The sequence below is a fragment of the Vibrio sp. R15-SG3-ISO1B genome (assembly GCF_059833835.1).
Window position 1 is genome coordinate 56,679 of the sequence record NZ_JCBDGG010000043.1, and the last position, 57,671, is coordinate 114,349.

At 50.3% G+C, this 57,671-nt stretch carries 48 protein-coding genes (1 of these 48 only partly in view); 30 read left to right on the plus strand and 18 right to left on the minus strand.

What is annotated here, in order from left to right:
* From AC6R0S_RS12820 to AC6R0S_RS12830, 3 genes are all read right to left on the minus strand, one after another.
* Nucleotides 1–1,114, minus strand: partial view of a tripartite tricarboxylate transporter permease gene (locus AC6R0S_RS12820; RefSeq protein WP_500630636.1) — the 5' portion only. It extends 842 nt beyond the left edge of the window; only the first 1,114 of its 1,956 coding nucleotides appear in the window; it begins with the start codon at nt 1,112–1,114; its stop codon lies beyond the left edge, outside the window.
* Nucleotides 1,115–1,123: 9 nt separating this feature from the next.
* On the minus strand, nt 1,124–2,101 hold the full coding sequence (locus AC6R0S_RS12825) for a Bug family tripartite tricarboxylate transporter substrate binding protein (protein ID WP_500628913.1): 978 nt from the start codon (nt 2,099–2,101) through the stop codon (nt 1,124–1,126).
* A gap of 118 nt (nt 2,102–2,219) precedes the next feature.
* Complete coding sequence (locus AC6R0S_RS12830) at nt 2,220–3,287, minus strand: tartrate dehydrogenase (protein ID WP_500638081.1); 1,068 nt, start codon at nt 3,285–3,287, stop codon at nt 2,220–2,222.
* Between the two features lie 102 nt (nt 3,288–3,389).
* Between AC6R0S_RS12830 and AC6R0S_RS12835 the strand changes: the two genes are divergently transcribed.
* The 3 genes from AC6R0S_RS12835 to AC6R0S_RS12845 all read left to right on the plus strand — a co-directional run bounded on the left by AC6R0S_RS12835 (nt 3,390) and on the right by AC6R0S_RS12845 (nt 8,039).
* Complete coding sequence (locus AC6R0S_RS12835) at nt 3,390–4,289, plus strand: LysR family transcriptional regulator (protein WP_500626238.1); 900 nt, start codon at nt 3,390–3,392, stop codon at nt 4,287–4,289.
* A gap of 197 nt (nt 4,290–4,486) precedes the next feature.
* Nucleotides 4,487–6,325 (plus strand): CHASE domain-containing protein, encoded by a 1,839-nt coding sequence (locus AC6R0S_RS12840; protein ID WP_500638082.1) that lies wholly within the window; start codon nt 4,487–4,489, stop codon nt 6,323–6,325.
* A 16-nt stretch (nt 6,326–6,341) separates the two neighbouring features.
* Nucleotides 6,342–8,039, plus strand: coding sequence for an EAL domain-containing protein (locus tag AC6R0S_RS12845; RefSeq protein ID WP_500638083.1), 1,698 nt, complete (start codon nt 6,342–6,344; stop codon nt 8,037–8,039).
* Nucleotides 8,040–8,083: 44 nt separating this feature from the next.
* Here AC6R0S_RS12845 and AC6R0S_RS12850 read toward each other — a convergent pair whose 3' ends face one another.
* The gene (locus tag AC6R0S_RS12850) at nt 8,084–8,836 is read right to left on the minus strand and encodes an SDR family NAD(P)-dependent oxidoreductase (protein ID WP_487903052.1); all 753 of its coding nucleotides are present in this window, start codon (nt 8,834–8,836) and stop codon (nt 8,084–8,086) included.
* A gap of 388 nt (nt 8,837–9,224) precedes the next feature.
* Here AC6R0S_RS12850 and urtA point away from each other — a divergent pair, with 388 nt between their 5' ends.
* The 14 genes from urtA (at nt 9,225) to AC6R0S_RS12920 (ending at nt 21,783) form a co-directional block, all read left to right on the plus strand.
* Nucleotides 9,225–10,508: an urea ABC transporter substrate-binding protein gene (urtA, locus tag AC6R0S_RS12855; RefSeq protein ID WP_334552934.1), complete on the plus strand. Its 1,284-nt coding sequence runs from the start codon at nt 9,225–9,227 to the stop codon at nt 10,506–10,508.
* 125 nt (nt 10,509–10,633) lie between these two features.
* Nucleotides 10,634–12,217 (plus strand): urea ABC transporter permease subunit UrtB, encoded by a 1,584-nt coding sequence (gene urtB, locus AC6R0S_RS12860; RefSeq protein ID WP_500638101.1) that lies wholly within the window; start codon nt 10,634–10,636, stop codon nt 12,215–12,217.
* 21 nt (nt 12,218–12,238) lie between these two features.
* Entirely contained in the window at nt 12,239–13,402 is a 1,164-nt protein-coding gene (gene urtC / locus AC6R0S_RS12865; RefSeq protein WP_500632343.1) for an urea ABC transporter permease subunit UrtC, read from the plus strand.
* 2 nt (nt 13,403–13,404) lie between these two features.
* Entirely contained in the window at nt 13,405–14,244 is an 840-nt protein-coding gene (gene urtD / locus AC6R0S_RS12870; protein WP_500630266.1) for an urea ABC transporter ATP-binding protein UrtD, read from the plus strand.
* Between the two features lies 1 nt (nt 14,245).
* Nucleotides 14,246–14,941: an urea ABC transporter ATP-binding subunit UrtE gene (gene urtE, locus AC6R0S_RS12875; protein ID WP_334552932.1), complete on the plus strand. Its 696-nt coding sequence runs from the start codon at nt 14,246–14,248 to the stop codon at nt 14,939–14,941.
* Nucleotides 14,938–15,852, plus strand: coding sequence for an urease accessory protein UreD (locus AC6R0S_RS12880; protein ID WP_500638084.1), 915 nt, complete (start codon nt 14,938–14,940; stop codon nt 15,850–15,852). The genes urtE and AC6R0S_RS12880 overlap by 4 nt, the downstream gene beginning before the upstream one ends.
* Nucleotides 15,853–15,965: 113 nt before the next feature.
* Complete coding sequence (gene ureA, locus AC6R0S_RS12885) at nt 15,966–16,268, plus strand: urease subunit gamma (RefSeq protein WP_487903048.1); 303 nt, start codon at nt 15,966–15,968, stop codon at nt 16,266–16,268.
* A 46-nt stretch (nt 16,269–16,314) separates the two neighbouring features.
* On the plus strand, nt 16,315–16,647 hold the full coding sequence (locus AC6R0S_RS12890) for an urease subunit beta (RefSeq protein ID WP_500630256.1): 333 nt from the start codon (nt 16,315–16,317) through the stop codon (nt 16,645–16,647).
* A 95-nt stretch (nt 16,648–16,742) separates the two neighbouring features.
* The gene (gene ureC / locus AC6R0S_RS12895) at nt 16,743–18,446 is read left to right on the plus strand and encodes an urease subunit alpha (protein WP_500638085.1); all 1,704 of its coding nucleotides are present in this window, start codon (nt 16,743–16,745) and stop codon (nt 18,444–18,446) included.
* A gap of 10 nt (nt 18,447–18,456) precedes the next feature.
* Nucleotides 18,457–18,912, plus strand: a complete 456-nt coding sequence (ureE, locus tag AC6R0S_RS12900) for an urease accessory protein UreE (RefSeq protein WP_334552921.1) — start codon at nt 18,457–18,459, stop codon at nt 18,910–18,912.
* A gap of 103 nt (nt 18,913–19,015) precedes the next feature.
* Nucleotides 19,016–19,585 (plus strand): HupE/UreJ family protein, encoded by a 570-nt coding sequence (locus AC6R0S_RS12905; RefSeq protein WP_500626230.1) that lies wholly within the window; start codon nt 19,016–19,018, stop codon nt 19,583–19,585.
* A gap of 13 nt (nt 19,586–19,598) precedes the next feature.
* Nucleotides 19,599–20,276 (plus strand): urease accessory protein UreF, encoded by a 678-nt coding sequence (locus AC6R0S_RS12910; protein WP_500638086.1) that lies wholly within the window; start codon nt 19,599–19,601, stop codon nt 20,274–20,276.
* A gap of 41 nt (nt 20,277–20,317) precedes the next feature.
* On the plus strand, nt 20,318–20,950 hold the full coding sequence (gene ureG / locus AC6R0S_RS12915) for an urease accessory protein UreG (RefSeq protein ID WP_487903043.1): 633 nt from the start codon (nt 20,318–20,320) through the stop codon (nt 20,948–20,950).
* A gap of 98 nt (nt 20,951–21,048) precedes the next feature.
* Nucleotides 21,049–21,783 (plus strand): RNA methyltransferase, encoded by a 735-nt coding sequence (locus AC6R0S_RS12920; RefSeq protein ID WP_500638087.1) that lies wholly within the window; start codon nt 21,049–21,051, stop codon nt 21,781–21,783.
* A 13-nt stretch (nt 21,784–21,796) separates the two neighbouring features.
* On the opposite strand, the gene fdxA is transcribed toward AC6R0S_RS12920, so the two are convergent.
* Nucleotides 21,797–22,120, minus strand: coding sequence for a ferredoxin FdxA (gene fdxA / locus AC6R0S_RS12925; RefSeq protein ID WP_334553421.1), 324 nt, complete (start codon nt 22,118–22,120; stop codon nt 21,797–21,799).
* A gap of 190 nt (nt 22,121–22,310) precedes the next feature.
* On the opposite strand from fdxA, the gene AC6R0S_RS12930 reads away from it, so the two are divergent.
* Nucleotides 22,311–23,924: an NAD(P)/FAD-dependent oxidoreductase gene (locus AC6R0S_RS12930; protein ID WP_500638088.1), complete on the plus strand. Its 1,614-nt coding sequence runs from the start codon at nt 22,311–22,313 to the stop codon at nt 23,922–23,924.
* 80 nt (nt 23,925–24,004) lie between these two features.
* On the opposite strand, the gene AC6R0S_RS12935 is transcribed toward AC6R0S_RS12930, so the two are convergent.
* Nucleotides 24,005–25,666, minus strand: coding sequence for a methyl-accepting chemotaxis protein (locus AC6R0S_RS12935; protein ID WP_487903040.1), 1,662 nt, complete (start codon nt 25,664–25,666; stop codon nt 24,005–24,007).
* Nucleotides 25,667–26,036: 370 nt separating this feature from the next.
* Between AC6R0S_RS12935 and AC6R0S_RS12940 the strand changes: the two genes are divergently transcribed.
* Nucleotides 26,037–26,393, plus strand: coding sequence for a YibL family ribosome-associated protein (locus tag AC6R0S_RS12940; protein ID WP_334552909.1), 357 nt, complete (start codon nt 26,037–26,039; stop codon nt 26,391–26,393).
* A gap of 120 nt (nt 26,394–26,513) precedes the next feature.
* On the opposite strand, the gene malT is transcribed toward AC6R0S_RS12940, so the two are convergent.
* Nucleotides 26,514–29,222, minus strand: coding sequence for an HTH-type transcriptional regulator MalT (malT, locus tag AC6R0S_RS12945; RefSeq protein ID WP_500638089.1), 2,709 nt, complete (start codon nt 29,220–29,222; stop codon nt 26,514–26,516).
* Nucleotides 29,223–29,778: 556 nt separating this feature from the next.
* On the opposite strand from malT, the gene AC6R0S_RS12950 reads away from it, so the two are divergent.
* From AC6R0S_RS12950 to glgB, 3 genes are all read left to right on the plus strand, one after another.
* A complete protein-coding gene (locus AC6R0S_RS12950) occupies nt 29,779–32,232 on the plus strand; it encodes a glycogen/starch/alpha-glucan phosphorylase (protein ID WP_500638090.1) in 2,454 nt (817 codons plus the stop codon).
* A gap of 100 nt (nt 32,233–32,332) precedes the next feature.
* Entirely contained in the window at nt 32,333–34,513 is a 2,181-nt protein-coding gene (gene malQ / locus AC6R0S_RS12955) for a 4-alpha-glucanotransferase (RefSeq protein WP_500626223.1), read from the plus strand.
* Nucleotides 34,514–34,712: 199 nt separating this feature from the next.
* The gene (gene glgB / locus AC6R0S_RS12960) at nt 34,713–36,896 is read left to right on the plus strand and encodes a 1,4-alpha-glucan branching protein GlgB (RefSeq protein ID WP_500638091.1); all 2,184 of its coding nucleotides are present in this window, start codon (nt 34,713–34,715) and stop codon (nt 36,894–36,896) included.
* Nucleotides 36,897–36,977: 81 nt separating this feature from the next.
* Here glgB and AC6R0S_RS12965 read toward each other — a convergent pair whose 3' ends face one another.
* Nucleotides 36,978–37,418 carry an acyl-CoA thioesterase gene (locus AC6R0S_RS12965; RefSeq protein ID WP_500626221.1) on the minus strand — a complete coding sequence of 147 codons (441 nt, stop codon included), beginning with the start codon at nt 37,416–37,418 and terminating at the stop codon, nt 36,978–36,980.
* 173 nt (nt 37,419–37,591) lie between these two features.
* On the opposite strand from AC6R0S_RS12965, the gene AC6R0S_RS12970 reads away from it, so the two are divergent.
* Nucleotides 37,592–38,356 carry a ferredoxin--NADP reductase gene (locus AC6R0S_RS12970; protein ID WP_500632403.1) on the plus strand — a complete coding sequence of 255 codons (765 nt, stop codon included), beginning with the start codon at nt 37,592–37,594 and terminating at the stop codon, nt 38,354–38,356.
* Nucleotides 38,357–38,457: 101 nt separating this feature from the next.
* Here the strand turns inward: AC6R0S_RS12970 and AC6R0S_RS12975 are convergent, their stop codons facing one another.
* Nucleotides 38,458–39,891: a methyl-accepting chemotaxis protein gene (locus tag AC6R0S_RS12975; RefSeq protein WP_500630245.1), complete on the minus strand. Its 1,434-nt coding sequence runs from the start codon at nt 39,889–39,891 to the stop codon at nt 38,458–38,460.
* A 346-nt stretch (nt 39,892–40,237) separates the two neighbouring features.
* Between AC6R0S_RS12975 and AC6R0S_RS12980 the strand changes: the two genes are divergently transcribed.
* On the plus strand, nt 40,238–40,693 hold the full coding sequence (locus AC6R0S_RS12980) for a GNAT family N-acetyltransferase (RefSeq protein ID WP_500626218.1): 456 nt from the start codon (nt 40,238–40,240) through the stop codon (nt 40,691–40,693).
* Between the two features lie 45 nt (nt 40,694–40,738).
* On the opposite strand, the gene AC6R0S_RS12985 is transcribed toward AC6R0S_RS12980, so the two are convergent.
* On the minus strand, nt 40,739–41,644 hold the full coding sequence (locus AC6R0S_RS12985) for a DMT family transporter (RefSeq protein ID WP_500630244.1): 906 nt from the start codon (nt 41,642–41,644) through the stop codon (nt 40,739–40,741).
* A gap of 183 nt (nt 41,645–41,827) precedes the next feature.
* Here AC6R0S_RS12985 and AC6R0S_RS12990 point away from each other — a divergent pair, with 183 nt between their 5' ends.
* Nucleotides 41,828–42,184, plus strand: a complete 357-nt coding sequence (locus tag AC6R0S_RS12990) for an acyl-CoA synthetase (RefSeq protein WP_334552893.1) — start codon at nt 41,828–41,830, stop codon at nt 42,182–42,184.
* A 79-nt stretch (nt 42,185–42,263) separates the two neighbouring features.
* Here AC6R0S_RS12990 and AC6R0S_RS12995 read toward each other — a convergent pair whose 3' ends face one another.
* The 6 genes from AC6R0S_RS12995 to deoD all read right to left on the minus strand — a co-directional run bounded on the left by AC6R0S_RS12995 (nt 42,264) and on the right by deoD (nt 49,396).
* Entirely contained in the window at nt 42,264–43,394 is a 1,131-nt protein-coding gene (locus AC6R0S_RS12995) for an HlyD family secretion protein (RefSeq protein WP_500638092.1), read from the minus strand.
* Nucleotides 43,394–43,768, minus strand: a complete 375-nt coding sequence (locus AC6R0S_RS13000) for a DUF3302 domain-containing protein (protein WP_334552889.1) — start codon at nt 43,766–43,768, stop codon at nt 43,394–43,396. Before AC6R0S_RS13000 ends, AC6R0S_RS12995 begins: the two co-directional genes overlap by 1 nt.
* A 205-nt stretch (nt 43,769–43,973) precedes the next feature.
* On the minus strand, nt 43,974–45,554 hold the full coding sequence (locus AC6R0S_RS13005; protein ID WP_500638093.1) for a diguanylate cyclase: 1,581 nt from the start codon (nt 45,552–45,554) through the stop codon (nt 43,974–43,976).
* A 12-nt stretch (nt 45,555–45,566) separates the two neighbouring features.
* Complete coding sequence (locus AC6R0S_RS13010) at nt 45,567–47,021, minus strand: hypothetical protein (protein ID WP_500626215.1); 1,455 nt, start codon at nt 47,019–47,021, stop codon at nt 45,567–45,569.
* A 139-nt stretch (nt 47,022–47,160) separates the two neighbouring features.
* Entirely contained in the window at nt 47,161–48,630 is a 1,470-nt protein-coding gene (locus tag AC6R0S_RS13015) for a transposase (protein ID WP_500638094.1), read from the minus strand.
* Between the two features lie 55 nt (nt 48,631–48,685).
* Entirely contained in the window at nt 48,686–49,396 is a 711-nt protein-coding gene (deoD, locus tag AC6R0S_RS13020) for a purine-nucleoside phosphorylase (RefSeq protein WP_334552881.1), read from the minus strand.
* Between the two features lie 355 nt (nt 49,397–49,751).
* Between deoD and AC6R0S_RS13025 the strand changes: the two genes are divergently transcribed.
* The 4 genes from AC6R0S_RS13025 to AC6R0S_RS13040 are packed head-to-tail and all read left to right on the plus strand — an operon-like array spanning nt 49,752 to nt 53,801.
* Nucleotides 49,752–50,702: a YbgA family protein gene (locus tag AC6R0S_RS13025; protein ID WP_500626213.1), complete on the plus strand. Its 951-nt coding sequence runs from the start codon at nt 49,752–49,754 to the stop codon at nt 50,700–50,702.
* Nucleotides 50,692–51,483, plus strand: coding sequence for a MerR family transcriptional regulator (locus AC6R0S_RS13030; RefSeq protein ID WP_500638095.1), 792 nt, complete (start codon nt 50,692–50,694; stop codon nt 51,481–51,483). The genes AC6R0S_RS13025 and AC6R0S_RS13030 overlap by 11 nt, the downstream gene beginning before the upstream one ends.
* Nucleotides 51,480–52,895, plus strand: coding sequence for a deoxyribodipyrimidine photo-lyase (gene phrB / locus AC6R0S_RS13035; RefSeq protein ID WP_500638096.1), 1,416 nt, complete (start codon nt 51,480–51,482; stop codon nt 52,893–52,895). The genes AC6R0S_RS13030 and phrB overlap by 4 nt, the downstream gene beginning before the upstream one ends.
* A complete protein-coding gene (locus tag AC6R0S_RS13040) occupies nt 52,896–53,801 on the plus strand; it encodes a L,D-transpeptidase family protein (protein WP_334552874.1) in 906 nt (301 codons plus the stop codon).
* Between the two features lie 140 nt (nt 53,802–53,941).
* On the opposite strand, the gene AC6R0S_RS13045 is transcribed toward AC6R0S_RS13040, so the two are convergent.
* Nucleotides 53,942–54,190, minus strand: coding sequence for an Lpp/OprI family alanine-zipper lipoprotein (locus tag AC6R0S_RS13045; RefSeq protein WP_334552872.1), 249 nt, complete (start codon nt 54,188–54,190; stop codon nt 53,942–53,944).
* A gap of 394 nt (nt 54,191–54,584) precedes the next feature.
* Here AC6R0S_RS13045 and AC6R0S_RS13050 point away from each other — a divergent pair, with 394 nt between their 5' ends.
* Nucleotides 54,585–55,928, plus strand: a complete 1,344-nt coding sequence (locus AC6R0S_RS13050; RefSeq protein ID WP_500626249.1) for a DEAD/DEAH box helicase — start codon at nt 54,585–54,587, stop codon at nt 55,926–55,928.
* Between the two features lie 64 nt (nt 55,929–55,992).
* On the opposite strand, the gene AC6R0S_RS13055 is transcribed toward AC6R0S_RS13050, so the two are convergent.
* Nucleotides 55,993–57,636: a methyl-accepting chemotaxis protein gene (locus AC6R0S_RS13055; protein ID WP_500630238.1), complete on the minus strand. Its 1,644-nt coding sequence runs from the start codon at nt 57,634–57,636 to the stop codon at nt 55,993–55,995.
* Nucleotides 57,637–57,671: the final 35 nt, after the last annotated feature.

Consider the following 57,671-nt stretch of genomic DNA (forward strand, 5'->3'; position numbering starts at 1 on the left):
AACCGACGGGCAGCATCAATAGCGTTGCGATGATCAAACCGTAGATAAAGGTGTAGACAATGCTGCCTTGTTCAGTGAACAGTGATGGACCGGTCTTAATGCCTTGGACTAGCAAAGCCCCAAGTATGATCGCATCAGGTGGCGTACCAGGAATGCCAAGCACCAATGTTGGGATAAAACCACCGCCAACGGTCGCGTTATTGGCAGATTCGGTCGCGACGATACCATCTGATGCGCCTTCGCCAAATTTTTGATCTTTCTTCGCATTGCGGCGAGCTTCTGTATACGCCACTAATCCCGCAATAGAACCACCTGCACCGGGTAGGATTCCGACGACGGTGCCGATAATGGAGCTTCGCATCAGATTGAACTTACTATTTTTGATGAGAGAAAAGGCGCGTGACAGCGACGATTTTCCTGATACCTCAGCAAAATCTAGATGAGGGGTTTTGTTCGCGACTAGGTCGATGATCACTGGAACACAATACAATCCAATGATTGCAGAGGTAATATCAATTCCGCCGAGCAGTGAGACCTGATCAAAGGTATAGCGGACGTCACCACCGACTACCGCCACGCCAACCGTAGAAAGCAATAAGCCGATGCAAGCGCCGATCAAGCCTTTGAGAGTGTTGCCCACCGAAAGAGACGATATGAGTGTCAGACCAAAAACCGCCATCCAGAAATATTCTGATGGACCAAAGGCCAAGGCGACTTGAGCGAGTGGTGGTGCCAGCATCAATAAGGCAAGGCCACCCACGATACCACCTCCTACTGAAGCGAACGTTGCCAGAGAAATGGCAAGGGCCCCTTCTCCTTTCTTAGCCATTGGATAGCCATCGAACGTCGTCGCGATGGCAGAAGGGGTGCCCGGAGTATTAACCAAAATTGCTGCAAACGCCCCACCATAGATAGCTCCGGTGTAAATTGCACCGAGGACAATCAAGCCCGAAGCGGGGCCCATCACATAGGTAAAAGGGACGAGAACTGCCACCGCCATGGTGGCAGACAATCCTGGCATTGCTCCGATTACTGTGCCGGCTACGACACCAACCAGTGCGAGTAACAGGTTGATCGGTGTGAGTGCATCAAGTAAATAACTAAGCAATTCCATCGTGAACCCCTATTTCACTAGCCCAAGCAGTTTTGCTACTTCTTGGTTTTCAGCTTTGTTTTTTTCAATAAATGCCTCCATCTCTTGATAAGGGATGTCGGTAAGCACAAATCCGTTGCTCTCCATTTTTTCCACAAAATCAGGATCTTTATTGATATCGCCGATAATTCGAGAGAGCTCCACACGAATGGCCTCTGGGGTCGATTTCGGAACAGCGACGCCGCGGTATGCCCCTCCCACTAGATCGATGCCTAGCTCCTTGAACGTTGGGACATCTGGAAACGCCGCGAGACGCTCTTCTGCCGAGACTGCGAGCATACGCAGTTTGTCACCAGCATTCGCCCCAGATGTGGCGTAGTTGAAACCAGCGGTCACCTGGCTACCCATTAACGCCGTCATGGCAGGACCAATACCGCTAAATGGGACGTAGGTTGTTTTCACACCCACCTGCTTATCAAACGATACCTGACCAATATGATTGGCTGAGTTGGATCCTGAGCCTGCAAACGTGACCAGTCCTGGATTGGCTTTTGCGTAATCGATCAGTTCAGGTAGGCTCTTGAATTGACTGTTTGCCGGGACGAAAATCGCGTTCGGAGTGTAATGAAAATAATAAATGGGCGTGAGGTCATCGGTCGTGTAGCCAGACTCCTTAACAATCGGCTGCATGATGGTGTGTGGGATGTTTATCCCCATCACGGTATAGCCATCACCTTCCATACTGTTGAGCTGTGACCAAGCTACTGCGCCACCCGCACCGGGTTGATATTGAATGACGGTTTTCACACCTGCGTGTTTTTCAAACACGGTCTGTTGAAAGCGTGCAGAGAGATCAGACTCGCCACCGGCGTTAAAGGGCAGAATATAATTAATGGGTTTGCTGGGGTAGTCATCGGCTGCAAACAAAGTGCCAGACAGCGATAGAGCACCGGCAGCTAGTGTTGTGAGCAATGGTTTAGTGATATAGCTTAACTTACTTGTTTTCATTGTTTCGTCCTCGTTATTGGTTCACTTAAGCGCGAAGTGGGTGACGATTTTTTATCGTTCTTATTTCGCGCCTTGATATTCTTTGTTCGATGAGCTCCTCTAAATGTGTGACGAGTTTTTAATGGTTTTGGATGTAGTCAATGACCGCATCGGTCACTTGCTTAGTGGTTGCTTTCCCACCAATGTCGGGTGTGCAAATCCCTTCGGAAGACACCGACTCTATGGCACTCATCACCAGGCGAGCGGCTTGATGTTCGCCTAAATGCTCGAGCATTTGGACTGCAGTCCAAAAGGTCGCGATAGGATTGGCAATTCCTTGTCCAGTGATGTCGAACGCAGAGCCATGGATCGGCTCAAACATTGAGGGATAAGGGCTATTTGGTGCGATGTTTGCTGTCGGAGCCACTCCTAAACTGCCTGCTAAGGCACCGGCAAGATCGGAAAGGATATCGGCGTGAAGGTTGGTGGCGACGATAGTATCGAGTGATTCAGGGTTAAGCGTCATTCTTACCGTCATTGCGTCCACTAGCATCTTGTCCCACGTGACATCAGGGAACTCTTTCGCCACTTCTTCTGCAATTTCGTCCCACATCACCATCCCGTGGCGTTGAGCATTAGACTTGGTGACCACGGTCAGGAGCTTACGTGGACGCTGCTGCGCAATCTCAAATGCATATCGCATGATTCTGGTTACGCCTGCACGGGTAAAGATCGACACTTCCGTTCCTACTTCTTCTGGAAAACCTTTGTGCGCGCGTCCGCCGTGACCTGAGTATTCGCCTTCCGAGTTCTCTCGGACGATGACCCAATCTAGGTCGCCTTTGGTTCTTCCCTTGAGGGGGGATGGGATTCCTGGGATGATTTTGGTTGGACGAACATTGGCGTATTGGTCAAAACCTTGGCAAATCTGCAGTCTTAAGCCCCACAAGGTAATGTGATCGGGGATGTCAGGATCGCCCACCGCACCAAAGTAAATCGCATCGAACCCTTTTAGTGTGTCTAGGCCATCATTGGGCATCATTTCACCGTGTTGGCGGTAGTAGTCCGAGCCCCAGTCAAAGTGTTTGAACTCAAATCTGAGCTCCGGGAATCTGCTCGTTAGTGACTTAAGTACTTGAACCCCTGCTGAAATGACCTCCATCCCAATGCCATCAGCCGGAATGGTCGCGATTTTGTATGTTGACATAATGGTTACCTTCTTACTTGTTAGATTTTGATTATGAGATGTAAATAAATTGTTATCACTGGCGTTCTATTATATAAATTAACGATATAATCAGGAGGTAAGATGAAGACGGAACAGCTTAGGTGTTTTATCGCCGCCGCCGACACTCTACATTTTGGGCGCGCTGCACAAAGTTTGAACATGCTACCCGCCGCGTTTGGGCGACAGATTAAGTTGCTCGAACAATCTCTGGGGCTCGTACTGTTTAATCGTTCGACGAGAAGCGTGGAGCTGACGTTGATTGGTCAGCAGTTCTATTTTGATGCGTGTCATCTCATTGATCAGATAGATGCGGTAGAAAATCGGTACAAAAACTTGCGTATTGGTTCGCCTCACACATTGCGCGTCGGGGCAATTGACAGCGCCGCGATTGGGTTGCTGCCGAAATTGATTCTTAAATACAAGCGCTCTCATACGAACGCATCGATTCGTATCATCGAGGATAAAACTAAGCGCCTGATTCCAAAACTACTCTCAGGCGCGATTGATTTGGCGCTCATCCGACCGCCGGACAGTCTGAGTGAACGCATTGAAATCGAGCCTATTTGCCATGAATCACTGCGCTTGGCACTGCCAGACTCTCATCCATTAGCGACGCTCGAGCGTGTCACCATCGACTTGATTGCGGATTTTCCGATGATCGTACCGAACCGCAAAGACAGACCTCATAGTTACGACCTGACTTTTAAGTTGTTTCAGGCTGCAGGCTTTCAGCCCACGATTTCACAAGTGGCTAATGAAAAGCAGACGATTTTGAATTTGGTTGCTCAGGAAATGGGGTTAGCCATTGTGCCTTCTTGGTCAACCGGTGTCGCCCCATCGAATGTGTGTTTTAGGGAGATAGAGGGACACAGCCATATCGGTTTACCTTTGGCCGCAGCTTGGCTTAAAGGGTGCTCCGATTCTGTTAGGCAGGGGTTGGTGGAAATGTTGAAACACTCACCAGAGCTGATCGACCAGTAGCGTGTTTCTCTCGCGAGAAGAGCTCTTGATGGCTTATCGCAGTATATTGAACTGTAACTATTGTCGTTTTTAATATTATTGAGACAAATTAGAGCGGGAGCTCACAAATTGACCAGTTAGTGCTTTTGACTGAGTTAGGGTGGAAAGAAATAGACTAGAGTGATTACTAAATACCTCACAAAAACAGGCTAGGTTGAATGCTGAAAAGCTCGTTGTTCCGTTCTGCTGTCCGGGCGCCTCGCGTCCTGCATTGGTATCACTGGGTCGTGATTGTGTTTTCGCTTGCGTTAACGCTGACCGCTTGGCAAGTGACGCTCAAACAGAGTCATCAGAAATCAAAGGTTCAATTTCAACATCAAGCCAAACAATTGGTCGCCTTGGTTCATGAGCGGATGGAGAAGTATGAGGAAGCGCTATGGGCCGGCGTCTCTGCGCTACACATGCTTGATAGAGCGGCGAGCCGCGCGGATTGGAAAGTGTTTGCCGATGAGCTGCGCATCGAATCTCGGTTCCCGGGCATCAACGGGATTGGTGTGATTCATTACGTGCCAGAAGAGAAAGTACCGACGTATTTGTCTTGGCAGCGTGAGACGATGGCGACTTATGCCATGCATCCCACGCGCTCTGGCAAGGAGTATTGGCCTATCACTTACATCGAGCCTCAGCAAGACAATCTCAAAGCGGTGGGTCTAGACATGGCGCATGAAACCAATCGTTACAGTGCGGCGCAGCGGGCAAAATCGAGCGGTCAGGCCAGCATCACCGGGCCGATCGTCTTGGTACAAGATTCTCAGCGCACGCCGGGCTTTCTTTTTTATGCCCCGTGGTATCGCCAAGGTATGGAAAACAATCAATATGGTGAAAGTGGCGGCGATTTTCAGGGTTTAGTCTACGCGCCTTTTGTGGTCTACAAATTGATGGATGGTACGCTCGACAGAAGTACACGTTTAGTGAATTTCAGCATCTATGATGGCGACACGGAGCTCTACAGTGAACTCAATGATAGCAACCGTCATTACGATGCTGATCCGACGTTTTCTGAGCAAATCAGTTTGGATTTGTATGGTCGTACTTGGGTGTTTCATGTTCAGTCCTCGCTGCTATTTAAAGAGCAGCAAAGCCTGAGTCAACCTGCGCTGATCTTAGTGTTTGGTCTATTGGTTGATGTTCTGCTACTGGTCATTTTCTTGATGCTCAGTCGTGAGAAAGAGCGTGCTCAGCAGTACGCCGATCAAGCCACCCAAGATTTGCAGTTGCGCACTCAAACCTTAGAACAAGTGACGGCCGATTTAGAGAAGCGCAACCACGCGCTCGAAGAGGCCAACCACGAACTGGATCAGTTCGCTTACGTCGCTTCCCATGATTTAAAAGCGCCTTTGCGTGGCATATCCCAGTTGGTTACGTGGACCATCGATGACTTAAAACCCCATCTCACTGAGCAAACAGAGCAGTACGCCGCCTTATTGCAAAATCGAGTCAGTCGTTTGGAGCGCTTGCTGGATGATCTGCTGCTTTATTCGCGTGTAGGCAGGAAACAGTGGAGCTTAGATCTGTTTCATGTTGGGAATAAGATTGAAGAGATTTTTGAGCTGCTTAGCCCACCGCCAGGGATCACCTTAGAGTATGACGATCAGTTGGGTGAGATCTCCACCTTAGTCACGCCGCTTGAAATGGTACTGAGAAACCTGATTGGTAATGCGATTAAGCATCATGACAAGGAGAATGGTTTGATTCGCGTGACCGCTACGGAAATCGATGACCGTTATGTGTTTACCGTGCAAGACGACGGGCCAGGCATCCCTGAGGCCTATCAAGAGAAAGTGTTTGAACTTTTCCACACTCTGCAACCAAGAGACAAAGTAGAAGGCAGTGGCCTTGGCCTGTCGATTATTAAGAAAACGCTGGATCTTTATGGTTGCGACTATCGATTAGAAAACAACCTTGAACAGGGCTGCACGTTCCGTTTTAGTTGGCCCAAACAGCCGTACTTTGCCGCGCTAACCATCGAGCGCGCCAATCCAACCGTTACTCCATAAGGATGGGATTTAACTGATGAAAATCTTGATTATTGACGACGATACCATCGATAGAATTGCCGCGATTCGGACTTTGCGCGATACCGATTTACTTATCCAGGTGATCGACGAAGCAACGACGGCCCATGAAGGGCTCAAGATGGCGCTCGCCAATAAATATGATGTGATTTTGCTCGACTATCAGCTTCCACCTTCAAATGGCATTGAAGTGCTGATGCAATTGAGGAGCGTGAGCGATTTTTCTACCTCGATTGTGATGCTCAGCCACAGCAATGATGAGGAGTTGGCGCTGTCGTGCATTGAAGTGGGTGCGCAAGACTTCATCATGAAAAAAGAGATCACCGCGTCGCGATTACGTCGCGCTATCGTGATTGCCACCGAACGCTACTACCTCGAGCAGCAGATTCAAGCCAAACACACCGAGCTCAAACGTATGGCAGAAGAGGACTGTTTGACTGGGCTGAGTAATCGTTACTTTTTTGATGAAACCTTAAAAAAAGCACTATTGATTGCTTCTCGCTCGAAAAAGCCATTAATGCTCCTGTTGATTGATCTCGATAAGTTCAAAGACATCAATGATAGCCTTGGCCACGTTGTCGGTGATGCGGTCCTTAGGCATGTGGCGCAGCGTCTCTCCCATTGCTCACGAAAAAGTGATTACTTGTGCCGCATCGGTGGCGACGAGTTTGCCATTATTATCCAAAACCTTGAGATGAAAAATCACGTCCACCTATTGGTCCAGCGCCTGCTTAAAGCGTTTGAAGAGCCGATCATAGTGGAGAGCCATAGCATTGATATGACCATCAGTATTGGCATCGCTTCCGCGCCAGAGTGTGCCACTAACTCCGTAGAATTAACCAAGTGTGCCGACATCGCCTTGTACCGAGCCAAAGATCAAGGTCGAAATCAAGCGCAGTATTACTCGAAAGAGTTTCATAACTTGATTGAAAAGCGCATACGCATTGAAAACGATCTTAAACGCGCGATTCAAAATGATGAGTTTGAACTCTACTTTCAGCCTCAGTTTGACCGCAACGCCAACTTAGTGGGGGCAGAGGCACTGCTGCGCTGGAATCACAAAAAGCTGGGTATTGTGTCACCTACCGACTTCATTCCGATCGCGGAGGAGTCTCATTTGATGATCGAAATTGGTCATTGGGTATTTCGCGCGGCGTTTGATCAACTCAAAATTTGGAAAGAGCAATTTGCACGCTTTAGCGCCTCGTTTGTGGTCGCGATTAATGTCTCACCCAAGCAGTTGACAGAGCTGAGTTTAAAAACACAGCTTGAAGAGTATCTTTCATTTTATGAAGTCTCTCCGAGTCAGGTGGAGTTGGAGATCACGGAAAACTGTTTGGTCGCAGAAGGCGCTTCAACTGAGATGCTGCAACAGCTCAGTGGGCTGGGGTTCAAAATTGCGGTGGACGATTTTGGTACTGGCTACTCGTCGCTCTCGCATCTCAAAGATTACCCGATTGATATCATTAAGATCGACAAATCGTTCATGGCGAACGTTGAAGAGAAAAGCGCTCAGCAACTCTTTACGGCCATCTGTCTGTTTGCGACCAGTCTAGAGTACGATACCGTGGCTGAAGGTATAGAAACCGAGTACCAAAGCAGCCTTTGTCAGGGAGTCGGGGTGGCGCGTCATCAGGGCTATTTTTACTCGCAGCCATTGCCTGTTGAGGCGTTTGAGAAGAAATATTTTGGCTAGAGCGCAGCGCTGATTAGTTCACCACGCTCTAGTTGAATCATCGCTTAATCGCGGTCAACCGCAAAAGGAGACCATGCTTGACGTGTCGGCATCACTTCAAGGCGGTTAATGTTGATGTGATCGGGTAGCGTCGCCACGTAGAACATCTGTTCGGCAATGTCTTGCGCGGTGAGTGGGGTAGTGCTGTTGTAGAGCTTATCGGACGCCGCTTGATCGCCTTTGGTGCGTACCAAAGTGAACTCGGTTTCTGCCATGCCTGGCGCAATGTCAGTCACACGTACACCGGTGCCGAGCAAATCACAGCGCAAGTTGTAGCTAAATTGTTGAACAAACGCCTTGGTTGCCCCATAGACGTGGCTACCTGGGTAGGGCCATTGTCCGGCAATAGATCCCACATTAATGATGGTGCTGCCGGCGCCAGATTGGATCAAGGTCGGCAGTAGCGCGTGCGTGACATTCACCAATCCTGTGACGTTGGTGTCAATCATGGTTTTCCAGTCATCAAGCTCGACGTCTTGCGCCGCTTGCGGAGCCAATGCCAGACCGGCATTGTTGATGAGCAGTCGCACGGCGGCAAATTCGCTTGGCAGTTCTGCCACGGCTTGTTTCACCGCGTCTGAATCACGAACGTCAAGTTGAATGATGTGCACAGGCACATTGAGTTCGGCTTTCAGTGCCTCTAAACGCTCGAGGCGGCGACCAGAGAGCACCAATGACCAACCCGCTTGTGCAAAACGCTCTGCCGCGGCTCGGCCAAATCCAGATGTCGCACCAGTGATAAACGCCACTTTTTTCATTCTTTATTCCTTTTGATTGCCAGACTGAACTCGGAGCATAGCATGTTTTCGTTACTGGGGATGAATGCACAATCTCATCCTGCTTGCCGTTATGGTTTTGGTCTGGATGGGTGCGTTCGGCTGAACTACCTGACTGATATGCATCAAGTTTTCTTTTTTGGGGTTAAGGTCAGACCAAAATGGTGAGAGGAGAGAATCGATTGCACTAATATACAGCGCAAAAAATAACCGTCCTTGCACAATTAAGATGCGGATTAGAATAAAATCACGATAATTCAATGAGTTAAAATTAAATTGTTGAACGAGTTTTATTGGCACCCTTTTTGGATTGGTTGGATATAGATACCGACAGGTTGAATAACCATTCATCTATAAGGAGATAGCCACTATGAACATGACGTTCAAACTGAAACTGGCCGCTTTGGGCACCACACTCGCACTGAGCTCCTCTTTGGCATACGCAGAAGAGACGATCAAAGTCGGTGTGCTCCACTCGTTGTCCGGGACGATGGCGATCAGTGAAACCACACTGAAAGACACCGTGCTGATGTTGGTTGATGAGCAGAACAAAAAAGGCGGTTTGCTAGGTAAAAAACTCGAAGCCGTGGTGGTGGACCCTGCGTCCAACTGGCCACTGTTTGCAGAGAAAGCGCGTGAATTGATCGAGAAAGAAAAAGTCGACGTGGTGTTTGGTGGTTGGACGTCGGTATCACGCAAATCCATGTTGCCTGTGTTTGAAGAGCTCAACAGCATCTTGTTCTACCCGGTTCAATATGAAGGGGAAGAGTCATCGAAAAACGTCTTCTACACTGGCGCCGCGCCAAATCAGCAGGCGATCCCTGCGGTTGATTACCTCATGAATGAACTCGGCGTTGAGCGCTGGGTATTGGCGGGCACTGATTACGTCTATCCGCGCACCACCAATAAGATCTTGGAAGCGTACCTCAAAGCCAAAGGGGTGGGGGAGTCTGACATCATGATCAACTACACGCCGTTTGGTCACTCTGACTGGCAGTCAATTGTCTCTGACATCAAGAAATTTGGTGCAGAAGGGAAGAAAACCGCGGTGGTCTCGACCATCAATGGCGATGCGAACGTGCCTTTCTACAAAGAGCTTGGGGCGCAAGGCGTCTCATCGGAAGACATCCCCGTGGTGGCGTTCTCTGTGGGTGAAGAAGAGCTTTCGGGTATGGATACCTCACCACTGGTGGGCCACCTTGCCGCTTGGAACTACTTTATGAGTGTCGATACAGACAGCAACGCAGAGTTTGTCGAAACATGGCAAGCGTTCATCGGCAGTGAAGAGCGTGTCACGAATGACCCAATGGAAGCGCACTACATCGGCTTTAACATGTGGGCGCAAGCGGTGACGAACGCAGGTACGACCGACGCACAAGCCGTTCAAGATGCATTGATTGGTGTCTCTGTCCCCAACCTCTCAGGGGGTTACTCGACCATGATGCCTAACCACCACATCACCAAACCGGTTTTAATTGGTGAAATCCAAGATGACGGTCAGTTCGATGTGGTGTGGGAAACAACAGGTTTAGTCGCTGGTGATGCTTGGTCTGATTACCTTCCTGAGTCGGCGAAACTGTTCTCAAGCTGGTCGAAACCTTTCTCTTGCGGCGCGTTTAACGTCGAAACCAAGCAGTGTTCAGGTTCTAATTAATCTCCACGATTGGCGCCCGGCTTTTACGTGGAAGCTGGGCGTCTTTTTTCCGTTGAGACCCTTTCCTTTTCACCCACGCAAGGACAGACATCATGAGGCCAAGGAGTGTGCCGATTATCAAGTTTATGTGGATCAGTCTATTGAGCCTGATCGGGTTGAATCTCGCCAATGCGCAAAGTCAGGAAGACTTTGCCAGCATACTCAATGGCAAGAACAATCAAGCGAAAGAGCAAGCCATGACTTGGCTGGTGGAGTCGCAACCAGCCGAGGTAGCGAAGCCTATTTTGACCGCATGGCTAGAAGGCGATCTCTACAGCTTTAAAGCCAACGAGCAAGACCTTTACATCGCGCCAGAGCTCAAAGCGCAACAAACCGCCACTCAGGTTTGGACGGGTGAGACACTCGTTATTGAAAGTAAACGCCAGTTTAGCAAAGTGCGGGTGAATAATGCGTTGCGCGGTCTGATTCGCGCTGAAATCGCCTCACTGGGCTTAAGCAGTGCCGATGAAGCGGTGCGACTTGCGGCGGTGACGGCGCTGGTGGGCAATACAGAGCCCAGTGTGGTGGCTAAGTTTAAAAAGCGTCTGGTGAGCGAAACCTCGCCCGCGGTGATTGAGCAATTACATCTGGCGTTGGCGGTGGACAGTGCCCTCAATGCGAGTGATCCGGGCCAAACGGCCGCGATTGCGCTGTTGTCGGATTACAAACAGCCAGTGGTGGTGCAAACCCTCAATGCAGTGTTAAGCCGTGAGCAAGATGAGGAAGTGATTGAGGCGGCGCAAAAGGCCCTCGACCGCTACCAACAAAGCCAGCGTTTGTATTCGGGGGTGGAGACCCTTTTCTTTGGTCTTAGTTTAGGCTCGGTATTGGTGTTGGCCGGTATTGGCTTGGCGATCACCTTTGGTGTGATGGGCGTGATCAACATGGCGCACGGTGAGCTTATCATGCTTGGCGCTTACACCACTTACGTTGTGCAGCAATTGATGCCCAATCACATTGGGTTGGCGTTGATACTTTCTATCCCGGCGGCGTTTGTCGTCTCTGGGTTGGTGGGTGTTGCGATTGAACGCAGCGTGATTCGCCATTTGTACGGACGACCGCTGGAAACCTTGCTGGCGACGTTTGGTCTCAGCCTGATTCTGCAACAAGCGGTGCGCTCGGTATTTTCGCCGCTCAACCGCTCGGTCAGCACGCCGGATTGGATGTCCGGTGCACTCAGCCTCAACCCCATGCTCTCTCTCACCTACAACCGCTTGTACATCATCCTATTTTGCGCGTGTGTGTTCATTGGCTTGGTGATGGTCTTGAAAAAAACACCTTTGGGTCTGCAAGTGCGCGCGGTGTCGCAAAATCGAGCGATGGCTCGTGCGATGGGGATCCGCTCAGAGCGTGTCGATGCCATGACGTTCGGCTTAGGTTCCGGGGTGGCCGGTATTGCAGGTGTTGCGCTGTCTCAACTCACCAACGTGGGGCCCAATATGGGCCAAGCCTACATCATCGATTCCTTCATGGTGGTGGTGTTTGGCGGCGTTGGCAATCTGTGGGGCACCTTAGTGGCGGGGCTCGGCCTTGGGCTGTTTAACAAAATATTGGAGCCTTGGGCTGGCGCGGTATTGGCGAAGATTTTGGTGCTGGTGTTTATCATCCTATTTATTCAAAAACGTCCTCGTGGGCTCTTCCCACAACGTGGCCGAGCGGCAGAAGGTTAAGGAGTTCACATGAGTCAATCTATTCAGTCACGCTCGGTAGTGCTGTCGGCGATGCGAGGCGACAAAGGTGGCCAAGTGACCGTGGCGCTCATTCTGTTGGCGGTGGTGTTAGTGCCCTTGGCCAATACCTTGCTGCCCGTCGGTCATCCCTTTCACGTTGAGACATTCACGCTCTCTCTGATGGGCAAGTATCTCAGCTATGCCATGCTCGCCTTAGCGGTGGATCTGGTGTGGGGCTACCTCGGCATTTTGAGTTTGGGCCACGGCGCCTTTTTTGCCCTTGGCGGCTATGCGATGGGCATGTATTTGATGCGTCAAATTGGCGATCGTGGTGTGTACGGGAATCCGATTCTGCCGGATTTTATGGTGTTTCTAAATTGGCAAGAGCTGCCGTGGTTCTGGCTTGGTTTTGATCAGTTTTGGTTCGCGTGTGTGATGGTGGTGTTAGTGCCGGGTGCGCTGGCTTACTTGTTTGGTTATTTGGCGTTTCGCTCTCGCGTGTCAGGGGTCTATTTGTCGATCATCACCCAAGCGCTGACCTATGCCCTGATGTTGGCGTTTTTTCGTAACGAAATGGGCTTTGGCGGCAACAACGGCCTCACGGATTTTAAAGACATACTTGGCTACAGCTTGCAGCAAGACAGCACGCGCATCGTGCTGTTTATGGCCACCGGTCTGATGCTGGCCCTGAGCTACTGGGTGTGCCGTACTGTGGTGGCCAGCCGTCTTGGCCGCGTGGCGTTGGCGATTCGCGACACCGAATCTCGCACTCGATTTATGGGCTATGACGTCGACGGCATCAAACTGTGGGTGTTTGTCCTTTCTGCGGTGATCGCGGGCATTGCGGGGGCGCTTTATGTCCCGCAAGTGGGCATCATCAATCCCGGGGAATTTGCGCCGCTCAACTCGATTGAAGTGGTGGTCTGGGTCGCGTTAGGCGGCCGCGCTACCTTGTTCGGCGCGATTGTTGGCGCTTTGGTGATCAACTACGCCAAAAGCTGGTTCACCGTTGAGTTCCCAGAGGTGTGGCTTTTTGCCCTCGGGGGCATGTTCGTGCTCTCGACTATGTACTTCCCGAAAGGGTTGATGGGGTTTGTCAGCGATAAGCTCGCGAGGGGCGACACGCCCAAGCGTCGCAGTGAAAGCGATGAAGAAAGAGATAAGAGCAAAGAGGTGACGGCATGAACATGACCCACACAACATTGACTGATTCGGTCAAGCAACTGACCCGTCGTGATGAAGTCTTTTCGTTTCTCAAGCCCGAGACCCACCCGTTGATTGATACGCGGCACAACATTTTGCTCTATGTCGAAGGCGTCAACAAAAGCTTTGACGGCTTTAAAGCCATCAACGACTTGAACTTGTACATCAAAGAGGGCGAGCTGCGCTGCATCATTGGCCCGAATGGTGCAGGAAAAACCACCATGATGGACATCATCACGGGCAAAACCAAACCCGACAGTGGGTCGGTGTGGCTTGGCTCCAACATCAACCTCCTGAAGATGAATGAGGCGCAAATTGCCAATGCCGGCATCGGACGTAAGTTCCAAAAGCCGACGGTGATTGAATGCTTAAGCGTGTGGGAGAACCTTGAGCTGGCGATGGCGGGCGTACGCTCTGTGTGGGGTACGTACATCGCGCAGCTATCAGGCGAGCAGAAAGACAAATTGGAGTCAGTGCTCACGCTGATTGATTTGCAAGACAGTGCAAGGCGACTCGCCGGTAACCTGTCGCATGGTCAAAAGCAGTGGCTTGAGATCGGTATGCTCTTGATGCAAAACCCGAAGCTGTTGCTCATCGATGAGCCGGTCGCGGGGATGACGCACCAAGAGATGGATCGCACCTCTGAGCTGCTTAACTCGCTCGCCGGGAAACACTCGGTCGTGGTCGTTGAGCACGATATGGATTTCGTCCGTTCAATTGCCAGCCATGTCACTGTGCTCCACCAGGGGCATGTGCTGGCAGAAGGGACGATGGACCACGTCCAGGCCCATCCGCAAGTCAAACAGGTCTATCTGGGAGAGTAGTATGTTGACCATCAATGGATTGAACCAATTCTATGGCGAAAGCCACACCCTGTGGGACTTGAATATGACGATCCCCAAAGGCAAATGTACCGTACTCATGGGTCGCAATGGGGTGGGGAAAACCACCTTATTGCAGTGCATTATGGGACTGGTGAAGGTACAAAGTGGCGACATCAAACTGGGGGAGCAGTCATTAATTAAACGTGACGCCGAAGACCGCCCGCGACTCGGCATTGGTTATGTGCCGCAAGGACGGCAAATCTTTCCGATGCTCACCGTGCAAGAAAACCTTGAAGTGGGATTGCCGATTCGCGCCAAAGGCGATCGCCAGATCCCAGAATTCATTTTCGAGCTGTTTCCGGTGCTTAAAGAGATGCTTCATCGCCGCGGTGGCGATCTGTCGGGAGGGCAGCAGCAGCAACTGGCGATTGGCCGTGCTCTGGTGGTCAACCCGAGTCTACTGATTTTGGATGAGCCCACGGAAGGCATCCAGCCCAATATAGTGCAAGAGATTGGCGACATCATTCGCATGCTCAATCAGCAATATGGTCTGACGGTATTGCTGGTGGAGCAAAAGCTGCCTTTCGCCCGCAAAGTGGGCGATGAGTTTTGCATTTTGGATCGCGGCCGGCCGGTGGCCAATGGCCCCATGGAGGCGCTCAATGACGCGCTGATTAAGGAGTATCTAACCGTATGATGTGTGACCCTGCTGTGGCATTTGCCTTGACGGATGCCAATGACAACCCCAGCCTTGAACAAAAACTCGATTCTGATACTCGCTCTGGCTGGAAAGCAAAACTGGCTCTGCTGTTTACCGACAGAGGAGATAAAACGGTGATCAAAGAGCGCCAGCAGCAAGGCCCGCTGGCGATACAGCGCCCGCTCTATCCTGAGGGGCCCGTGTGCCATACCTATTTGTTGCACCCGCCTGGCGGCGTAGTCGGCGGCGACACGTTAGCCATCGAGGCACAGGTGCGAGAGGGGGGGCATGCTCTGGTCACGACCCCCGGCGCTACCAAGTTTTATCGCTCATCGGCGCGCTTTGCTCGCCAGACGCAAATACTGCGCGTGGCGTCAAACGCCACCTTAGAGTGGCTACCGCAAGAGAACATCTTTTTCCCCGATGCCCACGCGCGAGTAGACACACAGATCCACTTAGAGCGTGATGCACAATTTATGGGCTGGGAGATGCACTGTTTTGGGAGACCCGCACTAAATGAGGGCTTTTTAAGTGGACATTTGGTAGGAAAAACAGAGATTTACTACCAAGGGAGCAAAATACTCAGCGAAGGGCTCAATATGAAAGGCGGCGATAAATATCTGATAAATAAGGGGTTGCTCGGCTTTCCAATGATGGGCACGTTTTATATCTCCTCACAAGACGAGGACTTAATCGAGCTGGTACAGAGCTTGCTCTGCTCTATACAAGATGATGTGGGTAAGGCGTCGTTGGTCATTGGTGCCACTCAGCTGGAAAACCTGATAGTCGTCAGGGCATTGGGTCAATGGAGTGAAGTGATTCTGGCCAGTTTTGAGCGTATTTGGCAGCAGATCAGGTTGCACTGGTTTGGCGAGAAGCCTGAGCCTCCGAGGATCTGGGCTACCTAACAAGGTGGACTGAGAGTGTGGATGCAAGCTGACTTACCCATCCACAAGCACACTCAACCATAAACATGAGAGTGTAGGCGGCGGAACAAAGCGATGAATTGCGAGGGATAGCAATGGAACTCACCCCGAGAGAGAAAGACAAATTACTCATTTTTTGCGCGGGCCTGTTGGCGCAAAGTCGCAAAGAAAAAGGGCTAAAACTCAACTACCCAGAGTCGATTGCGCTGATCAGTAGCGCCATTTTAGAAGGCGCTCGGGAGGGAAAAAGCGTCGCCGAATTGATGGATTACGGGCGTACGTTGCTTACGGTAGAGGATGTAATGGAAGGGGTCGCCAGTATGATTCCGGACGTGCAAGTTGAGGCAACGTTCCCAGACGGCACCAAACTCGTCACCGTGCACGAGCCGATAGTGTAGTCAGTGATGGGGAAAGGCAAAGTCAATAGGATAAGGAGATACAGGGATGGCAGGGACGACAATCGGCAAGGGTTGGGCGCCGGGTCAAATTGAGACCGCCGCCGGTGAGATTGCGCTCAATGTGGGCCGCCGCACCGTCAAAGTGAGCGTTGAGAATGTCGGTGACCGTCCGGTTCAAATCGGATCGCATTACCATTTTTTTGAAGTGAATGAAGCCTTGGTGTTTGACAGAGCGCTTGCGCGCGGGTTTCGACTCAATATCCCCGCCGGTACGGCGACGCGATTTGAACCCGGCCAATCACGCAGCGTTGAGCTAGTGGAATACGCCGGAAAAGGCGAAGTGTACGGATTTCAAGGCAAGGTGATGGGCAAGTTATAGCTCGATGGCGTTATACCACCCAGTTGACAGACATGTTTACTGACAAGTTGATAGACAGATGGGTAATGCGCACACGTAACAGACAAGGATAAGTCATGGCAAGCATCTCTCGACGGGCATACGCCGAAATGTTTGGGCCAACAGTTGGAGACAGAGTTCGCCTCGCGGATACCGAATTGTGGCTTGAGGTAGAAAAAGATTACACCGTCTACGGTGATGAAGTGAAATTTGGTGGCGGGAAGGTGATTCGCGATGGCATGGGCCAGAGTCAAAGGCCAAGCCAAGAAACCCCAGATTTAGTGATCACCAATGCCGTTGTGCTCGACTATTGGGGCATTGTCAAAGCCGACGTGGCGGTCAAAGATGGTCGCATTCACGCGATTGGCAAAGCGGGCAACCCCGATGTTCAGCCTGGCGTCACCATAGTGATTGGCCCGGGCACCGAGGTGTTGGCTGGGGAAGGGTCCATTCTGACCGCTGGTGGCATCGATTCGCACATCCATTTTATCTGCCCACAACAAATTGAAGAGGCGCTCGCCTCGGGTGTCACCACCATGATTGGCGGCGGCACTGGCCCGAACACCGGCACCAATGCGACCACCTGCACCCCAGGCCCGTGGAATATGCATCGCATGCTCGAATCCCTTGATGGCTTTCCAATGAATTTTGGCTTGCTTGGTAAAGGCAATGCCAGCCAACCTGACGCACTGCGAGAGCAAGTTGCGGCAGGCGCGGTGGGGTTGAAACTGCATGAAGACTGGGGGACGACGCCAGCTTCTATTGATACCTGCTTGACGGTAGCGGATGAGATGGACGTGCAGGTGGCGATACACACCGATACCCTCAATGAATCCGGCTTTGTCGAATCGACATTGAATGCGATCGGCGATCGCGTCATTCACACCTATCACACCGAAGGGGCAGGGGGCGGTCACGCGCCAGATATTATTCGCGCCGCCGGGGAAGCCAATGTGCTGCCGTCGTCGACCAATCCGACACGCCCCTACACCGTTAACACGGTCGATGAGCATTTGGATATGTTGATGGTGTGCCATCACCTCTCACCATCCATTGCGGAAGATGTAGCGTTTGCGGAGTCTCGCATCCGCCGAGAAACCATCGCCGCCGAGGATATTCTTCACGACTTGGGCGCTTTCTCGATGATCGCTTCGGATTCACAAGCCATGGGGCGAGTGGGTGAAGTGATCACACGCACTTGGCAAACGGCGCACAAAATGAAAGTGCAGCGCGGCAGTTTGAAACAAGATTCAAGCTACAGCGATAATTTTCGTTTGAAGCGTTACATTGCTAAATACACCATCAACCCGGCGATCACTCACGGGATGGCCCATGAGATTGGTTCGATTGAAGTGGGTAAATTGGCGGATTTGGTATTGTGGAAACCGGCTTTTTTCGGCGTTAAACCGAGCGTGATTTTGAAAGGCGGCATGATAGCCATGGCGCCGATGGGCGATCCGAACGCATCCATTCCGACTCCACAGCCGGTCCATTACCGTGGCATGTTTGGCAGCTACGGCAAAGCGGCGCAAAAGACCTCGATGCTGTTTGTCTCGCAAGCCGCTCACCAAGCCGGGATTGCCGCTGAACTGGGCTTAGGCAGTCAAATCGGTGTGGTAAGCCACTGTCGTGACATCCGTAAAGCCGATATGAAGTTAAACGACTGGCAGCCGCACATCGAAGTGGACTCACAAACCTATCAAGTTCGCGCGGATGGCGAGTTGCTGGTGTGTGAACCTGCAGACGTGCTGCCGATGGCGCAGCGCTATTTCTTATTCTAGGAGAACAACCATGATCGAACTGACGGAAATTGCTCAGGAGATAACCATTCAACCCCACACATTTCTCAGTTTGCCGATCGACAGCCGTATCAAAAGCCGTTTAAAGGTCAAATTGGATGATGGCCGTGACGCGGGACTATTTCTTCCTCGCGGACACATTTTACGCGGGGGAGAGCAGCTCAAAAGCCCATGCGGATTGGTGGTTGAGGTGATTGCCGCGCCAGAAAGTGTCTCGACCGTCTACTGCAGTGACCTGCATTTATTGACGCGCGTTGCTTACCACTTAGGAAACCGCCATGTGCCGTTGCAAGTGGCGTTTGGTTGGGTACGTTACCAGCATGATCACGTACTCGATGACATGGTCACTGGGCTCGGCGCGAAAGTGACGGTCGAGCAAGCGGCCTTTGAGCCAGAAAGTGGTGCTTATGGCGGGCGTTCTGCTGGGGGCCATCATCACCATCACTAAATGGCTATTTGATAGGGCGCGCGCGTTGTCAACGTTGACGACAGCGTGGCCAGTTTCTCTTTCAACTTATTTCAACGGATAGATGACTTACAAGGACAGTGTTATGCGAATCTCTTTTATTCCCTCCGTCGGCGCATTTGCCGCCACCACAATGGCAAGCCCAGTATTTGCTCATCCCGGCCATGAGGGCGGCTCTTTTTCGGCCGGATTGACGCACCCTGTGACCGGGTTGGATCACCTCGTCATGTTGATTGCGTTCGGCATGCTGACTGCGTGTCTATCGGTCAGTTGGCGCGGCAAAGTAACGCTGATGCTAGCGGCACTCGCGACGTTATTACTGGGGCTAAGCGCAGGTAAAGTGTTTGGCGGCTTTGGTGGCGTCGAGCTGGCGATTGGGGCCTCACTGTTTGTGGTCAGCGGCGCCATATGGCAGTCATTCAATCGCTCCAAGCCGCTATTGAATTTAGCGGTTGGCCTAAGCGTTGGTTTGATGTTTTTTCATGGTTACGCGCATGGCGTTGAATCAACGGGCAGTGTTCTTCCCTTTGCCAGTGGCATGTTGACCGCCGCCGCCGGTTTGATGGTGCTGGGCTTACAGTTTGGCCGAGCGTTGTCGAGCCCTTGGTTATCGGTTGGCGTTGCGTCTGCCAGTGCTTTGATTCTACTGCCGTAACGGGGTTTAGCCAATGATGAGCGAACCTCGCGCGGTGTATCGACTGTTCCAGCTGATCAGTCCCTCTTTGCCTATCGGCGGGTTCACCTACTCGCAAGGGCTAGAGTGGGCGGTCGAAGCACAATGGGTGACCGACAAAGAGGGCATGCACCAATGGTTGAGCAACATGCTGTTCAATAGCGTGGCGACCTTAGAACTGCCGTTGATTGACAGATACTTCGAGGCGCTCGGGAATGCGGACATCGCGCGCATTCAATCACTCAGTGACACCCTGTACGCCAGTCGTGAAACCAAGGAGTTGCGCGCCGAAGAATCTCAGCGAGGACTCGCCCTCAAAACGCTTTTGGTGCAACTGGGGGTGGATCACGACGCGTTTCATCACCCTGAAGTGAAAATCAATCAACTGCTCGGTTTGTGTGTCGCCGCCGAGCAGTGGCAGATCGAACCTGAATCACTCAAACAAGGCTACCTTTGGAGCTGGGCGGAAAATCTCATTATGGCTGGGGTGAAATTGGTGCCCCTTGGTCAAACGGATGGCCAGCGAGCGCTGATCGCTCTTAGCGACGAATTTGAGGACGCCATCGCGCACGCTCGGCAGATTGAAGAGTGGATGATGGGCAGCTTTACCCCCAGCGTCTCCATCGCCAGCAGCTTACACGAGACACAATACACGCGATTATTTCGCTCATAACGTCTGTGCAGTTTTGTACATAGAATTGGAGAAGAAGGACAATGGAGAGTTACAAACAGCCATTAAGGGTCGGCATTGGCGGCCCGGTAGGTTCAGGCAAAACCGCGCTGTTGGAAGTGCTGTGCAAAGCGATCCGCGATAAGCTCAACATCGCGGTGGTCACTAACGATATCTATACCCAAGAAGACGCAAAGATCCTCACTCGCGCCGAGGCGCTTGAGCCCGATCGCATCATCGGTGTCGAAACCGGCGGCTGTCCTCACACGGCGATCCGCGAAGACGCCTCTATGAACCTCGCCGCAGTGGAAGAGTTGGCCAAACGCCATCAAAATCTCGATGTGGTGTTCATTGAAAGTGGCGGTGACAACCTTAGTGCGACCTTTAGCCCTGAGCTCGCTGATCTGACCATCTACGTCATTGATGTGGCAGAAGGGGAAAAAATCCCGCGTAAAGGCGGGCCGGGCATCACACGCTCGGACTTGCTGGTGATCAACAAAATCGACCTTGCGCCGTATGTTGGGGCGTCTCTTGAAGTGATGGAGTCGGATACCCAGCGCATGCGCCCGACCAAGCCGTTTGTGTTTACCAACTTAAAAGAGAGCCAAGGGCTGAGTACCATCATCGATTTCATCGTGACACAAGGGATGTTGGCTATGAAAAGCACGTCAGTTTGACGTGCTTGAAAGGCTAGGTGTCAACGCTCGCATCTCGGCGCGGTTTAGGGTTATACTCCCCGAGTTTTTTACTGGGTTAACGCACGTCGGGGCGATGAATGATATCGAAAAACCAACTCAAATTACTGCGCGCATTGGGACAAAAGAAGCAGCGTAAAGCCAATGGACTTTTTTTAGTTCAAGGTGAAAAGAACGTCCTAGAGCTCATCGTGAGTGATCTTGAGGTCAAACAGATTTTCGCCACCCGAGACTTTCTCGACAAGCATCAAGAGGCGCTGAGCGATTACGATTGTGTCGAATCGAGTTTGGATGAGTTGACGAAAGCCAGCACATTAGTGAGTAATAATTCGGCCATCGCAGTGGTGGCTATACCTAACTTGCCAGTGCCAAAAGCGCAGGGTTGGCTTATCGCGTTAGATGGCGTCAGCGATCCGGGTAATCTAGGGACCATCATTCGTGTCGCCGACTGGTACGGCATTAAACACATCATCGCCAGTCAAGACTGCGCCGACCCCTATAACCCGAAAACCATCAGTGCGACCATGGGCAGTTTTGGTCGCGTCAGCGTAACGCAGTGCGACCTGCCTGCCTATCTTGCCAGTGCCAATTTACCCGTTTATGGCGCATTTCTAGAGGGCGAGAGTGTACATACGACGCAGTTTGCGCCGCAAGGCATCATCTTGATGGGCAGTGAATCGCACGGTATCCGCGAGCATGCCGCTCAGCATGTGAGTGACAAAATCACCATTCCGGCGTTTGGCGGGGCAGAATCACTGAATGTCGCGATGGCGACGGGCATTATTTTGGACAACCTACGCAGGCAGCATCAGTAGGCCGAGCGTCGGTCTATTTCTCCAGCATGCCGAGCTTATTGGGCACGCCATTCCACTTTTCAGCCTCGTCCATGGCGGGTTTGACTTCAGTGAGATTGGGCCACAGTTCGGCAAGTTCGGCATTCAACTCAATAAAGACTTGCTGATCTTCCGCGAGTTCTTCTTCTTGGAAGATGGCGTTGGCGTCGCATTCAGGCACACACAAGCCGCAGTCAATGCAATCTACAGGGCTGATCACCATGAAGTTCGGACCTTCATAGAAGGCATCGGCAGGGCAGACCGCGACACAGTCTGTGTATTTGCATTGGATACAGTTATCAGTGACGACAAAGGCCATGGTGCGCACTCATCTTGGTTCATTTTCGAATCGGCGATAATACCCATCCCGCTGCGTTTGAGCAATCCTCCGCCGAGACAAAAAGTGGTTTTCGTATGACAGGCCAATCGAGTTGACGTAAAATGCGCGCCATTGTGAGCGGTGTGGGTAGACTGCGCCGCTAAGACACCATCCTAACTGAGATACTCGTATGATACGTTTAACTGAAATTAAACTTCCTTTGGATCACGAGGAAGACGCTGTTTTCGCGGCGATCGTGAAAAAACTGGCGATTCCCGCTGATCAGATCCTTTCCTTTAATGTCTTTAAACGTGGCTACGATGCTCGCAAAAAAACGCAAATCTTGCTGATTTATACGCTGGATGTTGAAGTGGCGGATCAAGCCGCGGTGCTTGAGGCGTTTGTCAGCGATCCGCACGTCAAAGAAACGCCGGATATGGAATACAAATTTGTCGCCAACGCACCGGCGGATCTGACCGAGCGCCCAGTGGTGATCGGTTTTGGTCCTTGCGGTTTGTTTGCGGGTTTGATTCTGGCGCAAATGGGTTTCAAACCTATCATCGTTGAGCGCGGTAAAGAGGTGCGTGAGCGCACCAAAGATACCTTCGGTTTTTGGCGTAAACGCGCGCTGAATCCTGAATCGAACGTGCAGTTTGGTGAGGGCGGCGCAGGCACCTTCTCTGACGGTAAACTCTACAGCCAAATCAAAGATCCAAAACACTATGGTCGCAAAGTGATCAAAGAGTTTGTGGAAGCGGGCGCGCCAGAAGAGATCGCCTACGTGAGTAAGCCGCACATTGGCACGTTTAAGCTAGTAACCATGATTGAAAAGATGCGCGCGAAAATCATCGAACTCGGCGGTGAGATTCGTTTTAGCACGCGCGTTGATGATATCCACATCGATAATGGCCAGATCACCGGGTTAACGCTCTCCAATGGCGAACAAATTCAGTCTCGCTACGTGGTACTGGCCGTTGGTCACAGTGCCCGCGATACGTTTGAAATGCTCTATAAGCGCGGTGTGGAGATGGTGGCGAAACCTTTCTCGGTCGGTTTTCGTATCGAACACAAGCAATCGATGATCGATGAAGCGCGCTTTGGTCCAAATGCCGGTAACCCGATTTTAGGCGCGGCAGATTACAAGTTGGTGCACCATTGTAAAAATGGTCGCACCGTTTACAGTTTCTGTATGTGTCCGGGTGGCACGGTAGTGGCTGCGACCTCAGAAGAGGGCCGCGTGGTCACTAACGGCATGAGCCAATATTCTCGTGCAGAGCGTAACGCCAACAGCGCGATTGTGGTAGGGATTACCCCAGAGCAAGACTACCCAGGTCACCCCCTAGCGGGGATTGAGTTTCAGCGTCAATTAGAGTCGGCGGCTTATGAGCTTGGTGGCGCGACGTATGATGCGCCGGCGCAAAAGATCGGTGATTTCCTTAAAGGGCGCGATCCGAGCGCACTGGGTGAGGTAGAACCCTCGTTCACTCCGGGCATTAAATTGACCGACTTGGCCAAAGCGCTACCGGATTATGCGATTGAAGCGATTCGTGAAGCAATCCCTGCGTTTGACAAGAAAATCAAAGGCTTTGCGACAGAAGATGGGTTACTCACTGGTGTAGAAACTCGAACGTCATCGCCGGTGTGTATCACACGGGGTAAAGATTACCAAAGTGTCAATTTAAAAGGTTTCTTCCCAGCTGGGGAAGGCGCGGGTTATGCGGGCGGAATTTTGTCTGCGGGCATTGATGGCATCAAGGTTGCGGAAGCGCTCGCTATTGCGATGACGCAGTCAGAGGCTAACTAAGCACTTTTAAAGTGCGCCCCTCACAACGGCATCCAATAAAAACGGCCCATCTTTCGATGGGCCGTTTTTTTGAGGGCAATTTACACCGTAAATCGGCTCACTAGCTGGTACAACTCGTTGGCGCGACCATTGAGCTCATTACTGCCTTGGCGGTTTTCATTGGCCAGATCCGCCGATTGCGAGCTTTGGTCTGAAATCACCACGATGCGCTGCGATATCTCCTGACCGACAAGGCTCTGCTCTTCGGTCGCGGTCGCAATCAGCGAGTTCATGTCCATAATGGTGTCGATTGATTCCTGAATTTGGATCAACGCTTTGGTGGCCGCATTGGCTTCCTCAACAGTGGCTGAACCCCGTTTTTGGCTCGATTCCATCGCGCGTACGGCGTCATCGGAAGCGGCTTTCAGTTTTTCTATCATACTGTGAATTTCACCGGTGCTGTCTTGGGTACGACTGGCCAGTTTACGTACTTCGTCGGCTACCACCGCAAAGCCCCGACCTTGTTCGCCCGCACGCGCAGCCTCGATGGCGGCGTTCAAGGCCAACAAGTTGGTTTGCTCAGCGATGTCTTGAATCACTTCTAGCGATGAAGAAATATTCTGCACGTCGGCTTCTAGACGCGAAATCACCGACGCCGCTTGCATCACCTCTTCAGCCAGCGCTTCCACTGAGTTGGCGGCAGAGTTGACGATTTGACGCGCTTCTTTCGCGTTGTCGTCGGCTTCCTTGGCCGAGTTCGCCGCTTGGCTTGCGTTGTTGGAAATTTCAGACGCGGTTGTGGTCATTTCCGTCATTGCCGTTGCCACTTGTTCGGTCTCTTCACGTTGACCTGAAGCCAGTTCATCGACCTGCGTCGCTCGCTGAGTCATGTTATTGGTTTCAGCCAATACTTGCTGACCGACGTCGCTCACGCTGCGAATGATCTGTTGTAAGCTGGCAACGAACGCATTGAAGTTGGTACTGAGTTTTGCAAACTCAGGTACTTTGAATGCTTCCATACGTGCGGTCAGATCCGCTTCACCGCTGGCAAATGAGCTGATAGAGGCATCAAATTGTTCGATGGGTGACATGATGGTGCGGTTCACTGTGACAGCAAAAATCGCCACCAAAATGGCAATCACCAAGCAGAACAGGGCGATGGCAGACAAGGTGGTTTCAAGTGCTGAGGTGGTCGCCATCTCCATTTCAGCGACAATCGCATCGATGTCATCGGTGTAGAAACCCGTCCCGAGCATCAAATCCCACTGTGGGATAAAAATGGAAAAACTTAACTTCGGCAGTGCGACGGTGCCGCCTGGTTTAGGGAAGTAGTAGGTGGTGTAATCCCCGGTTTTGGCGTTTTTCAGCAAGTCTTGAACCAAGTAGTTGCCTTGCTGATCTTGTAGATTGTAAAAGTTGTCGCCAATGCCTTTATCGCTTTTCCCGACCACAACACGGATACCTTTGGAGTCATAACCAAAGATATAGCCTGAATCACCAAATTCGAGCTGTTTCAAGGTTGGGATCGCTTCTTCAAGCGAAGCGCCTTGGTCAAGAAACGGCTGGATCGCAGATTGCGCCATCTGCACGTAGTTTTTCAGCTCGGCTTTTTTCATGTTCATCATGTTCTCACGAGTAACCTCAATCTGTGTTTGATTGAGTTCTGTGGTTTTGATGTACGTAAAGCTAAGCATGCCCAGTGCTATAACGATAAGAGGTACAAGCGCTAATATGTATAGGCGGCTTTTGATTGTTAGACTCATACAAAACTTCCTGTTTATTATCATGCGGTTATCTAATGTAACCTAGCCGTTGTCATACCTTGGTTGTTATGAAAGTAGTGGTAGTCAACCAAAGGTTTATGAGTTAAGAGTAGCCTATATATCGACAGCACAATGTGACGCTGAATAGTAGTGTTACTGTTTTTTGAACAAATTGTGTGGAATATCACCGATTCTATCGCTGGTAGGAGCAGTTCTATCTTGTTGTAAATGCTTGTGATTTCATATGAAATCACAGTGACAGTACAGAGGTGGTTCGGGGTGAAAAAGTCGTGATTGAACGATAGCGCTAGGTCGGGCTGTCTCACTATGCTACACTCGCCGCCCCCAAGTGCCAGCAGAGAACCACACCATGAGCTTAAAGCAAGAGATCCAGCAACTTCACAACCGTTTAGACAGCGCCAATCGTAAACTTGATGCAGCAAAAAGCCGTCAAGACGATGAGATGATCAGTAAATTTACTGATGACGTGGAGTCTTTGACCAAGAAGTTGAACTCTCTAAAAGGTAAGCAGAAGTACGACATGAACAAAGAGCGCAAAAGCTTGCTCGACATGCCGTTTTCTCGTGAAATTACCAAGGCTGAGCAAGCGGATCTCGGTAAGCTGAAAAAATCCGTTCGTGGCTTAGTGGTGGTGCACCCGATGACGAAACTCGGCAAAGAGCTGCGTTTGGAAGTGATGACAGGCTTCGCACCGAAATCATTCTAGCACTTGGACAATGCCACAGTGCGCAATCCTGAGCTTCTGTAATTTGAGGCTAGGCAGTGACAAGATGAAATGAAAAAGAGGTCGCCAATGTGGGCGACCTCTTTGCATTGGACGATAGGATCAGTAGCCCATCAATTGCAGCAGATTCTCTGCGGTTTTAACCGCTTCTTTGCGGTTGGCAATATTGAGCTTCTGATACAAGTTTCGGATGTGGGTTTTGATGGTAGTGCCCGCCACATCGAGTTCTTGTGCAATTTGCTCGTTACTAAAACCCGAATAGATAAGCCCGAGCACTTGCCATTCACGTTGCGTCAATGGACTGGTGCGCACCAACTCAGGAATGTTTGGGTGATTGACCAACTTCTCGACAAACTCCTCATCAAAATGTACCGAACGGCTGCGCTGCGTGGTGGAAATATCTTTCAGCAATTGCTGCGCGCGGTGACGTTCAAGGTCACCAAGCTCTTGTTTGGTGTTAAGTTTATTAAGGATGTGACCAATTTTGGCGCCATCCACCAAGAAGTTACCCAGCATTCCCGTTTGATTGGTGAGTTTTAGGGCTTCTTTGAGTAATTGACGCGCTTTCTCTTCATCTTGTTTGGAAATCGCCAATACCGCTTGGACAATCAGATTACGGTTGGTGTCGGTCAGTAAGTGCTTGTCTGCCGCTTCTTGCTGAATGAACTCGAGCGTTTGCTGCGCGTCTTCGTATCGCTCCAAATTGATCTGCGCTCGCGCAATATTACGCCATTGTAACTGAGTAAAGTGGTTGCAGGCGGTTTCTGGTCTCACGGCGGTATCGAGCCACTGTTTCATTGAGTCAAGATCGCCGCGTGCTTGCCAAAACAGAATCAACGACAGTGATGCGTTTGCGGTCCAATCGACGTGATAGGTCGATTGTTTGAGCAGATGCAAAATATGGTCGATGTATTTTGCGGCTCGGTCTAGCTCACCACGGCCAATCGCAATGCGAGCCAGCATCGAATAGCTATGTAAGTGCTTACTTGGGCTCTGTTTGCCCAGCACATCGATGCCTTTGAACGCGCAGTCTTCGGCTTCGTCCAAACGGTTCCAACACCAGAGGATTTGCGCGCGTACTCGCAGCAAAAATTCATGCATCGGCACTTGCTGCAGTTGTTGCTCTTCGATCAGTTTGAAGGCGTTGTCTTGCACTTCGTACGCAGCTTGCACATAGCCTTGTGCGATCAAAATCTCGCTTTGCTGTAACATCGCCCACAGCGCCTGATGATAGACCTGATACTGGCGAGCCAGTTTCTCTGTTTGCTGCATCATAGGCAACGCGCGGCTGAGACGGCCAAGGACGTGATTGACCTCGCCGACTACCGAGGTCGCAACGATGCGGCTTCGATAGACCGTGCTGTCAACTTGGCTCAGTGCCAGCTCAGCCAGTTCCAGCGCTTTTTCTGGTTGGTTCTGGTTGATGGCGACTTGCGCGCGCAGGGCGTTGAACTCGCCTTGCTCTTTGCTGCTGAGTTCCACGTTGAACTGGCGCATTTGCTCATCGGCTTTGGCAAGCAAGTCACCGACATCGTTGTAGCGGTGCTGACTCTGCGCGAGCCACGCTTGCAACATACACAATTTCGGTTCGCTGTAGAGCTGCTCCGGCGATAACGAATCAATGGCCTGCTCTAGGGCTTTAAGTTCACCGCCATTGAACATTTTCCAGCCAAACTGGCTCAAAATATCGGCGATCAGTTGGCTGTCTTTGGCTTCTTGCGCGTGTTTGAGTGCTTCATGGGGCGAAGATTGTTTGAGCCAAGCGCGCGCGGCGACTTGGTGCAGCTCTTGCTCTTTTTGCGGCATACGCGCTGAGCGCTCATGTGCAAGAAACTCGGCAAATAGATTGTGGAAGCGATACCAGTTTTGTTCACCTTCAAGCGGGTGGATAAACAGCCCATAGCGGTTGAGCGACTCAATCATACTGAGAGCGTCATCACGCTGAGTCAGCGCCGCCACCATGCTGTCGTTGAAGTGATCCAGCACCGAGCATTGCAGTAAGAACTGACGTGTCTCTTGGTCGAGTAGATCAAACACTTCTTCAATCAAATAATCCCACAGATGCGCGTGATTAAATTGCGAAAAAGACTCAGCCGATTGCGCCAACGTGCGATTTTGACCTTGCGCTTGAAGGGCGATCAACTGCAGGGCCGATGGCCAACCTTCGACGTAGTTGCGCAGGTTGTCTGCCGTGGCATCATCAATGCCATCGGCGATGCGCTGGTTGAAAAAACGGGTGGTCTCTTCGGTATCGAACGCCAGCAACTCGTCACCGATCTCAATCATCAGATCGCGCACACGTAAGTTGGCTGTGCCCAGTGGCGGCGCGGCGCGACTGGTGACGACTAATGTCAGGTTGTCGGGCATGTGCTTGAGGAAAAAGCGCATCGCCTCGTGGATCTCATCGTCAGAAATGAGGTGGTAGTCATCGAGGACCACATAACACTCGTTAAAATACTCTGACATCTCTGCAAATACTTCACTGAACAAGGAGTGAAGTGAGGAAAATTGACGCTTTTCGGCCAATTTTTGCGAATTCGGGCAAGCCTGGTTGGTCGCTTTATTTAGGGCTTGCAGCAGGTAGTTCATGAAGCGGAACGGGTCATTATCGCTTTCGTCAATGCTGTACCAGCCGACATTAGGTTTGTCGGCGAGCCACTGGGCGGCCATGGTGGTTTTACCGTATCCGGCAGGCGAGCGAAAAAGCACCAGTTTGTAGCAGGGTGCTTGCTGAAGTAAATCAAGAACTCTTGGGCGTACGATGGCGTTGTGTAAACGGCCAGGACGCGTGAGTTTCGAAGGAATCCACATCTTCTCATCCTTATCTTATTGTCAGTGAACGTGTCAGCGAGCACGACGTCAAGATGGGTTGTTTTTTGTTCGATCTTTGTTGTTGAGTGGGATGTTACTTAAGAGTTGGTGGGATTGTTATGTGAGGAGAGCGACTTTTTCGCATATTTCACATTTTGCGCGTATCTACGCCCCTTTTTTGTGATTTAAATCACATTAACCTGTTCGGTAAAACTTGTCTCAACTCATTATTTGCACGAGAAATCGTGTAATTTGCACTCAGGATGAAAACATTCTGTGATTCACGCTGCATATTTTTCATTTGCCAGTTTTTGATTTCGACGAAGTTTCATACACCTTAGGTAAGGTCGTTTAGGGTCATGGTGTGATCTTAATCAACAGAGTCCAGTTCACTCATCGGTTTATTGCGAGTTGGATCACTGCTTGTTGTGAATTACGCCCTCTACGCCCTGACTCCTCCTCCTAAATCGCTACCCAAGTAGGAGGATGTTTTGCAAGACAGAGCATTGCACGATATGTCTCAGATGGATTGAAACCGATAAGTGAGATTTCTCTAATGAAACCTACTCAACAGAAAAAATTTGATAAAGCCAGCTTTCAAGCTGACGTTAAAATGCACCTTTCTGCGACCTACGCGAAAACCGTAGACACCGCAACTCCGCGTGAATGGTACCTTGCTATGGGTAAAGCCCTGGCAGAGATCACAACGCTGGATCTTTTGAAAACCGAGCAAGACCCACGCATCAAGAACGCGAAAAGCGTCAACTACCTATCTCTTGAATTTCTTATCGGTCGTTTAACCGGTAACAACCTAATCAGCTTAGGTCTCTACGAGCAGATCACGGATGCGATGGCCGAACTGGGCCAAAACCTGACCGACTTGTTGGAAGAAGAGCGCGACCCGTCTCTGGGTAACGGTGGTCTAGGTCGTTTGGCGGCGTGTTTTATGGATTCTTGTGCAGCGCAAGAGTTCCCAACCGTTGGTTACGGTTTGCACTACGAATACGGTCTATTCAAGCAGTCTTTTGTTGACGGACGTCAGCAAGAAGCGCCGGATGCTTGGCGTGGTGTCGAAGGCTACCCGTGGGAAGTCGCGCGTCCAGAATTGGCGCAAGAAATTGGCTTCTACGGTCGCGTTGAAGTGAGCTACGAGAACGGCAAAGAAGTACGCAAATGGGTACCGGGCATGAGCGTGAAAGCGATGCCTTGGGACTTACCGATTGTCGGTTATGAATCTGACACGGTATACCCGCTGCGTTTGTGGGAATGTCAGGCGATTGCGCCATTCTCATTGGCAAGTTTCAACAACGGTGATTACTTCGAAGCGCAGCACGCGCTGATTGACGCCGGTAACATCACTAAAGTGCTGTACCCGAATGACAACCATGAGAAAGGTAAAACACTGCGTTTGATGCAGCAGTACTTCCATTCAGCAGCATCGGTACGTGACATTTTACGTCGTCACGAAGCAGCGGGTTTTGCACTTGCGGATCTTCCAAAGCAAGAAACAATTCAGCTTAACGATACTCACCCAACGATTGCTATCCCTGAATTGATGCGCATTTTGCTCGATGAAAAAGGGCTATCTTGGGATAAAGCGTGGGAAATCAGTTCGCAAACCTTCGCGTACACCAACCACACACTATTGCCAGAAGCATTGGAAACGTGGCCAGAGTCTTTGATTCAACGTCTGCTACCACGTCATATGGAGATCATTTTTGAGATCAACCATCGCTTCCTACAAGAAGTGCGCGCAATGTGGCCGGGTGATGGTGAGAAGCAAGCGAAACTGTCGATCATCGAAGAAGGCTTCAACCGTATGGTTCGCATGGCAAACCTGTGTGTGATCGGTTCTTACGCGGTGAACGGTGTAGCGGCGCTGCACTCAGAGTTGGTGAAAAAAGATCTCTTCCCAGAGTTCCACGCGATGTTCCCAACGCGTCTGCACAATGTGACCAATGGTATTACGCCTCGTCGTTGGCTGAAGTTCTGTAACCCAGGTTTATCCGCGCTGATCACTGACAAAATCGGCAGTGAATGGCCAGCGAAGCTTGAGCAGCTTGAAGGTATCGCGAAATACGCCGATGACGCCGAGTTCCAACAAGCGTTTATGGCGGTGAAGAAAGAGAACAAAGAGCGCTTGGCTAAGTGGGTATTAGACAACATGGGCATCGAGCTCGATACCAACGCGATTTTCGATGTGCAAATCAAACGTCTGCACGAGTACAAGCGTCAGCACCTTGATTTGCTGCACATCTTGTCTCTCTACCACCGCATCATTAATGAGCCGGGTTTTGAGTGTACGCCACGCGTCTGCTTCTTTGCGGCAAAAGCGGCGCCGGGTTACCACTTGGCGAAAGAGATCATCTTCGCAGTGAACAAGATTGCAGAGAAGATCAACAACGACCCACGCATTGGCAACAAGCTGAAAGTCGTCTTCATCCCTGACTACCGCGTGAGCATGGCAGAGATCATCATCCCAGCGGCGGACGTGTCTCAGCAAATTTCGTTGGCCGGTAAAGAAGCGTCCGGTACGGGTAACATGAAGATGGCACTCAACGGTGCGCTAACTATCGGTACTATGGATGGGGCAAACGTTGAAATCCGTGAAGAAGTCGGCGACGACAACATCTACATCTTTGGTCTTGAAGTCGACGAAGTGGTTGCACTGAAGAAAGCTGGCTACAACCCATACGATTACTACCACGCAGACCCACTGCTTAAAGCGTCACTGGATCTACTGGCGGGTGAAGAGTTCACGCCGGGTCAACCGGGCCTACTGCGCGCGACCTATGACAGCCTACTCGACGGCGGTGACCCGTACCTCTGTCTTGCGGACTTCGCGTCTTACGTGGAAGCGCACGAGGCGATGGGCGAACAGTACCTAGACCAAGCGGGCTGGGCGAAGAAAGCCATCTTGAACACGGCGCTGGTCGGTAAGTTTACCTCCGACCGCTCGATTCGAGATTACGTTAATAATATTTGGAAGTTGGAAGCGGTTAAACGCTAAAACGACTCAAAAAGCCAAGGCGTTCGCGCCTTGGCTCAATTCTTTATAACGATTTAATAACCCTACATTTGAAGGTATAAGCAGTCCTTCGGAGAGAGCGATGAAACATCACAATGCATTAAAACAAGTCGCTGAAATGGCTAGAATTGCCGACAGCTACGTGAGCGCGTGGGGAGATGAGGCAAAAGTGGAAGAGGCCACCATTCTCCACTTACTAAACTCTTTAGGCTATGACACAACCAACGACGAGACTCTTCTTAAGTCCGCAGAGCGTAAACACAAGAAAGATGTGTTGGACCCTGTGACCGTGGTGCGCGATGGCGACCCATTTGAAGTGGCTTTGAATCTAGGCGCGAGCGCACGTGAAAGTGAGTTCAGTTGGCGTTTGGATACTGAGCAAGGAGAGGTACTTGAAGGCTATCTTCAATCGCAAATCGTGCGAGATGAGCGCAGCGAGGGTGGCCCTTTAGTGTTTGCCTTACCGAACGACTTAGCGTGGGGGTACCATAAACTCACGATTGTTCGTAAGCGTCGTAAAGCCCCGTATGAGGCAACCTTAATTGTGACGCCAAGCGCGTGTTACAAGCAAGATTCGATTTTGTCGGGCAAGAAGATGTGGGGCCCGAGTGTTCAACTCTACACACTGCGTACCCAACACAACTGGGGAATGGGTGACTTTGGCGATCTAAAACAGCTGGTGGCCGATATCGCCTCGCGCGGTGGTGATTTTGTGGGTCTTAACCCTATTCACTCCTTGTTCCCAGCCAACCCTGAGGGGGCAAGTCCTTACAGCCCGTCCTCTCGCCGCTGGTTGAACATCCTATACATCGATGTGAGCTCGGTGCCTGAGTTTGCGCTCAGTGTTGAGGCGCAGCAGCAAGTGGGCAGTGCTCAGTTCCAGCAACGCCTACAAAAAGCGCGCGAGTCTCACTGGGTAAACTACAGCGAAGTCGCGGAGCTCAAACTGAGCGTGTTACCGCTGCTGTTTGCGGAATTTAAAAAGCGCCATCTCGATAAGAACACCGAGCGCGCTCAGCAGTTCTTATCGTTTGTCGAAGAGGGTGGAGACAGCCTACTTCACCAAGCCGCGTTTGATGCCTTGCACAGTGAACTGCACGCCAAAGACAGTAACGTCTGGGGCTGGCCGGTGTTCCCTGAGCAGTATCGCCACTTTGATAACAGCGCGGTGCAAACCTTCATCAAGCAGAATCAAGACAAAGTCCATTTGTACATGTATCTGCAATGGGTCGCGGACACACAGATTAACGAAGCGCAGGCTCTAGCAGAAGAAAAAGGCATGTCGGTGGGGCTATACCGCGACTTGGCGGTTGGTGTGGCCGATTCAGGTGCAGAAACCTGGGCCGACAATGGCAACCTGATCTTAGATGCCAGCATTGGTGCGCCGCCGGATGTACTAGGGCCGCTTGGTCAAAACTGGGGCTTACCACCGCTCAACCCACAAGTGTTGCAAGCAACGGGGTATGACGCTTACGTTAAGCTTCTGCGTGCCAATATGAAGCATTGTGGCGCTCTGCGTATTGACCACGTGCTTGGATTGCTGCGTCTATGGTGGATCCCTAAGGGTGAGAACGCAACGAAAGGGGCGTACATCTACTACCCTGTCCAAGATATGTTGGCGATCCTTGCGCTCGAATCACATCGTCATCAATGCAGTGTGATTGGTGAAGACTTAGGTACGGTGCCGGACGAAATCGTTGAGTTGCTGCGCGATGCGGGCGTGCACTCATACAAAGTGTTCTTCTTCGAAACTTCAGAAGAGGATGGCGGCTTTATCTCACCTAAGCACTACGCTGAGCAGTCAATGTCTGCGTTGTGTACTCACGACATGCCGACGCTTCGCGGTTTCTGGCACTGTGATGATTTGAAACTGGGTAAAGAGTTGGGTTTGTATCCGAACGAAGCGCAGCTACAAGGTCTGTTTGCGGATCGTTTGGAGTGCAAACAAGGGATTTTAGACTCGGTCGCATGGCACGGTTATCTGCCTGAAGGCGTTGGTCGAGATGCGCAATACGTACCGATGGATTCTTACCTAGCCGAAGCGTTGCAACTGCATGTCGCTGCGGGTTCTTCGACTTTGCTCAGCGTGCAGCTGGAAGATTGGTTAGAGATGGATAAACCGGTTAACATTCCAGGAACCGTGAACGAATACCCGAACTGGCGTCGTAAATTATCAATGAATCTCGATGAAGTATTCGCCAATGATGGGGTAAACCGTATCGCTCGTAAACTTACGGAAGTACGTGCTAAGGTGAGTAAGTAAGGACTTGCTTAAGTTACGTAAAAAAGTATCGAATGCGTCACTCTATGTAAGGTAGCAATTCGGTAAACTTTCATTAAGCTATCTAAGCCCGCATTATTCCCGCGGGCTTTGTTTATATTAGTGGTACCCCCAGCTAATAATGGGATGATTGATACCAATGATACTTGCAGTCGGAAGGTTAGGTTAGGGAGAGAATAACTTGAAAAAAGTGACCAAGATTGACAAAAAAACACAAAAATATAACCAACTTTCTCACGCTCAATTTGCAGACCCATTTTCATTTTTAGGGCCCTTTGTTGAGGATAAAACGTCAAGTTTGCGCGTTTGGATGCCGGGAGCCGATAAAGTCGAGTTAGTGATTGATGGTGAACCGCGTATTGAGTTGCAGCGAGAAGAAGATTCAGGCTTTGTATTAACCGAGGCAAAAGATTTGCGCTTTACCCACTACCAACTGGTAGTCGATTGGCAGGGGATAGAGCAATGGGTGGATGATCCATACCAATATCACACCATTTACGCAGAATACGAAGAACTGCATACCCCTAAGCAGATGTATCACCACATGGGCGCGCAGTTTGTCACCCTAGAGCGTGACGGCAAGTCCATCTCAGGGACGCGTTTTCTTGTTTATGCACCGCACGCATCTGCGTGCAGTTTGGTCGGTGAGTTCAACCAGTGGGATGGCCGCCGTCATCCTATGCAGCGCTTAGATTACGGTATTTGGGGCTTGTTTGTGCCTAATCTACCTGAAGGCACTAGCTACAAGTTTGAACTCAAAGGGCCCAATGGCGAAGGCTTACCGCACAAAGCCGATCCGTGGGGCGCGTACGCAGAGCAATACCCCTCTTTTGCGTCCGTCACCTACGATCACTCTCGCTATCAGTGGCAAGACAGTGAGTGGCAGCAGCGCCCTGTCACGCAAAAACGCAATGAAGCGCTGTCATTTTATGAGTTGCATGCCGGTTCTTGGCGCCGAGATGACAACGGTGATTTCCTTAATTACCGAGAACTAGCCGATCAGCTAGTCCCTTACCTTGTTGATATGGGTTACACCCACGTTGAATTGATGCCCGTCTCCGAGCACCCATTCTATGGCTCTTGGGGTTATCAACCGGTCGGTCTATTTGCGCCAACCAGCCGTTTTGGCTCGCCCGATGATTTCAAATATTTTGTTGAGCAGTGTCACCTTGCAGGTCTAGGTGTGGTGCTTGACTGGGTGCCCGCCCATTTCCCTTCTGACGATCATGGTCTGGCGAATTTTGATGGTACGCCTCTTTACCATGATCCAGATCCGCGTCGCGGTTGGCACCAAGATTGGAACTCGTTCATTTACGATTTGGGTCGCGAGCATGTCCGTCGTTTCTTGGTCTCCAACGCCTTGTACTGGTTTGAGCAGTTCCATATTGATGGTATCCGCGTTGATGCGGTAGCCTCGATGCTTTACCTCGATTATTCGCGCAGTCACGATCAGTGGATTCCGAACGTCGATGGTGGCAACGAAAACTACGATGCTATCGCGACGCTGAAATGGATGAACGAAGAAGTCTACAAACACTTCCCGAACGCCATGACCATCGCGGAAGAGTCGACGGCGTTTCCGGGCGTCTCAGCACCGACCTTTATGGGGGGACTCGGCTTTGGTTTTAAGTGGAACATGGGTTGGATGCACGATTCGCTCTCTTACATTCAACAAGACCCTGTGCACCGCAAATACCATCACAACACCATTACCTTCCCGTTGATTTACGCGCACAGTGAAAACTACGTGCTGTCACTGTCTCACGACGAGGTCGTGTACGGCAAAGGTTCAATCCATAACAAAATGCCCGGTGATGAGTGGCAGCAAACCGCAAACCTGCGTGCCTACCTAGGCTACATGTACGGTCAGCCTGGAAAGAAACTCAACTTTATGGGCGCAGAGTTTGGTCAGACCGGTGAGTGGAATCATGATGATCAACTGCAATGGTTCTTGCTCGATTTTGAGCGCCATCAAGGAGTACAAGCTCTCACGCGTGACCTCAACTTGCTTTACAAGCATGAAGCGGCGATGCATGAGTGGGATTGTGAGCCAAAAGGATTTGAATGGCGCTTGCAAGATGCGGCGGACGCCTCCATTTTGGCGCACGAACGCTTAAGCGAAAACGGCGAGCGAATCTTGGTGGTGACGAACTTTACACCAGTGCCGCATGAGCGATTCCGTTTGGGCGTACCAATCAAGGGTGAGTATGCGTTGTTGCTCAACACCGACGATGATAAGTACCATGGAAGTGGTTTTGAGGTGAAAAGCAAAGTGAAGACAGAGAAGGTCAGCAGCGAAGGGTTGGATCACTCACTTCTTCTAAGTTTGCCGCCGCTTTCGACGGTGTTCTACAAACTGCAGTAACGTCGATAAACGGTGATTCGTTGAATTCACCGCCATTCCTGTTATTGATCTTGCCCGCCTTTATGGCGGGCTTTTTGCTGTTTATGGGGCGGGATGCGATTCTTGTGTGGCGAGAATCAACTGCGCAACATGACTTGGCAAGGTAGCCTTGGTGTTGTGTTTGAAGTCGAACATGACGCAGGTGGCGCGTCCGGTGGTGGTAATTTTACCCAGTTTTTTGCTCACGATTTGGTATTCCATCGTAAAGCGGTCTTGTTGGAGGTCGATGACGCGCGAGCCTACCAACAGTGTGTCCGGGTAAGTGACGGGCAGTTTATAGCGACACTGTGTCTCACTCAGTACGGGCCCAACCTGGGTTTTTTGGATGTTCACGAGCAAGTCAATCTTGGCAAAATACTCCAATCGCGCTGTTTCAAAGTAGCGAAAATAGACCGCATTGTTGACGTGTTGCAAGGCATCCATCTCTCCCCATGCGACGGGGATTTCAGTGATGACAGGAAAATCGTTCAACAGATCACTCATAGGGTTCTCTTAATTTTTATTGTGGATGGAGTAAATATTCTAGAACTTCAGCATCGGGTTGTTTTTATTTTGTTATTTATTTGTGATCTTAGATGGTTAAATCATGTTCCAGTTTTACTTCAAAGGTGTGAAAGAGTAAGTTAATGGAATGTTAACCAGAAGAGGTGCGTAGCATGGCGGTACTTGATGGTTTCAACTTAGCGCGATTAGAACGTCGGACTGACTGGACGCCGAACGTATTTAGCTTACGATTAACCGGCGCCCCCCTGACCTTCAAGGCTGGGCAGTTTACTAAATTGGGACTGCTTGATGACGAAGGCAACATGATTTCGCGCGCCTACTCATTGGTGAATGCACCGCTCAATACCAGTGATATGCTGGAGTTCTTAATCGTCGCGCATCCAGAAGGTAAACTGACGCCGAAACTGCAACAGCTGCAAACCGGTGATGGTGTCTACGTGGGCAAAGAGGCCTATGGCGACCTGACGTTTGACATCATACCCAAACAGGCTCAAAACCTTTGGCTGCTCTCGACAGGTACCGGCATTGGACCGTTTCTCTCTCTGTTGGATGACATGAATTTTCGCCCCAATTGTGATGAGATTGTGCTGGTTCATGCGGTCCGTCATGAGAAAGAGTTGGTCTATCGCTACTTGATTGATCAATTGGTACAGCAATACGAAGGGCGTCTGCGCTACTTGCCGGTCGTATCAAGAGACCCTGACACCACACATCTTAGCGGCCGAATTCCTCAATTGCTGCAAAGTGGTGCGCTGCTCCGCAGTGCGGATGTTTGTTTGGCGCCCGAACAGAGTTTTGTGATGCTGTGTGGTAATCCTGAAATGATTAAAGATACTCAACAAACGCTGGTGGAGATGGGGCTGAATAAGTATCGACGCGCCACGGGTGGCAACATCATCTTCGAGCGGTATTGGTAGCCACGCAGGTAAGTATAAACAGCAGAATAAGGATAAAGAAAGCCGAGCGGCAGAAAACTGCGCTCGGCTTTCGATGTTTAGGCAATGTAATACGCGAAGGTTTACTGCGTACGATACTGCTTGAGAATGCTTGCCAGTGATGACGACGCTTTGGTCAGGTTCGCGACGCCCATTGAGCTTTGCTCTGCGACACTACGAATGGTATTCGATTGGGTGCGAATATCACTGAGCTCTGAGGCGATGTCGTTCGCCACGGCGCTTTGCTCTTCTGCTGAGGTCGAGATCTGAATACTCATATCCATGAGAGAGCGGGCTGAGTCGGCGATGGATTGGACATCGCTGCCTAGTTCGGCAATCAAATCGCTGCTAGTTTTAGCTTGGGCAACGGTTTGCTCAGTAATATTGGCGATGTTGTGGCTTTCTGATTGCAGCTTCTCAATCATTGATTGAATTTCAACGGTCGCCGCTTGAGTACGACTGGCGAGTGTACGGACTTCATCGGCCACTACCGCAAAGCCGCGACCTTGTTCACCGGCACGCGCCGCTTCGATCGCCGCGTTGAGCGCGAGGAGGTTGGTCTGCTCAGAAATGGCATTGATGGTGGTGATCACCTCATTAATCTGTGTGGTGTTCTCATTCAGGCTAGATACAGAAGAAGACGCTTGCTCAATGTAGCTAGAAAGCTTGTCGATCTCTTGAATCGCAGACAAGACACGCTTGTGGCTGCCATCAATGTGTTGGGTATCGTTCTCAGTTTGCGACGTCGCCTGCTGTGAAATGTTTGACACCTCTTTCGCTGATGCCGTCATCTCTTCCATCGCGGTCGCCACCGAATCAAGTGAGGCATACTGGCTTGAAATTTGTGACTCGCTCAATTTCATCTCTTGCTCGAAGGAGGCAGAGGTTTCACTGAGAGTGGTCGCATTTTCTTTCACCGTTACCACGAGTTCAGTCAGGGTATCCATGGCTTTATCCAGCGCGCAGCCAATGGTACCGAATTCATCACGACCAGGGTGGAAGCCTAAGCGCGACGTTAAATCGCCTTCACCGATACGCTCGGTAGTGGTATAGAGCACCCAAAGCGCGCCACCAATAAACGTAGCGACCCAATAGCTGAACACCGCAAACGGGATGACCCAAAGGTAGCTCAATGCGAAACTGGTCAGTGCGGCAGATTTGCCTTGCTCAAGGCTTTGAGTGGCATTGACCGTCAGTTGATAGTGGCTGCCATCCGCGGCTCGCGCGGTGACCTTCACGACACCATTATTGAGGCTAGCAGGCGCCATCGAAGTCGATTTAGACACATTTTTCTGTGCACTAATGCTCTCAGGGGTGCCCGCAGCGAGTATCCCGGCCAATCTTTGCTCTGCGGCGTAGATGGCGTTGTGCTCTAGCGCGTCAATTGTCGCGTAGTAACGTCCACCTGCAATCGCAGTTAAGGCAACAAGAAAAATGGCGAAAATCGTCCACATCTTGTCGTTGATAGACATTTTGATGAAGAGCCTATCAATGGTTCTAAAATCAACTTCTTTCATTCGTGACTTCCTATTCTTGTTCGTCGCACGGTTTGCTCTGCTACTACCTAGCCACCCGGTGGTGAGTGGGTTACCACTGCATCGGCAAATCCATGTAAATAATAAGCAATGAACGTATATTTATGTGAGTATCATCGCGTATTTTTGAAAAATGTTTAGTGAACTTTTCGTTTATTGAGACTTGGATCCCTATTTATCACTGCAAGCAATTCATCACTGCGAGTGTTGGTCGATTGCGAACGATAGACGTCGTATATCTGGCTCTAAACTTGCTTTATCTGTGCTTATGCCGATAGGTCTTCGGCATCAGGATAAAAACACACGATTGAAGTGAGTAGGAACGTCAATGAAAATAATGATAGGTCAGTTGGAGCACGAATCGGTTATCACCTTGCTTGCCCAACATCTTGAGGATATGAACGCGACATCGCCGCCAGACAGCGTTCACGCATTGGATGTGAGCCGCTTGCGGTCGCCAGAAGTGACCTTTTGGACGGCTTGGCACGGAGACGTTTTACTCGGCTGTGCAGCATTGAAACAGCTTGATGACACACACGGTGAGCTGAAATCGATGCGCACGAGCGATCAAGCTCGCAAACAGGGCGTCGCGTCTCGTTTATTGGTGCACGTACTGGATTACTCGCGTGACATTGGGTTGCATCGCGTCAGTTTAGAGACTGGATCCATGGCGTTCTTTGAGCCCGCTCGCCGCTTATATGAGAAGTTTGGTTTTCACTATTGCGAACCGTTTGCTGAGTATACCCCCGATCCGAATAGCCGCTTTATGACTTTAACCCTATGATGTTATGTCTATGGGATAGGTGTCATGGCAACTTATGTCCCGCCGTCATTTGGCGGCGAGATCTTGATCTAAGGTCCTTTTTTTCAGCAAGGAGAGGGGTGAAAAATGAGTCACCAACATGGTGCCGCTTAGCACTAAACCAGTGCCGAGTAGGGTAGACCAGCCGACTGGCTCATCGAGAATCAACGCGCCCCACAAAATCCCGAATACCGGAATAAGAAAAGTAACCGAGAGGGCAGAGGTCGCACCCTCGTCGGCAACCAGGCGAAAGTAGAGTAGGTACGCCGCCCCAGTACAGACGACGCCTAACGCTACCACCGACACCATCTCAACTTCCGTCGGTGCCCCGCGCATCGGGATGAAAGGCAGCAAAGGTAGTATCCAGATCACCGCAGCCCACATGTTGCCATGTGCATTGTCGAAGGAGGCGACGTTTGGCGCCGATTTGGTGTAGTTGGTGGCGATCCCATAGCTGAACGCTGCCAATATTGCGGCCATAACGGGTAGACGCGCTTGTGTACCAATCTGAATTGTGTCAACGCCGACCAACACGGTTACGCCTAAGATGCCAAGTGCCATGCCTAGAACCACACGTTTGGTCAGCGGTGCTTTATGCCAGACCACACCAATAAGCGCGCCCCAAATGACAGCGGTTGAGTTGAGAACAGAAAGCGTCGATGCATTGAGCGTTTGTGCTGAATAGGCAAACAGTAGAAACGGTAACGCGGTATTAAACAGGCCAATGATCATAAAGTGATGAAAGTATTGGCGAAAGGGCAGAGAACGCTTGAGAGAATAAGAGACCAACAATAAGCTCAGCGCCGCAAAGCCGACGCGGCATTCAATCAAATAGGCGGGGCCAAACGTATTGGCCGCAATGCGCATAAAAAGAAATGAGCCACCCCAAATAGCAGCAAGCATCATTAGACGGATAAAACTGGCATAACTCATTGTCGATTCCTTCCATTGGTCAACTCAATGTGACGCAAGTGACTGAATAAGGCAATGAAATAGTGAATGCAGGTTCCGATTCTGGCCAATTCTATCGACACGGGAAGAAATACTATTAGGTGACGCGCTGCGGTTGCTATATGCTCAGAGCGTGATCGCAGTATGACAAAGAGACTCCCCACTATGAACCTCATCGTAAACATTCAAAAAGGCGTGAAAAAGCAAGGCTTTGAGATGGCCACTCGCCAAGCATGGAAATGTGGCGTGAAAGCAAACTTGGTTAAGCGAGTGATTGGTATTGCGAAGGGGCAGGTGGTGTGTGTGATTGAGGGCGTAAGACCGGAACTTTCGACGCCGTTAAACAATCCACTGCATGAAGAAGAAAAACAAGGCCGCTACGTGTTTGTCGGCGGCATAGTATGGGAACCCAATGATCTGTTGGCACCAGGCTTTCCAGAGTTTATGTTCATGCATCTTAGAAACAGCGGTAGTCGACATAAATACATGACAGACGATGAGCTATTTCTCAATATTGCCTAGCGATGTCTACACGTCGCTTTTAATGACGGACAGAGCAAAAAATTCAGGGGCCAATTGGCCCCTGAATCGTTATTGACGGTTAGTGATCGAGATAGAGGTAGTTTTGCCAACTCTTCATGCGAATCAAAACCTTCCGCATAATAGACACGTGCTCAAATCGATCTGAGTAGACCGCAACTTCGACAGCGGTACCCAGTGGCAGATGGTAATCCGATAAATCATCGGTAATACGCAGGGTGACAAACACACGGCCGCTGGTGCGCAGTGCATCTGTCCCTAGTAGGGCGCCACGCGCTTGGAACTGGCTTTCACCAATCGCTGGTAGCACATCCACCACTTCCCCTTTAAACACTTTGCCCGGTAAGGCGCGGAAGAGAAACTCGGCTTCGTATCCAGGCTCTAAACGTTGCAACGAGTTCTGGCGAAATGCCGCGGTGTAGATGATCTCTTCGGTATGGACAAACGTCATCACGGGCGCCAGCGGAAGCGGCACAGCCATGACCCCAGGGCGCAGAGCCAATTGAGTGGCAAAACCATCAGTTGGCGCACGCACGACCGTTTGCTCTAAGTTAAATTCGGCTTGGCGAAGTTCGGCCAACAAGCGCGCAACTGTGGTGTTCTCACCACCGATCTCTGAATCGAGCGAGATTTGAGCTTGCTGAACGTTTGCTTCGGCGGCAGCGACAGCAGCTTGTGCGGCTTTAAACGCTTGGCGACGGGTATCGAGTTGTTGCTCGGTGAACGCGCCTCTGTCAAACCCACGTTGATAACGGTTAAACTCGCGCTCCGCTTTATCTCGATCAGCAATGGCTCGTTCTCTGTCTGCCACGGCTTCTTGAAGATTGGATTCAAGACCCAATGCGTCTTGGCTCGCTTCTTTGATCTGCGCTTTTATCTTGTCGACTTCTGCTTGGTAAGGGATGGGATCAATGCGGAACAGGACATCCCCTTGTTTCAATGGCTCGTTTGGCTCTACTGGAACGTCAATGACTCGACCGCGTACACCGGAAACAATCGGCGTGCTAGAGAAAACTTGGTTACCAATTTGGGTAAACGGGTGGTTGTAGTTCATCAACAAGATCAAGGTGCCAATCAGTACCACGCCGCCTAATACCGCTGTCGGTACAGTCCACTTGTTCAACGGAATTTTGAAGACTTTGAAGATGGTAATACAAATGGCCGCGTAGGTTAATATCAGTAAGAGATCCATTAGCTACGCTCCTCATCCGTTGATGCGACTGGGTCAGATTGTTGTTTTTTCAGCTCAGCCACTTCTTTTTGCAGTTGACTGACTTGGTCGATCAGCGCATCGACGCGGTGGTGCATATCATGCTGTTCGGCTTCCAATTTCTGAAAACCCCAACCACGTTCTTTGCGCCACAGCGTGGCCCAAATCCATAGAAATGGCCACAACGCATGGAGTGTGAATAGGCTCACCCAACCCGCGTAGTGAATCGCATCTTGATGGGGATGTTCGCGCTCTTTGGCAATTTCGTAGGGAATGTCATGAATGACGATGATGCCGTAGAAAATCACTAAGGCAACAAAGACGAGTAGACCAAGTGCGAAGTAGTCTAAAAACATGGCAACGTCCTTATCTCTTTATTAATGAAAACAATCCATACAGGGTACTGTCAGTTATCTACAAAGTATAGAAATAAAAACAACAAATTAGATGCAAACTCGCTCACGATTATTAACATCAGAATATTCAGACAAAAAGAGCAGAGCAAGAGGATGGACTGCGCGAACAAGGCCGTGGTAGTGCCGCTATTCGCGCTGAAGAGAGTTATTCGGTGCAGACTTGGTTTCGGCCGTTGGCTTTAGCGCGGTAGAGCGCTTTATCAGCTCGGTAGAAGGTACGCTGCGTGTTTTCCCCTTCTCGGTGCAAAGTAATGCCGATACTGACGGTGAGGCCACGCTCTCCGAGGATTTCATGCCAGCCAAACTGGTAGATTTTTTCGCGGTAATTTTCGGCATGCAGGGCAGCTTGTTCAAGGGAAGCGTTTTCCAGAATCACCAAAAACTCCTCGCCACCAAATCGCACACAGGAGGCGCCACGAAACTTAAAGTAGGCCGCCAGTTCGTGAGACACATTGACGATCGCTTTGTCACCGACTAGGTGACTGAGCTCATCATTGATGGACTTAAAGTGATCGATATCGACGACTAACAGGGCAAAGGGGGTTTCGTGTAATAGCAGATCTTTCAGCTTAACGTCGAGCCAGCGACGGTTATGCAAGGAGGTGAGCGGATCGGTAAACACGTCTTGCTGAAGCTGAGCCACAGTGTGTTTTTGGCTCTCAGTGGTCTCTTTGAGCTCTCGATTCTCAAGCTCAGAGAGGATCAGTTTGAGCTGCAATTCAAAGCGTGACAATTTGCGCAGCTGACTCGCGCCCAACTCACCAATAGGGATTTTTTTCATCAAATCGCTTTCGATGCGATACGCGCGTTTTTGAAATTCGAGGGCGCGTTTAAAGTCGCCTTGCTGCTCGAAAACATGAGCCATCGAGTTGGATAGCTTAAGGTTTAATAACGGTGAGGGTTGACGCTCGATACGGCGATGCGCTTGGTGCAGTACCCAACTGGCCAAGTGGCCTTTGCCAAAGTCATTGAGGCAACAAGCAAGCTCGATTTTGATCATGGTAGAGAGCCAGGCGGAGTGAATGTTGCCCGCTGAGTATTGTACGTTGCCCAGTGATTTAAGCGCCAATTCTGCTTCGTCGCTTTGTCTATATAGCTTAGATTGATAGAGCAAAATCTGCCCCGCTAACACTTTGTCGCTGACCAAGATACTGAGCTCTTCACACTCTTTGATCAAATCGGTGGCCGCGGTGAGACGGTTAAGCTCGATATAGCAAGCCAGCATATAGAGCTTATAGCGCAATCGTAGCGAGCGACTTTGGATTGCATGGTCAATACTGTCGATTTTTTGGTAGTAGCGCAGCGCGCGATTGTGATCGCCATAGGCATCACACAGATTGCCCATCCCCAATACCGCGAGTACATACGCATCAATGTTACTGCTCTCTACTGCGATCGTTGTGGCACTGGCGTATTGGTTTAACGCGCCATAGTAATCGCCGTTTTCGACCAAACGCTCAGCCAAATTATTGCGCACTTCGAGCACCATCTCGGCATCTTTGGGCAGAGCGAGAAACTTCAGCGAGGTTTGCAGCTCATCAATACTCGCCTGCAATTGCTTGAGCTCGCTGCGGTATTCGGCGCTAATGAATAAGGCCTGGGCTTTTTCTTGGGGTGTGGTGGCGATATGTCGGCGAACGTGGTCCCAAAAAATTAGCGCTTCTTCGCCAGAGACGGAGGAGGGATCAAGGCCAGAATCTGAAATTTTATTGAGGAGTCTTTCCATGCTGTTTTCCTCCTACACGTTTTCTTCGAGCTGTTCTAGTGTGAACGGGAAGGAGAGAATGTCACTGAACACAACTTTTGGCAGCGATTGGCTCAATCCGCGTCGATGCCAAGGGTACATTTCTATCATTTTGGTGAGAACCTGAAAAACGCTGATGGCGTCACTGCCTTTTTCGGCAATCAATAAGCCAAGGCGTTGACTGCTCAAGCGAGACAACAAATCGCGGTTATTACACAGTGAATGGGCGATTTCGGCGCACACATCCAAATAGAGCGGATCGTCGTGCTGGATCATAATCACCGCGTGATTGGCGTGCTTCAACTCTGTCTTAAACAGCACCAATTGTTCCCACCAAAACGTCTCAGACACCATTTGTGTGAGGTGTTTTTCTGGGTCGTACTCGTGTTGACGTCTGATGCGGTTGATCAGTTTGCGCGCTCGTTGCTCTAGCTGACGCTTTGATGCGCGTGCTTTATCGTTTGATACGCGTGCGGTTTGCTCGCGCAGCATGTTAATGGAGTGGTCACGGTATTTTTTGAATGATGCGAGTGCCGCTTGATATTGACCGCTCTCTTCTGCGACGCGCGACTGCTGGAAACAGATTTGTGATAACAGCTCGCCATTATCAAACGACTTGGCGGACTGCTCAGCTTGAATCAGTAACTCTGTCGCTTTTTGTGGATTTTTTCGTAGTAGTTCGAGTCTCGCTCGGCTAATGTAGGAGTGAGACTTCATCCACACCAAATCGTGTTTCACCGCAAGATCGTGGGCTTTTCGCGTGGCTTCTTCTGCGTCTTCAATACGCTCAAGCCCCAGCAGCGCAAGTCCGCGGAAATCCCAAATCTCTGCCAGCCAGGTTTTGTCTTCGTGATCATAGAGTAAGTCTGATGCGCCATCCAAAACAGAAAGCATTTCAACGTAGTTGTTGAGTAGGTAGAGATCCCAAGCGAGCAAAATACGCGATTTGCCCTCAAGCCAAGCGATGCGATTATGGTTGGCCACCATGACCGCTAATTCGTGAGTACTTTGGGCAAGGCCGTACTCTTGGGTAATGCGCCAAATGTTGCCCAACCCAATCAAAGATTCGATTTGATACTCAATTTCATCCACCAGTGCGGACTGCTCAAGGCAGTTAATCCAGTATTGTTGAGCGGAGTAGTATTTGGCTTGGCCCCAATATTGGAGCGCATAGACGTGCAGAATTTCAGGAAGCAGGTCATCGGTATCGAGGGCGTTGTGTTTAGTGTGCGCCTCTTTGATGTAGCGAAGTCCTTTGCGGTAGTCCATCGATGCCCACGCGCATCGCGCCATTACGATGAGGCTTTTCACCTCGGCGGGTGGGTAGAGGATTTGGGCGGCGCGCGCTAAGCACTGCTCAGCGGAAGCGAAGACTTTGTCCGGATCGGATTCAATCTTACTTTTTAGCTGTTCAAGCTCAGTGTCGAGTAGGCGTTGGCTTTTTTCCAATGAGTCAATCCCTTACCGCTAAGTAAACCTATCAAACTTTAGTACTAAACCCCAGTATAATATGAACATTGACGGGTTTACGACTATCAAAAGCATCAAACATTCCACCTTTTACAGGGATGCGTCACACTTCTATTTATTATGAAAGCAGCTCACGCAGTGTCAAAGGGGATTGAGTCAATTCAAGCCGTTGCGCTGCGGTCATGCCTTGTTTGTCTTGGTAGCACAAATTATGCCACGCTCTAAAAATATCCAACATAGGCAGTAAGCCGCCCGGTCTGAGTTTGCGACGCGGCTCATTGATAAAACCGCTAAAGAGCGTTTGAAAGCGAGACTGGAAAAACGCTGTTTGACGAATGGAAGCCCTGCGCAGCCAGTAGTTAGGTCGATTATCTTGTCCTGCGAGATAGCAAATGCCCTTGGCGTATTGACCATCGGAAGTAATCGCCCAGCGATCGCGCCACCAACCCATGTGCACGATGTCGATTTTGTCCAAACTGTGGTTCAGAGACCACTGTGGATCTTCTTCCACATACATAAGGTCGATATTTTGACGCTGAATTCTAGGTAGGCATATGCTAAGTGCTGCAGATCGAAGCACTGGGTCTTGCGGTAGATAGATGGAAACTTGGCGGTCGCCCTGACACAAATCCAGCACATGTAAGAAATGGGCGTACGAGGTGTACGGTGCTCTGATTAATGCCCCTTTAGAAGGGTAATGGAAGACGGTGAGGTTGCCCATGGGGTCTTCCACATTGCCTCGCGCCAAAATGGTTTGGTACTGCTGGTCGATGCGCTCGCGAAGATCGCTCGGTGGCGTTGGCACGGGCAGGTTGGCCTCAGAGCAGTGATCGCGTGAGACAAAACGCGCAGGCGTTTGGTACGGGTCATGATCGATACCACCAACGGGTTCTTCATTGGCCGAGTAGTTGACGTGTTGGCACAAAATGTAGCCGCTGTGGGCTTCACCCGTGGCAAACCACAATACGCCGTTATTGCTTTTCGGTTGCAGGGTGACGTAGTGAGATGCGAGTTCGTAGTGTTTAGCGTGGTTGACCCAACGAGCGTCAATCATGGCAAGCTTGCGTCGGCAGCGGCTGGCGATATGGTCAACATGGTCATAAAAGGTTTTGGGGTTGATGGAAAGCTTGCGGCAGATTTCACGCACGGAATAACCCGTAAACAGTAACCCAAGCAGGTTTTCTTGAAATTGACGTTTTTTGTTCGCCCCTGACCACTTATCGACAAAGGTCGATTGGCACGCTTTGCAACGATAGCGTTGCCTATCACCACTGTAGCCAAACGCGTGGTAGAGGTGTTTATGTGTGTGGACCGAAAGGCCCATGTTGGGACAATCAGGTTGGCGACAAGCGGGCAGCCCATCGCTGTGTAGCTGGCGTAAACGTTGCAGTTCAGTCAGCACATCTAGATTGTTAAGTAAGGGGGGGAAAGCACCGCACTCCCGACATACCATCGCAGGTCGTTTAGGGTTAGCGTGCTGCACAACGTAACGATGCGCATCACTCAATCCAAAGTTGTCACACGCCAATGTTTTACAAAAATTGAGCTGTAACCCATCTGCTTCCTTTGGCAGTTTGCCAGTTGTCACTCTCTCCCCCTCGGGACTATCTGGGCAGCCAAGCGGTCACTTGGCTGCAATATCGTTACAGGTTGATGGCGGTTTCTAGCGCCACTTTCATCATGTCATTGAACGATTTTTGACGCTCTTCTGAGCTCAGCTTTTCACCACGGATGATGTGATCAGAGACAGTCAGAATGGTGAGCGCTTTTGCACCAAGGTCAGCGGCAACGCCGTAGATGCCTGCAGCTTCCATATCCACACCAAGGATGCCGAGTTTTTCCATCTTCTCGAAGATGTCTGCTTCTGGTGTATAGAAGAGATCCGCTGAGAATACGTTACCGACTTTTACTGGCACGTTTTGCGCGCGAGCTTGAGCAACGGCGGTTTCAAGAAGACCGAAGTCGGCAATGGCCGCGAAATCGTGATCGTTAAAACGGATTCGGTTGACTTTTGAGTCTGTGGAGGCGCCCATACCAATCACGACGTCCATCAATTTTACGTCGTCACGTACCGCGCCACAGCTACCGACACGAATCACGTTCTTCACTCCGAACTCGGCAATCAACTCATGAACGTAGATACAGCAAGATGGGATGCCCATGCCGTGACCCATCACCGACACTTTTTTGCCTTTGTAGGTGCCTGTGTAGCCAAACATGTTGCGAACGTCACAAACTTGTTTGACGTCATCAAGGAATGTCTCTGCGATGTATTTAGCGCGTAGCGGATCGCCTGGCATCAATACGGTTTCTGCAAAGTCGCCTGGCTGAGCATTAATGTGTGGGGTTGCCATAGTCATTACTCCAAATGGGTCAGTAATCGCTGAGCTGATTACCAATTATGTTGAACTTCAATTCTGTGTTGAGGCAATACTAGCCTTGTCAGCCATTGTTCCTTGAGAGGTTGCTCACAAAATAGGGTGTGCTATGACAATTTAGAGGTATTGATAACCAAATGTGTTGAAAGTGATTTGGCAATCGATTTGCAAAAACGTTTGCTTGGGGAGTGAACCAAAATGGTTGTGTTTGCGTAACATTGTACAAATAATTTTTTTGTACATGTTTCAAGTGCTGTGCTACTACTTATATGAGAAATTAAGTTATACAAGAAATTAAGTTGTACACATTTGATGGTGATGGGAGCTCAACATGGAAAAGCAAATTACGATCGGTATCAGTTCTTGTGTGCTGGGAGAAAAAGTCCGTTTCGACTCGGGTCATAAGATCAGCAAGTTTGTCACGAAAGAGTTGGCACCGTTTTTTGAATTTATGCCGATATGCCCTGAAGTGGGAATGGGGATGCCGGTTCCTAGGCCGACGATTCGATTGATGTCAAACGACGAGCGCATTGCGCTGGTGGAGACCAAAGATTCGAGTAAAGATCACACGGACGCCATGATTCGCTATTCCCAACAGAAGGTTGCCAGTTTAGTTGATGAAGAGCTATGCGGTTACATCGTTTGTGCTAAATCGCCCACCTGTGGAATGGAGCGCGTTAAAGTGTACCGTAAAGCTGGTGCGGAAAATATCGGGGTCGGACTGTATACACAGCAGTTGATGGAGCAGATGCCATGGCTACCCGTTGAGGAAGATGGACGGCTCAATGATCCTGTGTTGAAAGAGAACTTCATTACCCGCGTCTATACCCTACGTGATTTTTATGACTCAATGGGTGAGACGCCGACCCGTGGCAAAATCATCGCTTTCCACTCGCGTTACAAGTTGACCTTAATGGCTCATCACCCTGAAGCGTACAAAGAGCTTGGGCGCATGGTTGCCAACATCAAAGAGTACGACATCGAAGAGTTTTACCACTTGTACCGTACCGCGTTGATGCAAGCGGTGGCCAATCGCGCCAGTCGTAAAAACAACACCAACGTGCTGATGCACATCCAAGGTTACTTTAAGCGTCATCTCGACAAAGAACAAAAGTCTGAGCTGCGCCGAGTGATCGACGAATACCGTGTGGGTTTGCTGCCTTTGTTGGCTCCGCTAACGCTCATTAAACATTATCTATCCACTCATCCCGATGAATACTTGGCAAAGCAAAAGTTCCTGCAGCCCCACCCACAGGAGTTAAGACTGCGTTATGGTCTGTGAAAAAAATTGGTATGCGATTCGAGAGGTCTCGGATTTAACCGGCGTTAAGCCTGTGACGCTGCGAGCGTGGCAGCGTAGATACAACTTGATCCAACCGGAGCGCACTGAAAAAGGCCACAGACTCTACACGGATGAGCACATTGCACTCATCAATGAGATTCAAGGCTGGCTCGCGAAAGGGATTTCGATTGGTAAAGTGAAAGCCCTGCTCGGGTCTGATTTGCCAGATGAAGCGCTAGACGTCGGCAGTTTAGAGGCAGTAGAGGAGGTGCTTGAAGCGCTGACCAACCTCAACACCAAGCGTGCAGAGAGTGTGATTAATGGTGTGCTAAAAGAGTATCCTCTTGAGTTGGTTGAGCGTCAGTTCATCACGCCAACGCTCAATGCGCTCGCGCTAGTGAAACAAAGTCTGCGATCTTTGCATCTTGGTCTGTTTAATACCTTGATGGTCACTAAGCTCAACCAGATCATTGAGGCGGAAAACAAGGTGGCCCATCGCGGTAAATGTTTGGCAATCAATCTCGATGCGGCGCGCGATATTCACACTCAACTGTGGGCCCTGAGTCTGGTCAGTCAAGGCTATCGAGTCTTGATGATTGATGGCGTCGAGGATCTGTCGGGGCTGTTAGAGCACACCGCCGTTCACCGCTTTGAACAACTGGCGTTTTACAGTGCCACGAAACCGAGTGAATCTCAGCTTAGTGTGATCAAAGAGTTAGAAGCGCAGCATGGGCAAGTCTCGCTGTCAGAAATGATCGAATTGGTAAGGAGAAGGTTTTGAATATTGTTTGGTTTCGCCGTGATTTACGTGTTGAAGACAATCACGCATTAGTGAGCGCCGTGAATCGAGGTCAACCGGTCGTGGCGTTATACATCGCAACGCCCGGTACCTGGCAAACCCACGATCATAGTCCAAGGCAAGCGGATCTCATCTACCGTCGCTTGCACGAGTTAAAGACGGAATTAGCCGAACTCGACATCCCGCTTTATTACGCGCAAGTTGAGACCTTCGCAGACAGCGCAGCGCTGGTGGCTGAGTTGGCACTGCAAGCCAAAGCAACGGGTCTGTATCTAAATAATGAGTATGAACTGAATGAACGTCGCCGCGATGAAGCGCTGGAGGAGGCGTTGAGTTCGAGTTCTGTGGAGGTGCATCGCTTTGATGACAAGTGTATTTTTCCGCCGGGCTCAGTGCGCAACAAGCAAGGCGACTATTTCAAAGTCTTCACCCCTTACAAGCGCGCTTATTTAAGTAAACTCTATAGTGAAGGATTTCACATCCAGACCTTCAAGACTCATCCGTGTGCAGGGGCGATGGAACACCAAGATGTCGCCTTGTTGGATGAGGCGAGTCCGTTCAGTTACCCGCGTGAATCGAGCGAGCGATACAGTGTCAAGACTCGAGACATCATCGCTACCTTGAGAGAGTTTGTGCAGAGCAAAGCGGATGAGTATGGTGACAAGCGGGATTTCCCAGCCTTGGATAATACCAGCCAGCTGTCGCCGTATCTGGCGATTGGGGCGCTGTCGGTGCGTCAATGCATGGCGCGCTTAATGTATCAGCAAACGCTGCCACTCAGTGGTGGGCGAGAAGTGTGGCAAAGCGAGCTCGTATGGCGAGAGTTCTATCAGCATTTGCTCCACTTTGAACCCAAACTGTCGAGAGGGGAGAGTTTCAATGCTTGGGGAGAGGAGCTGAGGTGGCAAAATAACCCAAAACACATTGAGGCTTGGAAGCGCGGTGAGACAGGCTATCCTATTGTCGATGCGGCGATGAGGCAACTGAACGAAACGGGCTGGATGCACAATCGACTGCGCATGGTTGTGGCGAGCTTTTTGGTTAAAGATCTGCACGTCGATTGGCGTATTGGCGAGCGCTATTTTATGCGTCAACTGATTGATGGTGATTACGCCGCAAACAACGGTGGATGGCAGTGGTGTGCGTCAACGGGGTGTGATGGTCAGCCTTACTTTCGTATTTTCAACCCGACTTCTCAAGGTGAGCGCTTTGATGCTCGTGGCGCGTTTATTCGCCGCTGGGTCCCAGAGCTGAGTTCAGTGCCAGACAAACACATCCATACACCTTGGTCTGATCCGGGGTTAAATTGTCGTCAATATCCTCAACCAATAGTTGATCATAAGAGCGCAAGAGCGATAACCTTAGAGATCTACAAAGAAGCAAAGGGAAACTAAATGCTGCGTAAATGGGTGTCTTTGTGTGCACTGGTCACGCCCTGGTTTGCGTTTTCTGCGACCTACGAATTACCCGGTGAAGAGAGTCGTCTTGTTGGGCGTACTCAGTATCACCAAGTGGTTGAAGGTGAAACACTGGCGGAAATTGCTAAACGTTATGATGTTGGTTTTCTCTCCTTGATGGCCGCGAATAAAGGGGTCGACCCCTTTTTGCCCGCCGCTGACCATGTGTTGACAATTCCAACGCAAGTGATCTTGCCCAATGTCGAGAGACAGGGCGTAGTGATCAATCTAGCGGAGCTGAGGTTGTACTATTTCGAACCTGAAAAAGGCGTGGTGCACATCTTCCCGGTTGGGATTGGCCGTATCGGCCGAGATACTCCCACTATGACGACCAGCATTAGCCAAAAGCGCGCCAACCCAACTTGGACGCCGCCGGCTTCCATTCGTAAAGAGTATTTGGCGAAGGGGATTGAGTTGCCGCCTGTGGTGTCCGCAGGCCCTGAAAACCCGCTTGGTGAGTACGCGCTCCGCTTGGCCTATGGTGTCGGAGACTATCTGATCCACGGAACCAACAAAGACTTTGGCATCGGTCTACGTGTTAGTGCTGGCTGTATTCGAATGGAGCCCAAAGATATTGAGTGGCTTTTCTCTCAAGTCAATGTGGGCACTAAGGTGCAAGTCATCAATGACCCAGTGAAAGTGGCGTTGGAGCCAGACAGAAGCGTCTTTATTGAAGCGCATGAGCCCCTGACACGAAGTGATGGCAGCAAGACGTTGCTGACTATTCCGCAAGAGCTCACTTGGTGGCTCGATGAGTTTCAGCATTCTGATTCCAAAGCGAAAGCAGCGATCCTTGCGCAAAATGGTGTGCCGGTAGAAATCGTCGCGCCAGATTATTTGTAGGTAATGAGTTGCTTATCGAGAATGAACGGTAGCTAGAATGGTCAGCGTGAGTGCAGGATTTTCAACGTACTGATACGCTCAACGATGAGAAAAGAGAAAGGGTCTGCATATGCAGACCCTTTCTTTAAAACTTGACTGAATTACTTAGTGTAAGACTGAGCAATGTTGTCGATGCGTTCGTTTGCACGAGCGGCTTCTTCTTGCGCTGCCATTGCTGCGTCGCCTGACTTACGAACGTCTGCTTGCAGTGCTGAAACGTCTTGGCTTAGCTGGCTAACTTGATTGCTTAGCTCGTCCAGTTTCGCTGTTGTTGCTTCGTCTGGACCAGAAGCACAACCTGCTAGTAGAAGAACAGAAGAGGCTGCAGCTGCGATCAACATTTTGTTCATATTAGAACTCCTTGCTTATATGAGTATCATTTAGATTGCCCTATACATTCTTCATCATATAGTGACATTCCACAGTGTAGTGCTAAATATTAACTTCCAAAAGTAGAGAAAAGTCAAAAAAACCCAAGAATTTAGGTAATTATCGAATTTGTTGACGAATGTCTCATTCGTGAGAGTAAATAATGCAAGTGAAGTCAATAATGAGCATCTATCAATAGTAGGGCTGCTGAAACTCATCCAGTGAGAAAGTACGCTTGCGATTGAGAGTCAAGAGGCTTTGATCGATATTTTGACCATACTCTACCCATCACCGTCTATTCTAGGTATCATGTACCGTTTTGATTTCGTCGCTCGATGTAGCGGGCGTCACTGTTTACCGTTCAATGTGGATTTATTGGAGACAACATTGCAGTTCAAAGATTTAGGTTTAGATAATCGCTTATTAAAAAACTTGAACCATTTTAATTTTACCAAGGCGACTGACATTCAAAAGCAAGCGATCCCCGTGGCGATTGCTGGTAAGGATTTACTCGCCTCCTCGAAGACTGGTTCAGGAAAGACACTGGCGTTTGTTCTGCCGATTTTGCACAAGTCTCTAAAAAATAAATCGTTTTCCGCCAAAGACCCACGCGCATTGATTCTAGCGCCGACCCGTGAATTGGCGAAGCAGGTGTACGGTGAATTGCGTTCTATGTTGGGCGGTTTAACGTACGACGCCACCCTGATTTTAGGCGGTGAAAACTTTAACGACCAAGTCAAAGCGCTTAAGCGCTACCCTAAATTCATTGTGGCGACACCAGGGCGTTTAGCCGACCACTTGCAACACAAATCCTTGTTCCTTGATGGCTTGGAAACCTTGGTACTGGATGAAGCGGATCGTATGTTGGACTTGGGTTTCGCGCCTGAGCTACGTCGTATCCACAATGCAGCCAAGCATCGTCGTCGTCAAACCTTGATGTTCTCGGCCACGTTAGATCACGCAGAAGTCAACAACATCGCTTTTGAAATGCTTAATGCGCCTAAGCGGATCGCTGTAGGCGTGGCCAATGAAGAGCACAAGGACATCACACAGAAGTTCTACCTGTGTGACCATCTTGATCATAAAGAAGCGATTTTAGATCGCATTCTTGAAGAGGCGCAGTACAAGCAGCTGATCATCTTCACTGCAACACGTGTCGACACTGAGCGTTTGACTGACAAGCTGAACGAGCGCAAGCTCAAAGCGGTAGCGCTGAGCGGGAATCTGAATCAAACTCAACGCAACACCATCATGAGTCAGTTTGAACGTGCCGTGTTTAAGATTCTAGTGACCACCGATGTGGCGTCACGTGGTCTTGATATTGCCAACGTGACCCACGTGGTCAACTTTGATATGCCTAAGCATACTGAAGAGTATGTGCACCGAGTGGGCCGCACGGGTCGAGCGGGTAACAAGGGTGATGCCATTTCGCTAGTAGGACCAAAAGATTGGGACAGCTTTAAGCGTGTGGAAGCTTATCTGCAGCAAGACATTGCCTTTTCTGAGCTGGAAGGTTTGAAAGGCAAGTTCAAAGGTTTGAAGCCGCGTAAGCCCGATTTTCGTAACAAACCCAAACCGAACAAGAAAGCCACCACGACTAAGAAAAAGGCGTCAACTAAGCCTGTTAAGCGTGATAAAGGTTTCTACCAAAACGTGGCGGTGGGCGATTCAGTGTTTATTCCTAAGAAGAAAGTCGCGCCGAGTAGCGACGACGAATAATCTTAGCGAAAACGCACAAAATAATTAGGGACTGCCGAGGCAGTCCCTTTGTCTATCTCACGCTTTAGACTTTAAAGAATCCAAGCTGCTGCTTTTGATTTTCAGCCAGTGCCGAGAGCTCTTGGCTGGCGGCGGCGGCTTGAGTGATACCAGTGACGTTTTGGCTCACTAACTCATAGATGTTGCTGAGGTTGTTGTTGACGTCCGAGGTAACTTGCCCTTGCTCTTCAGACGCGATAGCGACTTGAGCGTTAATGCTCGACAGGTCGGAAATCGATGTGGAAATATCACGCAGCGAGACACTGACCAACTTTGCTTGCTCTTGACTGCGAGTGATCATCTCAAGGCTTGAATTCACGCTGTCATTGGCACTGCCCGACTGTTTTTGCAACTCTTCGATAATAGTCTGGATCTCTTTTGTCGACTCCTGTGTGCGTGCAGCCAGCATGCGAACTTCATCGGCGACTACAGCAAAACCACGACCACTTTCACCTGCACGCGCCGCTTCAATCGCTGCGTTTAGGGCAAGCAAGTTGGTTTGCTCAGAAATACTCTCAATCACTTCAATCACTTTGCCAATTTGCTCAGATTGATCTTTGAGCGAGTGAACCACTTGCGCCGCATCCGATAGTTGACGCGCCATTTTCTCGCTCTCGCGGGTATTCTCATCAAAGACTGCCAAACTCTCTTTTGCCAGTTTATCTGCTTTCAGCGCGGCAGAGTCGGCCAGATTGGCGTTTTGGGTCACTTCCGTTGCCGTGCCTTCCATCTGGTTGATCGCTGACGCCACTTGTTCCACTTCGTTCTTCTCTTGGTCGGAGTTGACGCTCGATTGTGTCATCACCGCCGCTAACTCCGTCGAGGCGGACGCGACATCCACGCTGATTCGAACCAATGAGTCGACGGTTTGCTGGAGTTTGCTCACGGTACTGTTGAAGTCTTTAGAGAGTGCAGTGATCTCGTTGTTGCCTTCTTCTTGCACGCTAACGAGTAGATTGCCGTGCGCCAATTGTGTCATGGCTTGTTGTAGGCGCTGAATCGGCGTGACGATGATTCCGGCCAGCAACCAACTTAATATCAACGCGATGGCGAGCACAGCGACAAGACCGATGATACTGCTGTTCATCACCGAAGAGTGGGTTGCCTCACTGCGATGCAAGTCATCCAATGCCAGTTCATTGAGCTTGGTGGAGAGATGGTCAATGGCTGATACCATCTCTTGCCCGGCCTGGCGGTAGACTGCCGAAGCTTGCTCAAAACGTTGGTTAAACGCCGCACTGGATTGGGTCTGTTGATGTTTCTGATTGAGGAGCGGCACCATAGTGTTGATGGAGTAGCGAACGTAGTGCTCGATGGCCTCTTTCATAGCCGAGACTTCTTTTTGCAAGCCCTCTACAGTATTGAGTGAGTCCAGCAGACGTTGATTTTCGCTCTGTTTTTCTAACAAGGTGCTGGCGAGTCCATCAACATCTTCTGCGCGAAACAAGCTGTAGATAGCTTTGATGCGCATACCGTAGGTATTGTCGATAATGTCAGTGAGTTCTTCTTTGTGATTGACGAGATGTTCAGTGGAGCTTTTGACGGTGCCAAACGCGTGAGTCAGGCTATTTGAGCTGTAAGTGATGCCTGCGATGAGCAAGATCAGAGTGAATATCACAGGTACAACAACTTGTACCTTGATAGAAAGGTTACTGAGTAACTGGCGCATTAGTGGTCCTCTACATACGAAACTGAATAAGATCT

Excerpts from the sequence above, each read along its gene's own strand:
- AC6R0S_RS13045 (WP_334552872.1), bottom strand. The coding sequence starts at position 54,190 with ATGAACAAAATGTTGATCGCAGCTGCAGCCTCTTCTGTTCTTCTACTA.
- AC6R0S_RS12845 (WP_500638083.1), top strand. The coding sequence starts at position 6,342 with ATGAAAATCTTGATTATTGACGACGATACCATCGATAGAATTGCCGCG.
- AC6R0S_RS12850 (WP_487903052.1), bottom strand. The coding sequence starts at position 8,836 with ATGAAAAAAGTGGCGTTTATCACTGGTGCGACATCTGGATTTGGCCGA.
- AC6R0S_RS13005 (WP_500638093.1), bottom strand. The coding sequence starts at position 45,554 with ATGGAAAGACTCCTCAATAAAATTTCAGATTCTGGCCTTGATCCCTCC.
- urtA (WP_334552934.1), top strand. The coding sequence starts at position 9,225 with ATGAACATGACGTTCAAACTGAAACTGGCCGCTTTGGGCACCACACTC.
- AC6R0S_RS12940 (WP_334552909.1), top strand. The coding sequence starts at position 26,037 with ATGAGCTTAAAGCAAGAGATCCAGCAACTTCACAACCGTTTAGACAGC.
- AC6R0S_RS12930 (WP_500638088.1), top strand. The coding sequence starts at position 22,311 with ATGATACGTTTAACTGAAATTAAACTTCCTTTGGATCACGAGGAAGAC.
- malQ (WP_500626223.1), top strand. The coding sequence starts at position 32,333 with ATGAAACATCACAATGCATTAAAACAAGTCGCTGAAATGGCTAGAATT.
- deoD (WP_334552881.1), bottom strand. The coding sequence starts at position 49,396 with ATGGCAACCCCACACATTAATGCTCAGCCAGGCGACTTTGCAGAAACC.
- AC6R0S_RS13000 (WP_334552889.1), bottom strand. The coding sequence starts at position 43,768 with ATGTTTTTAGACTACTTCGCACTTGGTCTACTCGTCTTTGTTGCCTTA.
- AC6R0S_RS12880 (WP_500638084.1), top strand. The coding sequence starts at position 14,938 with ATGATGTGTGACCCTGCTGTGGCATTTGCCTTGACGGATGCCAATGAC.
- AC6R0S_RS12995 (WP_500638092.1), bottom strand. The coding sequence starts at position 43,394 with ATGGATCTCTTACTGATATTAACCTACGCGGCCATTTGTATTACCATC.
- AC6R0S_RS12950 (WP_500638090.1), top strand. The coding sequence starts at position 29,779 with ATGAAACCTACTCAACAGAAAAAATTTGATAAAGCCAGCTTTCAAGCT.
- fdxA (WP_334553421.1), bottom strand. The coding sequence starts at position 22,120 with ATGGCCTTTGTCGTCACTGATAACTGTATCCAATGCAAATACACAGAC.
- AC6R0S_RS12990 (WP_334552893.1), top strand. The coding sequence starts at position 41,828 with ATGAACCTCATCGTAAACATTCAAAAAGGCGTGAAAAAGCAAGGCTTT.
- AC6R0S_RS12840 (WP_500638082.1), top strand. The coding sequence starts at position 4,487 with ATGCTGAAAAGCTCGTTGTTCCGTTCTGCTGTCCGGGCGCCTCGCGTC.
- AC6R0S_RS13055 (WP_500630238.1), bottom strand. The coding sequence starts at position 57,636 with ATGCGCCAGTTACTCAGTAACCTTTCTATCAAGGTACAAGTTGTTGTA.
- malT (WP_500638089.1), bottom strand. The coding sequence starts at position 29,222 with ATGTGGATTCCTTCGAAACTCACGCGTCCTGGCCGTTTACACAACGCC.
- AC6R0S_RS12835 (WP_500626238.1), top strand. The coding sequence starts at position 3,390 with ATGAAGACGGAACAGCTTAGGTGTTTTATCGCCGCCGCCGACACTCTA.
- AC6R0S_RS12985 (WP_500630244.1), bottom strand. The coding sequence starts at position 41,644 with ATGAGTTATGCCAGTTTTATCCGTCTAATGATGCTTGCTGCTATTTGG.
- urtB (WP_500638101.1), top strand. The coding sequence starts at position 10,634 with ATGTGGATCAGTCTATTGAGCCTGATCGGGTTGAATCTCGCCAATGCG.
- AC6R0S_RS12965 (WP_500626221.1), bottom strand. The coding sequence starts at position 37,418 with ATGAGTGATCTGTTGAACGATTTTCCTGTCATCACTGAAATCCCCGTC.
- urtD (WP_500630266.1), top strand. The coding sequence starts at position 13,405 with ATGACCCACACAACATTGACTGATTCGGTCAAGCAACTGACCCGTCGT.
- urtE (WP_334552932.1), top strand. The coding sequence starts at position 14,246 with ATGTTGACCATCAATGGATTGAACCAATTCTATGGCGAAAGCCACACC.
- ureA (WP_487903048.1), top strand. The coding sequence starts at position 15,966 with ATGGAACTCACCCCGAGAGAGAAAGACAAATTACTCATTTTTTGCGCG.
- AC6R0S_RS13030 (WP_500638095.1), top strand. The coding sequence starts at position 50,692 with ATGGTCTGTGAAAAAAATTGGTATGCGATTCGAGAGGTCTCGGATTTA.
- AC6R0S_RS12975 (WP_500630245.1), bottom strand. The coding sequence starts at position 39,891 with ATGAAAGAAGTTGATTTTAGAACCATTGATAGGCTCTTCATCAAAATG.
- AC6R0S_RS12830 (WP_500638081.1), bottom strand. The coding sequence starts at position 3,287 with ATGTCAACATACAAAATCGCGACCATTCCGGCTGATGGCATTGGGATG.
- AC6R0S_RS12825 (WP_500628913.1), bottom strand. The coding sequence starts at position 2,101 with ATGAAAACAAGTAAGTTAAGCTATATCACTAAACCATTGCTCACAACA.
- AC6R0S_RS13040 (WP_334552874.1), top strand. The coding sequence starts at position 52,896 with ATGCTGCGTAAATGGGTGTCTTTGTGTGCACTGGTCACGCCCTGGTTT.
- AC6R0S_RS12910 (WP_500638086.1), top strand. The coding sequence starts at position 19,599 with ATGATGAGCGAACCTCGCGCGGTGTATCGACTGTTCCAGCTGATCAGT.
- AC6R0S_RS12905 (WP_500626230.1), top strand. The coding sequence starts at position 19,016 with ATGCGAATCTCTTTTATTCCCTCCGTCGGCGCATTTGCCGCCACCACA.
- AC6R0S_RS12920 (WP_500638087.1), top strand. The coding sequence starts at position 21,049 with ATGATATCGAAAAACCAACTCAAATTACTGCGCGCATTGGGACAAAAG.
- ureG (WP_487903043.1), top strand. The coding sequence starts at position 20,318 with ATGGAGAGTTACAAACAGCCATTAAGGGTCGGCATTGGCGGCCCGGTA.
- AC6R0S_RS13025 (WP_500626213.1), top strand. The coding sequence starts at position 49,752 with ATGGAAAAGCAAATTACGATCGGTATCAGTTCTTGTGTGCTGGGAGAA.
- ureE (WP_334552921.1), top strand. The coding sequence starts at position 18,457 with ATGATCGAACTGACGGAAATTGCTCAGGAGATAACCATTCAACCCCAC.
- AC6R0S_RS12980 (WP_500626218.1), top strand. The coding sequence starts at position 40,238 with ATGAAAATAATGATAGGTCAGTTGGAGCACGAATCGGTTATCACCTTG.
- AC6R0S_RS12935 (WP_487903040.1), bottom strand. The coding sequence starts at position 25,666 with ATGAGTCTAACAATCAAAAGCCGCCTATACATATTAGCGCTTGTACCT.
- AC6R0S_RS12970 (WP_500632403.1), top strand. The coding sequence starts at position 37,592 with ATGGCGGTACTTGATGGTTTCAACTTAGCGCGATTAGAACGTCGGACT.
- ureC (WP_500638085.1), top strand. The coding sequence starts at position 16,743 with ATGGCAAGCATCTCTCGACGGGCATACGCCGAAATGTTTGGGCCAACA.
- AC6R0S_RS12890 (WP_500630256.1), top strand. The coding sequence starts at position 16,315 with ATGGCAGGGACGACAATCGGCAAGGGTTGGGCGCCGGGTCAAATTGAG.